We start from the raw sequence: 57,671 nt of genomic DNA on the forward strand, positions 1-57,671 counted from the left end.
GACAGCATTCTGGGGGGTGCTGGTCATGACAATATCTTTGGCGAAGCTGGGGATGACACGCTCGACGGGGGCACAGGCAACGACACCTTAACCGGTGGCGCGGGTAACGACAGCCTGACCGGCGGCACAGGGGCAGATCAGCTCTTTGGCGGCGCAGGTGATGACACGTTGTCCGTGGCCCAGGGCGATCAGGCCTTTGGCGGTGACGGTGATGATTATTTTGTCATCGAAGACCTCGGCGAGGCCGGGGCCGGCACGATCAACATCGTGGGCGGCGAAGGCGGCGAGACCGCCGGTGATACGCTCCGCCTCAATAGCGATGTGTCACGGGCCGACATAACTTTCACAAATACCGATGATGCGGCGGGCGGCCTTTCGGGCAACTTCGCTATGGCTGACGGCACGGTTGTGACCTTTTCCGAGATCGAAAACATCATCTGTTTCACTCCCGGGGCGTGTATTCTTACCCCGCATGGCGCGCGAGCAATTGAAACGCTGTGCATCGGCGACATGGTAATTACCCGCGATAACGGACCACAACCGATCCGCTGGGTCGGCAGCCGTACAGTAGCCGGAGTCGACCGGTTTGCCCCGATTTCAATTGCCGCGCATGTGCTTGACTGGGCGACGCGCCCCCTTCTGGTATCACCGCAGCACCGGCTTTTGTTCACCGGCTACAAGGCCGAACTTTTGTTTGGCTGTGACGAGGTTTTGGTCGCCGCCAAGCACCTGCTGGATGGGCGCGATGTGGTCGCGAGCAACCGGGCAGAGGTGACCTATATCCACATGATGCTTGACCAGCATGAGGTGATTTATGCCGATGGCGCCGCCACCGAAAGCTTTCACGCGGGTGATGTCGGGATCTCAGCGATCTCGGACCAATCGCGCGAGGAAATGTTTAGCATTTTCCCAGAGCTGCGTGCCAATCCCAACGCTTTTGGCAAGACTGCCCGCCCATGTCTCAAACGTCACGAGGCGCGGCTTTTGCTGCCAGTTTCGGCCCTTGGTCGGCTCGCCGCATAATCAGATCGGCGCTTCTGCGACAGCGTGGCCTCAGCATGCCCGAATGGCACCAAACTAAAGGCGGCTGCCCTTCAAGCGGGCGTCAGACAGAAATGTCCTAACGCCCGCCCGCTATGCAGCAATTCCAGAGGCGGCTCCTTGGCAAGAAGCTGGTCTATCGGCCGAGAGACTGATGGACCATTCAAGCTTGAAGGAATTGTCCGAAACCCTTGGCTGCAGGTAACTATCGATTTTCTGACGATCAAAAACAGCGCTTAGAGCCTGAATCCAATCACTCGTCCATCGTGACTTCCGGATGCTTGGCGATAATGTCTTCTCGCGTGATGCTGGGAAACAATTCGGCGTACATGTAGCTATAGCCAAGGTTGCCATACTTTGCGATGTCGATGACGGCGGCTGGGACGACTGTAGTAAGATCGTAAAAGTCTTCTGGCCCATAGCCGCGACTTTTAGCAGCATTGCGGCAGATGTGTATCTCGACGCCGAGGTCAGTAAGTTCTTTTAGTGAGGCATAGGCATCCGGATAGGCTTCGCTGTTCAGCCGGGAAAACGCATGAAGATCATTGCCATGGGCCACTATGATAATGTTTGAATTCTCAAGGTCCCCAAATTCCTGCATGGCCTTAATATGGTTCCTAACAAAGCCGAGCGCCCGCAGACCGTCTTCCGGGGTCGGGTAGTTCCAATCGTAGACGACGTTCTGTGCGCCGTAACGAACAGGATCGAAAGCCGACCTGTCTTCTGGGCCAGCAGAGGCTGGTGCCGAGAGTGTGATGGCTAGGGCTGTGCAGGCCGCAGATAAGCATACGAATAGGTGGGATTTCATGATTGAGAGGCCTTTTTGTTGAGTTGTTGAGTGTTGGAGGCAAACCGTAACTATCGACTATATCAATAACAGCGAGCGCATTCTTAACCGCGCCGGGTTTTCCGGAGGCTTGAAACCTGAGAATGATGATAGTCATGGAACAGGACAAGATGGCAAACTGTTATTGACCAAAGGTACGCGCTAGCGGGATGCGGATGTTGCTTGCCGCCGCACCCACGTTTCGTGAACTCTCGGCGCGGTCGTCATGAAGCCATCTGCGTCGAAGCTTTTGTACGGATCCTGATAGGGCCGGCGGCGGCGTGGGACATAGCGTCGGATAGCCGCTGACTGATTTTTGCATTTTATGGCTGGTCGACGATGACAGAAACTCCATGTTTAGAATAAAGGGGTACCGAGAATGATTAACAAAGTAGACGTGGCGATTGTAGGCGCAGGCACCGCGGGGCTGGCTGCGCTGCGCGATGTGCGCCAAAAGACGGACGATTTCGTCCTTATCAACAAGCCGCCTTATGGGACAACATGTGCCCGCGTCGGATGCATGCCCTCCAAGACCCTGATCGCGGCAGCAAACGCCTTTCATGAGCGGACGTTGCTAGACACCTTCGGCATCCGGGGTGCGGAGCATCTAGAGGCTGACATTCCGGCTGTGTTGGCACGGGTCAGACTGCTCAGAGATGATTTCGTCGCGGGTGTGATGAAATCGACCGACGATCTGGGGGAGCGCAACATTGCAGGACATGCGCGTCTTGACGGGGCAAACCGGGTGGTCGTGGATGGCCACGTAATCGAAGCGCGCCAAATCATTCTGGCACCCGGGTCCAGCCCTGTTGTGCCGAAACCGTGGAGATCGTTCAGCGACCGCATTCTTACAACCGATACCCTTTTTGAAGAGCAAGATCTGCCATCCCGGATCGGGGTGATCGGATTGGGTGCGATCGGTGTGGAAATGGCGCAGGCCTTGGCGCGGCTGGGCATAGAGGTTCACGGGTTTGATGGGGCAGATCAAATGGCCGGTATCTCAGACGAAAAGATTGCAGAAACTTTGCGCATCTCTCTGTCACGGGAATTCGCTGTGCATCTCGGGGTGGAAGTTGATCTTGCGGAGGCCGAGGGCGGTATCGAAATTAGGTGGGGCGAGGACAAAGTCGTTGTCGATAAGGTGCTGGTCGCGGTGGGACGGCGGCAGAATGTGCAGGATCTCGGCCTCGAAACTCTCAACGTGCCGCTCGACGACAAGGGGATGCCAGAGGTCGATATGCAGACAATGCGGATCGGGAACACATCGGTCCTGCTTGCCGGTGACGCCAATGGGATACGCCCGCTTCTGCATGAGGGTTCGGATGAAGGCCATATCGCGGGACTTAATGCCACAAGCGACAGCCCCGTGCGGCTTAAACGCCGGACACCGATGAGTATTACATTTTGCGCGCCAGAGGTGGCGTCCGTCGGAAAGCGGTCCAGCGATCTGGATCTTGATGGCTGTGTGGTCGGCGAAGTTGATTTTGGATCACAAGGGCGTGCGCGCGTGATGCAGAAGAATGAAGGGCTTTTGCGCATCTATGCATCGCGCGACGACGGACGGCTGCTTGGGGCCGAGATGGCGGCACCGGCGGCGGAACATCTTGCCCATTTACTGGTGCTGGCGATAGACCAGAACCTCACGGTGCATGAATTGCTGCGGATACCATTCTACCATCCCACTCTCGAAGAAGGGTTGCGCTCCGCACTGCGCGAGATCGCCCGCGAATTGCCTCCTTTCAGTATATCCGATCTGTCGGGCTGCGGCTCTCTGGAGGTGGAAGCGCTTGAATAGATTTGTCTGTCGTCAGCGTTTTTGGAGCCAGTGGCAGCTCGAATAGAAGGTCGTGAAGGACATCCACCGTATAACCGGCAAACAGTGTTAAGCCGAAGAGAAGATCAGAATCGTCCTGGACGGCCTAAATGATTAGGACCGCATTGCTGAATTTTGCGGTCGCGAAGGCACCGCGCATGGCCAGTATTGCAGTCGGTCCAGAGACTTCCTTGAAGGATTCACACACCAGTGCAATTTTCGCAGTTGGGCTGGCGTAGCCGAAGACAAGGTGCTGGCACCGATGCTGCTTGCTATCTGCTGGGGGCATTCCGGTGCCGCCGATCCTAGGGGTCATCGACAGAACTGCACGCATCTACCCCGGACTGGATAAAATAGACACTTCGGACAAGTTGCGCGATTTGATTCACGCCAATCAAGGCGGTGGGCTGTTTGGCAAGATCGTTGACGGGATGGTCAGCCTCGGCGCGTTTCGTGTCGAAAGCGGGGATGCCACTCACCTGAAATGCTCTGGTCACGCCCCGATGACGTATGAAAATTTTCTGTCCGAATTTGTCGGCGACAACGCCTATGTTTTACAACACGTTCTCGTCAATCATAAAGATATTAGTCCTTACGCCTCTGCCCTTGCGACGGTGAGCATGATCAACTTGGTCACTACGGATGGAGTTTTTTGCCCTCAGGCAATCATCAAAATTCCTCAGGTTAGCAATATTGCAGGTGCTTTTTGGCGTTCCGGAAATCTGCCAAGCGAAGTTAATGTCGAAACGGGCATGATTTGCTCGATTGCCGAGCGCGCAGGACAAGAGGTGAGATTTCACGATGAGCACCCGGCGCGTTAGGGCTTATTGGAGCTGAAATTGCCATTTCCGCCAAGGGATTTGGAAACAAATGTGCACTGGCCGTGTCGTCATGTTCTGCAGCTTTGTTTCATTCGCCCAATGCATTGTGTCTGCTACCCGACGCAAAGGTTTTAATCCCAGCTTTTACTTTCAGCACCAAGTTCAACACAGCGCACACCCCGAACACCTCGACAAAAACTTTGCGTTTATGTTTCCAGTCTGGGACGTAATATTCAAAACTTGTCATATGTCCGAAGACGACCGGGATGTGAATTTCGGGATCGGTGACGGCAATTCCGAAGAATTGACCTCTTGCATCCGCCTCTATTGGCGGCACCCTGTTCCGTCAGACTTCGGTCGTGTGGATGTAGACTGCGGCTTCAATCCTCCGGCTTCCACGTGCGCTCCAGCAGGTTTAGCCAATTCTCATGGCATAGCTTAGTCAACAATTCCTCATGAAATCCATGTTGCGAAAGCGCCGAACGCAACGCACCTAGACCCGCAGCATCGTGAAGTGCCGCAGGCACTTGCGCGCCGTCGAAGTCAGAGCCGAAACCGACGTGATCCTCGCCCAGATGCGTTATCAGATGATCCAGGTGCCGCAGGATCGGATCAAAGCCCCGGTCGTCAGATTTTTTCCCGTCAGAATTGAGAAACCCTGTGGCGAAGTTGACGCCAACCATGCCGCCGCTGTCGCGGATCATTGCCAGTTGCCGATCGGTCAGGTTGCGGGAGGACGCGGTGATGGCATGGGCGTTGGAATGTGTGGCGACCAAGGGGGCGTCGCTGAGCGAAGCAACATCGTTGAAGCCCGCTTCGTTCAGATGCGACAGGTCGACCATAATGCCCATGCGATTGCAGAGCTGAACAAGATCCTTGCCCGCCTGAGTGAGTCCGGGCCCGGTATCCGGCGTGGATGGGAAGGCGAAGGGCACGCCATGGCCAAACACGGTCGGCCTACTCCAGACCGGCCCGATGGAACGCAGGCCCATGTCGTGAAACAGATATAGTGCATCTAGGTCGGTGCCGATCGCTTCGGCCCCTTCTATATGCATGATCGCGGCGATGATGCCGTTCGCCAGACAGTCGCGCAATTCGGTGACGGTGCGGCAAATTTTGAAACGACCGCCCGATGCGCGCTCCATCCACTTTAGATGGCCCGCCATCGCCAAAGCCACAGGCTGTGCCTCGGCCACGTCAATCAGGGGTGGCAGGGGTAGGGCGTAGGGTGGATTTTCCATGTCGTCGTCGATGTCATCGGGCAGGCTGGGCGACGAGATATAAATCGCGAAAAAGCCGCCGCCAAAGCCGCCCCGCTGCATGCGCGGCAAGTCCAGATGGCCTTTCGCGGTATCGGTCAGCCAGGTAGCCTCCCGATTGCCGGGGTCGCGCAAAAGACGCAGAAGAAAATCGTTGTGGCCGTCGAATATGAGGGGTGTTTTTGTCACGTCAGATACCTTTGAAACCTTCGCTCGCGATTAACAGATCCTTGGTGTAGGCAGCCCGTGCCTCCCGGTTCTGCAACGCCTCGCGCGACAGTTCCTCGACCTGCGCGCCATGCTGCATCACAGCCAAGCGTTCACACATATGCGCCACTACGGCAAGATCATGACTGACCAACACGTAGGTCAATCCCCGCTCGGCGCGCAGCGCATCCAAGAGATTCAGCACTTCGGCTTGAATTGATGCGTCAAGCGCGGACGTCGGTTCATCCAGCAGCAGGATGCGCGGCTCAAGAATGAGGGCGCGAGCAATCGCAACACGCTGGCGTTGACCGCCAGAGAGCTGGTGCGGAAAGCGAAAGCGAAACTCCTTGCCGAGCCCGACATCCTCCAACGCCTTTTCGATACGCGCCTCTGCATCGTCGAACCCGTGGATCGCCAAGGGTTCTGAAAGCACCTTATCGACGGTGTGACGCGGATGAAGCGAGGCGTAGGGATCTTGAAAAACCATCTGAACCTTGCGGTAAAATGCCCGGTCCCGTGGTGTCTTCAACGTCTTGCCGTCGATGCGGATTTCGCCAGAGGTGACAGGCGCTAGTCCGCAGATAGCTCGCAGCACGGTGGACTTGCCCGATCCGCTTTCACCCACGATGCCAAAGCTTTCACCAACCGCCACCTCAAGGCTAACGCCGCGCACGGCCTGCACCGTATTGGCACCATGGCCAAAGGTGACAGCCAGATCGCGTATCTCGACTAGTGCGCTCATTCCAGCCACGCTGCGTCACGGGTGAGGGTTTCTAGCGGCCTTTGTCCGCCCTCAATCCGGGGAAGGCAGTTAAGCAATCCTTGGGTGTAAGGGTGTTTTGCTGCGTGCAGATCTTTTGCCGCAATCTCCTCAACCACGCGGCCGGCATACATCACCAGTACGCGGTCGCAGAAGGACGACACGAGGCGCAGGTCGTGGCTGATAAAGATCAGACCCATGCCGCGGATGCGCACTAGATCATCGAGTATCTTCAGCACGTCGAGTTGCACCGTTACATCCAACGCCGACGTTGGCTCGTCCGCGATCAGCAAGTCAGGTTCTGCAATCAGCATCATCGCGATCATTGCCCGCTGGCCCATGCCCCCCGATAATTCATGTGGATAGGCGGCAAAAACGCGTTCGGGGTCGCGGATCTGCACGGCCTCCAGCATTTCCAGAGCCTTTGACCGTGCATCTGCGCGCGTGGCATTGCCGCGTCTGCGATAGGCCTCAACGATCTGGCGACCGATGGTCATGACAGGATTGAGTGAGAATTTTGGGTCCTGCATCACCATGCTCATCCGCCGCCCGCGCAAGGAGCGCCAAGTAGAGGCGGACGCGCCGCGCAGGTCGATACCCTCGAATTCCAGTCGTTCTGCGGTGACGCGGCCCGAGGGCGGCGTCAGGCCCAAAATGGCGCGTCCGGTTTGCGATTTGCCCGATCCGGACTCCCCGACAATCCCCAGCCGCTCGCGACCTAGTGTAAAGGATACATCGCGCACCACACGAACCGGACCGTTCCGCGACGGAAAGGCGACGTTCAGCCCTTCGACCTGAAGCATGTCGGTCATTTTTCACCCTTGGGATCAAGCACATCGCGCAACCCGTCGCCCAGCAGGTTAAAGCCCAGCGAGACTACGAAAATGGCGATCCCCGGCATTGTCGCGACCCACCAGAAATCGATCAGGAACCGGCGGCCAGACGCGATCATCGCGCCCCATTCAGGTTGCGGCGGCTGTGCGCCAAGGCCCAGAAACCCGAGGCCTGCCGCCGTTAGGATAATTCCCGCCATATCCAGCGTTACTCGCACGATGACCGACGACATGCATAGCGGCACCACATGCCCCCATATAATACGCGGGCTGCCTGCACCCTGAAGCCGGATCGCCGCGATATAATCAGTGTCGCGGATAGTCATCGTCTCGGCCCGTGCCAGACGCGCGTAGGGCGGCCAAGAGGTGATCGCGATGGCGATGATCGCGTTTTCTATCCCCGGTCCTAATGCTGCGACAAAGGCCAGCGCAAGGATCAACCGCGGGAAAGCGAGGAAAATGTCAGTGATCCGCATCAGAACCGTATCGACCCAGCCGCCGAAATATCCCGCAGTCGTACCTACGGCAAGTCCGATGGGCGTTGCGATAATGGCCACCATGGCGACCACCATGAGCGTCAGACGTGATCCGTGTACGATGCGGCTAAAGATGTCGCGCGCCTGATCGTCAGTGCCCATCAGATGTGCCCACGAGGGGGGCAATAGGCGTTCGGTGCGCAGATCACCGCCGCGCAGGGGATCGAAAGGAGCGATCAGGTTGGCAAAAATGGCCATTAGGATCAGCACCACCACAATGCCGAGGCCGACCATCGCCAGCTTGTTGCGGCGCAATTGCGACCATGTGCGATAGGCCTGACCCAGTTTTGCCTGACGGCGCGATGATGGCTGATCACTCAACAGCCATTCGCGGGTAGAGATATCACTCATCCGCGCCGCCTGACGCGCGGATCTAGCACGGTATAAAGCAGGTCAGACAGCAGGTTCAGCCCGACGAAAACCACGCCGATGACCAGCGTGCCGCCAAGCACGGCGTTCATGTCAGCGTTTTGCAAACTGTTAGTCAAATACTGGCCCAGACCCGGCCATGCAAAGACGGTTTCAGTCAACACAGATCCCTCGAGCAATCCTGCATAGCTAAGCGCGATCACCGTCACCAGCGGCACGGCGGCATTGCGCAGGGCGTGAATCCAGATGATGCGCCACTCAGCAACGCCCTTAACCCGCGCCGCGATGATATATTCCTGCGCAAGCTCGGCCAGCATGAATGACCGTGTCATCCGACTGATATAAGCCATGGAGAAATAGCCCAGCAGCATCGCAGGCAGCGCAAGATGTGCCAGCACGTTCTGGAACGCGGCCCATTGACCCTGCATAGCAGTATCAACCAACAGCAAACCCGTTTTTTGCGTGACCGAATACTCGTAGGCAATGTCGATGCGCCCCGGTCCGGCCACCCAGCCCAGCTTGGCGTAGAACACCAGCAGACCCAGTAAACCCAGCCAAAAGATCGGCGCGGAATATCCCACCAGACCGACAACACGAATGATCTGATCCGGCAGCTTACCCTGCCGGACAGCGCCCCAGATACCAAGCGGAATACCAAAGATGGTGCCAAGAATGATACCAGCCGTTGCCAGTTCCAGCGTTGCGGGAAATACGCGCGCGATGTCCTCGATTATCGGTTTCTTCGTCAGGACAGACGTCCCCAAATCGCCGCTCAGCGCGCCTTTTAGATAGATCCAGAATTGATGATAAAGCGGCTTGTCGAGGCCGAGCGCGAGATAGGCTGCATCATAAGTCGATTTCGACGCGCGATCCCCTACTACGGCCAAAACCGGATCTACCGGGACCACACGGCCGATCAGAAAGGTGACGACAAGCAGGCCCAAAAATGTGATCGCCACCGTGGCGACCAGCTTGCCTGCCTTCATTCCGTAGTATGGAAGGGCGCTCCAGCGCCCTCCCGCGTTGCCAGGTGACGTGGCGGTCATTCGGCCTTGGTCACTTTCCTGAATGAGTTGTCGTTAAACGACGGCCCGATGATAAAGCCGTCCACATCCGAGCGGATACCCAACACTTCGATCTCTTGGAACATGATCACAAAGGGCGAGACTTTCTGATGCTCTTCCTGAAGCGCGATATACATTTCTGCGCGCTTCTCGGTATCTTTTTCCAAGACTGCGGCATCCGCCTCCAACGTCATTTCTGGAATGTCCCACGCGTTGCGCCACGCTAGTGGCTTGCTCTCCGCATCGTCGCTGTTGTCGGGGTTGCGTGCAAAGGTATCGGCGTTTGTGTGCGGGTCCTGATAATCTGGGCCCCAGCGTCCGATGTAGATGTCATGGTTGCGCGCGCGATACTTGGTTAACGTCTGCTGGCCATCGCCGGGGATCAGCTCCATCTTGATGCCAGCTTGCGCCATTGTCTGCTGGATGGCTTCGGCCATCGCTGTGATCTCGGGCGTGTTGCGCGTGTCCATTGTCACGCTGAATCCGTCGGGCAAGCCTGCCTCGGCCAGCAGCTCCTTGGCCTTTTCGACGTTCAATTCATAGGGATTGTCGTTCAACGCACCAAGGAAGCCTTCGGGCAGGAATGCCTGATGAACCTTGACCTTGCCCTTCATGATGGTGTCGGCGATCGTCTGGTAATCCACCAGATATTTCATCGCCTCGCGGACCTGCGGCTTCATCAGGTTCTCGTTCTTCTGGTTCAGACCCATGTAATAGATCGACCCTTTGATCCCGCTCTCAATCTTTAAGTCGGGATTGTCCGCCATCGCCGTCATCTCTTCGGCGCCGAGGTTGCGGGCGATGTCAATATCACCTTTTTCCAGCAGCAAACGTTGGGTGGAGCCTTCGGGAATGTGGCGGTAGATTGCCCGCGCCATGGCGGGTGCGTCGCCAGAGAACCCTTCGTTGCGTTCCAGAACTACAACCTCATTCGCGCGCCAGTCGCGAATGGCGAAGGCGCCGGAGCCGGCATAGTTTGTCTTGAGCCATTCATACCCCAAGTCGTCGCCCGCTGCGTGGCTCATCACCAATTCCTTGTCGACGACAAAGCCGACCGTCGCCGTAAGGCAATAGAGTAGGAGGGTCGGGGCGTAGGCCTTGTCCATCTCAAATTCGAGCGTCATGTCGCCGGTCTGGCGCACCTTCTCTGCCACGTTTTCGGCGCTCAGCCCGAACTGCGTCAGGATAAACGCCGGTGATTTATCCAGCTTTACAGCGCGTTGAATTGAAAACACGGCATCAGCGGCCGTGACGGGATTGCCAGAAGCAAATTTCAGGTCCGGTCTGATGACGAAGGTGAACGTCTTGCCGTCCTCGGACACTTCCCAGCTTTCTGCGATTACGCCGAACACGTCCGAGACATCGTTCACGTCGTAGCCAACCAGCGGTTGATAGCTGTTGCCAAGCAATTCGGAGGCCGTAAATTCGAACACCTCAGCCGGATCGAGTGAAATGATATCGTCCAGTTGCCACGCCTGGATCAGCGTGTCGCCGGGCGTTTCGGCAAATGTCGGTGTCATTGTGATGCCAAGCGCTGCGCTTACCACAGCCGAGGCGATCAGTTTGGGGACGTGTCTCATGTTGAACTCCCTATTTTTGAAATTAGAGTGATTTGAGCGTCTTTTTGAATTTGGCGCTTCTCAATCGTGAGTCCATTCGGTCCGAGCCGCGCAGTTCTGTCAAGAGATATCGGACGCAGCATGCGGCGGCGTTCGCATTGCGTTCATCGCCAAATCCTCGCCGGAGCCCGTGAAGGACTGCATCAGATTTGGGTTTCGCCAAGCTACTTTGCTCAGACCGTCTGACAATACCTTTTGCTACCCGATTTCGACTGCCGCAGATGCCATGCCCATCATGCGGCCTCGCCGCCAAGCGCCTCCCGGAAATCGCTGCCGATTACGGATTCATTCTTCTTGCAGTCTGTCCATTGCCCAACCAACGCTAAGGCCGTGCAAAACCGTTGATATGAGAATTACAAGAGCGATGAGGGACCAAAGCTGGGACTCGTTGAAAAACTCCATATGGCTGCCCGCGTAGCAAAGGTAGTAGATTGAGCCCATGCCGCGAACTCCATAAATGGAAACCACCGCTCTTCCTCGATGGTCGAGGTCCGTCTTTAGCAGAGCGATCCATCCCGACAGCGGACGGATCACAAGGATGAGCAAAATAGCCAACACGAAATGTGTCCATGTTAGATCGACAAACAGGATCGGCATGACGCTTCCCAGTGCGATCAGAAGTAGCGCAGTAAGAGCGTGCTCGATGGATTCAGAAAAGTCATGCAGCCGTCGGTGGAAGTGATGATCCGCCTCAATACGCCGTAATGTCAGCCCCAGAACTGCGACTGATATAAAGCCATAGCCTTCGAGCAGTTCGGTTGAGCCGTAACATAGCAACACACCCGCCAGCGCGATGACTCCAGACCCCGTTTCGGCGAGCACAGAACCCTTGGGCACAGAAAAGAGGATGTATCCCATTGCCCGGCCACCAACCCATCCCATGGCCACACCAAGAGCGATGCGAAAGACGATATCGCGCAGGAACCAGTCCAAGGCCCAAGCACTGGGATTCAGGCCCTCGGCGGCCACGATCAGCCCGAGATAGACAAAGGGAAATGCGAGTCCGTCGTTCAGCCCTGCTTCTGTGGTTAATGTGAAGCGCACAGGGTGCTCCGACCCTTCGTGCGGTGGCCCGACCTGAACATCTGACGCCAACACGGGATCCGTTGGTGCCAGCACTGCTCCCAATAAGATAGCACCGGCGACCGTCAGCCCTGCTAAACCAATCCCCAGAATAGCGACTGCCAGAATGGTCAGTGGCATTGCGATCCCGAGCATGCGAACTGTGGGTATCCAGCGCTTCCAAGGGCGCAAGCTGTCGATCCGCATCCCGGCGCCGAACAGGGCTACAAGAATAGTCAACTCGCTTACCAATTCCCATGGAAGAGGTGACTGGCGTGGGTCCGGCAGCGCCGGCAGTCCCGGTATCAGCAGCGTCGCACCAGCCCCGAACATGATCATCAAGGGGGCGGACACAGGCTCGCGCTTGGAAATCAGACGGGGTAGCCACCGCGCAATGATTACGATCGCTCCAACTACAGCGAGGGCGACGTGATAGGAGTTAAAATCAAAGAATGGTTCGGGCTGCATTTGTTCTTCCTGTGCCAAAAAGTGGCAACTATCGTCATAGAATGAAAACTATTCTGCCGCCTAGTGGCATAAACGCGGCCTGACGCCGATCAATGTTTCTGTGTCGGCGATGAACGGCTGGCCAGACCTCGACTTTGCAATTCTGCAAGCAACGCTTTGAACCCGTTGGAAAGGTCAGCAGTCTGCCGGGACGACCCTGCCGAGATTTCTGACCTGCCTATGCCCCTCACACCCGCTATGTATTTCGGCCCGAGGCAGCTCGCCTACCCGCAATCAATACATCTGATGGAAAACGTCAATGCGCCAACGCCCCAGCGAGGGCCGCGAGGGGGCAAATACAATACTATCCCGCCGGGTCCGTGCGGCCCGCTGGCAGAGCTAAGTGCAGGGTAGGTGCGAACATTAACCCGCCGCAGCAACGCCCTCGCACACACGGGCGTTGCTGAGATTGCTAGGCGGCTTTTAGCCCAGAACGGATTTCACGGCCTCGACTGTGACGCCGACCACGGTGTCAACCTCGGCTCTTGTAATGCAGAATGGCGGCGCGAACCCCGTGATGTCACCCTGAGGCATAGCGCGCGCGATCACGCCGCGCTCTAGCATCGCGGCAGATACCATCGGGCCGATCTTGCGGCTCGGATCAAACAGCGTCGTGTTCGCTTTGTCCTCGACATACTCAACCGCGCAAATCAGTCCTTCGCCGCGCACATCACCGACATTCGCGTGATCCCCCAGCGCCTCTTTCATCGTCTTGTTCAGGTAGGCTCCGACATCTTTGGCATTTGCAATCAGGTCCAAATCGTCAATCAGCTTGAGGTTCGCTACCCCGGCGGCCGCACAAATCGGATGGGCGGAATAGGTCCAGCCGTGGCCAATCGGGCCGTTCTCATCTGTGCCCTGTTCCAGCACTTTCCAGACACGATCCGAAATGATCGATCCAGACAGCGGCGCATAGGCCGACGTCAGCCCCTTTGCGATTGAGATGAAATCGGGCTTCATGTTGTAGTGGTCAGAGCCGAACATCGACCCCAGACGTCCGAAACCGGTGACCACTTCATCGGCAACCAGCAAGATGTCATGACGGTTCAGCACCTCTTGGATCGCGGCCCAGTATCCAGCCGGAGGTGGAACAAGGCCGCCCGTGCCCAAGACCGGCTCACCGATAAACGCCGCGATGGTGTCTGCGCCCTCGACCGCGATCAACGCTTCTAGCTCTGCCGCGCATTGAGCCGAGAATTGCTCTTCGGTCTGGGCGCGGTCCTCGCGGCGATAGTAGTAGGGCGCGCTTGTGTGGATGACATTGCTCAGCGGCAGGTCAAATTTGTTGTGAAACAGAGATAGGCCTGTAAGCGATCCGGTCATCAGGCCCGACCCATGGTATCCACGCCAACGCGAGATGATCTTTTTCTTCTTGGGCCGTCCAAGGATGTTGTTGTAATACCAGATCAGCTTGATGTTCGTCTCGTTCGCGTCCGACCCTGACAGCCCGAAATAGACCTTGGACATGTGGTCCGGCGCGCGGTCCATGATCATCTTGGCCAGTGTGATCGAGGCCTCTGTGCCGTGCCCAACGTAGGAATGGTAATACGCAAGTTTATGGGCCTGTTCGGAAATGGCGTCTGCCACTTCTGTGCGCCCGTAGCCTGCGTTCACGCAGTAAAGCCCTGCAAAGGCGTCCAGCAATTTGGTGCCATCGCGATCCTCGATATGAACGCCCGATGCAGTCGAAATGATCCGCGTCGGGGTCTCGCCGCGTGCGTGCTGTGCAAGGTGGGTGGACGAGTGAAAGAAGTTTTCACGGTCCCATTGAGCGAGTTGGTCGTCATTGCGGAGCATAAGTCAGGCTTTCTTTTTAGAGGTTAGTTAGTGATTTCGGTGGCAAGCACGGCGAGGCAATCACCCGATTGCACCAATCCGGGGTGATGGCGGGCGGTTAGGATACCGTCCATCAATGCGTAAAATTTGCGCGGCTCGATGCCGGTGTGATGCATGTCCCAAATGCGGGCGATCAGATCGCCTTTGGCAACTGTCTGCCCAAGGGTGACGGCAAAATCGACCATCCCGTTATGATTGGTGAAATGGAAACATCCATCGTCCTCTTGGGACAGCATGCGCGACGGCGCAATGATTGGCTCGCCCTGTAGGATACCCGTATGGATCAGCAGATTGCGGACACCCTTTCTGGCAATCTGTGCGCTGGCTGGCGTCGCAGTGCCGCCGCCGCCAATCTCGGTGGTCACAAAGGTTTTGCCTTGGGTTTCGACGGCATCATCGTACATGCCCAAGGCGTCAATCTCGCGCATCTCAATGCTGAACGGGGCATTGAACGCATCACGCGCCGCGCGGCAGCGGGCCTGCTGCTCAGGATCATCCAGCGCATGAGACGCGGCGAACGGGATAAAGTCGAGCGTCTTGCCACCCGAATGAAAATCCAGAACCACATCGGCCATCGGCAATAGAGTGCGCTGGAAATAGTCGGCAATTTTCTGGGTTGGTGTTCCGTCAGGCTGACCCGGAAAGGTACGGTTCATGTTCAGATCGTCGATAGGCGAAACGCGCACGCCTTTCAAAAATGCAGGGTGGTTCATAAACGGAATAATGAGGACGGTGCCGCTGACATCCTCGGCCTTCAAGTCTGTGGCCAGTTCAACGAGGGCAAGCGGCCCCTCATATTCATCGCCGTGGTTCGCGCCCGTGAACAGGGCGCAAGGACCACTGCCATTTTTCACCTGTGTGATCGGGATTTGAATTGATCCCCATGCACTGTCATTGCGGCTATAGGGCAGGCGTAAATAGCCATGCTGAACGCCGTCCAGATCAAAATCGATCGTTGGTGAAATAGGATTATCACGCATTGCCTATTCCGTCACGACTAGCGCGCGGGGCGTGGTGCAGAGACACTCTGCGCCCGTATCGGTGATGACGATTGGCTCAGTAATCTCCAGCCCACCATCATCCAGCCAAAGCGCCGGCATGAAGTGAAAGGTCATGCCGACCTCCAGCACGGATTTGTCGCCCGCACGAAAGGACATGGTGCGCTCGCCCCAATCGGGCGGATAGGACAGACCAATTGCATAGCCGCAGCGGCTGTCCTTCTCAAAGCCCAGCTTATTCAACGTGCGGTTAAACGCATTCGCGATATCCTCGCAAAGGTTACCCGGTTTGGCCTGTGCGAGGCCCGCCTCAACCGCCTCCAGGACGGCCTTTTCGGCGTCCAGATATTTCTGCGGTGGCTTGCCCAAAAAGAGTGTGCGCGACTGCGGACATTGATAGCGGCGGTAGGCGCCGGCGATCTCGAAAAAGGTGCTTTCGCCCGCTTTCATCGGCGTGTCGTCCCACGTCAAATGGGGCGCAGTGGCATCCACGCCGGACGGCGCCATCGGCACAATCGCAGGGTAGTCGCCCCAGTGACCATCAGCGCCTGAAACCGAGGCGTGATAGATGTCGGCGATCAATTCGTTCTTGCGCATCCCGACCTCTGCTTTGTCGCGGATCACGCTGTGCATACGCTCCACTATGCGGGCGGCACGGCGCATATAGGTGATCTCAGTCTGGGATTTCACGGCGCGAAGCCAGTTGACGAGGCCTGTTGCATCGCTGAAGTGAACCGATTTTAGATTTTCTTGCAGCGACAAAAAGGCCGACGCCGTAAAGTAGTAATTGTCCATCTCAAAACCGATACGCGCAGCCTCTAGGCCGCGCGCTGCGATCAACTTTGATAGGTCTTCCATCGGATGCTTGGCCGGGTTTTGCACGTAAGTGTCGTCATACCCAGCAATGTTGTCGTGGCTCAGATACGTCGTGCGCTGTGCACCAATGGCATCCATCGCGCGCCCCCACCAAACCGGCTCACCCTCCTGCGCCAGTAAAACGCCTTGATGCACGTAAAATGACCAGCCGTCATACCCCGTCAGCCACGCCATATTGGATGGGTCAGTTACGAAAATGGCATCCAACCCGCGAGCCGCCATTGCAGCGCGTGTTTTAGCCAGACGGCCAACGTATTCATCGGGCGAGAAGGGGAGGTCTAGCATGGCGGGCAATCCTGCGAAGTTGACACGCGATCTTAGCTTTTTCTAAATATGAATTTATGCAAATATCTGAAAGTTACGCGTAAAAACTGCATACTATAGGTCTGATTGGGGAATTGTGACGTGCTGGATGAGTTCGACAGAAAAATACTGCAACATGTACAGCGCAACAATCAACTAACCAGCACGCAGCTGTCGGATCTTGTCGGCCTGTCGCCAACATCTATCCAGCGGCGCCTGAACAAATTGCGGTCGAGCAGGGTGATTGAGGCAGATATCGCTGTGGTATCGCCAGCCGCAGCTGATCGACCGCTGACGATGTTGGTCGCCGTCGAGCTGGCGCGCGAACGCTCGGATATTATAGACCGGTTCAAACGCGCCGTGCGGGACCGGGCAGAGGTGATGAGCGCATATTACGTGACAGGCGAGACGGATTTTCTGTTGATCGTCAGCGCCAAGGATATGGCAGATTATGAGGCCTTCACGCGCGATTTCTTTTACAACAACGTGGATATAAAGGGCTTCAAAACGACCGTGGTAATGGACCGCATCAAGGCTTCATTTTCGCTGCCGCTATGATTTTCTGCGCGAAACTGCGGGCAGGGGTCACCTACTTCGCGCCGGTTTTCCTTCATGGGCCGCGCGGCAAGTTATCGGCTTGATCGTCTGCAGCCCCGGCGCTGTCCCGGCCGCTACGGGATCATCAGCCGTATAGCGTAGGCGACGATGCCAAGGGCGCCGATCGACAGCAGCCAGATCAGGACGAACCAGCCAAGCCGGCTCCACAGTGTGGAATTGCGCTTGCCCCGGTCCTGTCGCGCGCCGCCGGGCATCAGTGATAGCCCTTTTCCGGGTCGATTTTGCCGCGAAATACCCAATAGGCGTAGGCAGTGTAGGCCAGGATCGTGGGCAGAAGGACAGATGCGCCGACCAGCAGGAAAATCTGGCTGCGCGCAGGGGCTGCGGCCTCATAAATCGTCACCTCGGTCGGAACGATGTAGGGGAACATCGACACACCCAGCCCGACAAAGCACAGCGTGAACAGCGCCAGTGCCAGCACGAAGGGTCGATATTCGTGCCGATGCACCATTAGCGAGCGGAACATCAGCGCCGCGATTATTGCAACCGCCCCGCCGACGCCGATGGCCAGCAAAATGTGCCAGCCCGCGAACCAGCGTGCGTAATATCCGTCCTGCAAGAACGGCGTCCAGAGGCTGACCGCAGCGATAAAGACCAGCGTGACGATACCCAAAGGCCACGCGCGCACGCGCATCCGTTCCTGTAGCTCGCCCGATGTCTTAGCAACGAGCCACGTCGCGCCCAGTAGCATGTAGCCCACCATCACGCCGATACCCACAGTCAGCGAAAAGGGCGTGGCCCAGTCCCACCAGCCGCCTGAATATGCGCGCGCGGCCTTGTCGACTTCGATACCCTGAAGCAACGCGCCAAGGGCGATACCTTGCGACAAGGATGCGACCGCAGATCCACCGATAAATGCGGCATCCCACGCCCAGCGTCGCCGCTCGGACCGCCAGCGGAATTCGAACGCAACCCCGCGAAAGATGAGCGCAAGCAGCATAGCGATAATCGGCGCATAGAGCGCGGGCAGGATCAGCGCATAGGCCAGCGGAAACGCCGCAAGCAGGCCGCCGCCGCCCAGAACCAGCCACGTCTCGTTGCCGTCCCAAACGGGCGCAACCGAGTTCATAATGACGTCCCTGTCGCCTTTGCGCCGCTCAACCGCAAAGAGCATTCCCAGTCCCAGATCAAAGCCATCGAGGATGACATAGACCAGCACGGCAAAGGCAATCAGGAACGCCCAGATCGTCGTCAGGTCCAGCGAAAAGCCTTCTGCGATGGGCATGGCTCAATCCTCCTTCTTGGTAGTGTCGGCGCCGGGTGCATCCTCGTGCGGGGCGGACGCGATGCCTGCGGTGCGCGTCGGGCCGTCGATCGAATCCTTCAGGCGCGCCTCCTGCATCTTGGGCTCTCGGGCCATCAGGCGCATGATATAGTACGTACCAGCGCCAAAGACTGAAAAGTAGATGACGATGAACGCAACCAATGATGCGCCAACGGCTGGTGCGGCCAACGGCGCTGCGCTGTCGACCGTGCGCAAGAGGCCGTAGACGGTAAAGGGCTGGCGGCCAACCTCGGTCGTGACCCATCCGGCCAGCACGGCGATCAGGCCGGATGGCCCCATCGCCAGCGCCGCTCGGTGCAGCCATGGCGCCTCGTACAGCCGCCCGCGCCACCGCGCCAATAGAGACCACATCCCGATTCCCAGCATGGCAAATCCGAGCGCCACCATGATCCGGAACGACCAGAAGACGATGAACACGGGCGGCTGATCGGCATCGGGCACAGTATCGAGGCCCGCAAGCGGCGCGTTCAGATCATGTTTGAGAATGAGCGACGACAGCTTGGGAATGCCGACCGCATAATCCAGCGTCTGTGTCTTTTCATTAGGAATACCAAACAGATACAGCGGCGCGCCGTCTGGGTGACTCTCGTAATGGCCCTCCATCGCCATAATCTTGGCAGGCTGATGTTCCAGCGTGTTGATACCGTGCAGATCCCCGAGGAATATCTGCACCGGCGCCACGATCGCGGCCATCCACATCGCCATCGAAAACATGGTGCGCGTGGCCGGGCTTGCCTCCTCATTCCGGCGGCGGTGGCGCAGCAAGTGATAGGCCCCAACGCCACCAATGATAAACGCAGTCGTCAGATAGGCCGCTGTCACGGTATGCATCAGGCGGTATGGAAAGGACGGGTTGAACACGATCTGCCAGAAATCCTCGGGCATGAACTGTCCGGTGCTGGCGTCAATGCTGAAGCCTGCGGGCGTGTGCATCCAGCTATTCACAGACAGGATCCAGAACGCCGAAAAGAATGTGCCAAAGGCGACGGCAGCGCAGGCGGCCATATGCAACTTCTCGCCGACCTTGTCGCGCCCGAACAGCATGATGCCTAGAAAGCCCGCTTCGAGAAAGAACGCCGACAGCACCTCGTAGGCCATCGGCCCGCCGATGACCGGCCCGGCCTTGTCCGAGAACACCGACCAGTTGGTGCCAAACTGGTAGGACATCACGATGCCCGACACGACGCCCATCGCAAAGGCGAGCGCGAAAATCTTTACCCAGTAGCGAAAGAGATCAAGATACTTGTGCTCGCGCGTCCAGAGCCACAGACCGTTCAGCACTGCCAGATAGCTGGCCAAACCGATGGTGAAGGCGGGGAACAAAAAGTGGAATGAGACGGTAAAGGCGAACTGAATACGCGCCAGCAGCACAGCGTCGAACGATCCGAGCATGAAATACCTCGATAATTGACTTGGCGTGCATGTAGCCCAAGGGGGCGTGGCGGGCAATGTTGCGGCAGGCGCCGGCGAATGTGACATAGGGCCGCGCCGAAGGTAGCAACCGTCTAAACCGGCGGCGCGACGATCTGCGACAGCAGGTCCAGAAACATCGCAAACAGCTCGGCCTGTGATGATACGCCCAGCTTGGCATAAGCGTGGCGGCGATGGACTTTTACCGTGTCCGCGCTGATGTCCAGCGTCATGGCAATCGCCTCGGTCGAGTGGCCTTTTAGCACCAAGGCAACGACCTGCCTCTGGCGCTCTGACAGTACGTCCTCGCCCAAGGCGGCCAGCGCGGCGCCGATAGGATCGGGCGCGCGGCCCGGCCCGGCGTGGGGGCCAAATCCCAGATCGGGCCCGGTCCAGTGCCGGAGTAAGAGCGCCGAGATCAGCGGTGCCAGACTGCGCAGCGTCGCCATTTCGCCGGATGCAAAGACCGCTCCGCCATGGCGCCGCGTGACGCTATAGACCAGCACTGCGCCGTCCGGCAAAGCGCAGAAGATCCCTATCTCGTCTGTGATCCGCGTGCGCCTGTAATGCTGCTCGTAATACTCGGACTTGAAAAATTCGTCTGGTGCGATCTCATAAAGGGAGGCAGTCCCATTGGTGCGGCCTTGCTGCACCTCGCTATAGAACGGGTCCAGCAGGAATGGACCCAGCAGGTACTGCGCCACGACGATGCGCGCCTCAGCCGGATCGGCTATGTCGGTATAAGGGCCGCGCGGGCGCTCGCCGTCCTTGTAGGCAAACAGCATCGCATTGTCGAAGGCTACAGCGCGCGCGATGGCGGCAGTCAGCGCATCCATGAAGTCCGGCGTGCCGATGGCATCCACGGCGCCAGCAAAGCCGACGGCCAAATCGGCGAGGTCGCAGGTATGTCCGTCCATCGGCGGGCGTCTAATCCTTTGGGGTTATTGGGCGCGGCACGCGCTTCAGCCTAACCTTAGCATCAAGAATTAACCAGATACCTCATCGCACCAGGCCAGACAGGGTGAAACGTGAGCAAAACCGAAGAGCAGACAACAGCAGGACAGGGCGCGCCGACCGACCCCGACAATGTGCATATCGGCATCTTTGACGCCAATGGCGTGTTCCGCCACAAAAAGGTCAGCGGCGCCAAGGCTGCCAAACTGGCCAAAACCGGCGGCCCGTTTTGCGATATCCTATACAGCTGGGACACGAACGAGGTGCCGCAAGAGACGGGCGCGTTCATCGACCGGCCCACGGTGATCGACCCTGCATCGATGCGCGCCTATCCCTTTGCCGAAAATGACGCGCTGGCGATTTCCGATTTCGTCCAGCCGTTCGGTGCGAAAAGCGCCCGCAATCAGGCGCAAGCCATGGTGGAGCGTGCGGCCAAAGCTGGCTTTACCGTTCACGCCGCGTTCGAGTTTGAGTTCACCGTGATGGATGAAACGCCCCGCACCCTGCGACAAAAGGGGTTTCGCGGCCTCGACCACTTTGCCGAGGGCAACCGCACATATTCACTTCAGACCGAGGCGCTGCATCACGACCTTCTGGCCGATTTCGAGGCGATGATGACCCGCCTGGGCATCACGCTGGACGCAATGCACACAGAACTGGGGCCGGGCTTCTTTGAGGCGCCGCTGATGCATGCGGAAGGGTTGAAGGCTGCTGACGACGCCGCCCTTTTCAAAAACTTTGCCAAGGCATTTTTTCTGCGCGAGGGGCTGACCGCCGCCTTCATGGCCAAGCTGTCACCGGACCTGCCCGGCCAATCGGGGCACCTGCATATGTCCCTGCGCAAAGATGGCGCGCCCGCCTTTGCGGACACAACCGCCGAGCATGGGCTGTCAGAAAACGCCCGCTATTTTATTGGCGGCGTCGTCACGTTGATGCCCGAAATGCTGGCGCTGTGCAGCCATACGGTCAATGCCTACAAGCGTATGGTGCCGGGCGCTTGGGCGCCCACATGGGCCAGTTGGGGGGTGCAGAACCGCACCGCAGCCTTGCGCGTCATCAACGATGATCCTGCGGCGACGCGTATCGAATTTCGCGTGCCGGCCGCTGATACGAACCCGTTTGCCGCCTACGCCATGTGCCTTGGCGCTGGAATGTATGGTATTGAAAACTGCATTGTGCCGCCCGCGCCCGAGGCCGGGGATTGCTACGCGGTGGACGCTGCCGGCGCGTTGAAATTTCCGCGCACTCTGGCTGATGCGGCAGACCGGCTGGAGGCGTCGCAGGCGGCGCGCGAGATCTTTGGTGATGATTTCGTCGATACCTTCGTAAAGCTGCGCCGTTACGAGGTTGCTGCCCATAATGCCCAAGTCGGCGCGTGGGAGCTCGAACGCTACCTAGAAGTGGTCTGAAGACAAAAAATAAACAATAATCAACAGGGAGAACGACATTATGACACACCCCAAAAAACACCTGACGGACCGCCGCAGCGTGCTGCGAGGCGGGGCGGCAGCACTCGGCGCCGCTGCATTGGGCGGCATCGCGAGCCGCGCCCATGCCGCGACCGACATGCGCTACATGTGCTGGGAGGGCTATGACAAGCCCAGCATCCTCGACCCGTTCGAGGCCGCAAACGATGCAAACGTCGCCGTTGACCTGATCACTGACAGCGCTGGCGGCTTTGCCAAACTAGCGGCAGGCGGCTACCGCGACTTTGACGTGGTATCTTCAGACAGCCCGTGGATTGCGCGGATGGGTCCTGCGGGCATTTGCGACTATTTGGACGATGCGGAATTCGCTGATGTCTACGACGATTTCTACCCGCAGTTTCGGGCGCCATTCGCGCCGCTTCAATACGAGGGCCAGACCACGGGCCTGCCGACGCGCTGGGGCTGGGTCGGCCCCACGGTTAATACCAATTTCGACAAGGTCGAGACATGGGCCAGCTACGATCCCTGCTTTGATCCGGCCTACCGCGACAAGATATGCGTTCTCGACTGGGGTGACTGGCCGATTATGCCGATGGCCCTGCATGCCGGGATCGACCCGTACCAAGAGCTGGGCGATGCCGAGCTGAAGGAAATCCGCATGGTCCTGCGGGCGCTGTTCAAAAACACACGCGCGCTGGTCGGCGATCTGTCCGTCGCGCAAAAGGGCCTGATGGACGGCTCGTTCCGCGCGCTGATCGGCGGAGGCAGTTATTGCACTTCGGCGCTACGCAAGGATGGGCAGGACCACATCCTGTCGATCGTGCCCGAGCCGAAGAATGGCCTGAAACAAGGCATTATCTGGATGGAGGCGACCGGCATCCTGAAGGACACGGACAATCCTGAGCTATCCAAAAAACTGGTCAAGCATATGGTATCGCCCGACGTCGCGGTCGAGTTGGCTTGGACAGAGGCGACCTGCAACCTTGTTCCCAGTCAGGCCGCCGAGGCCAAGTTCACGGACGAACAGAAATCGGCCCTTCAGATGGATTACATGTGGGAGGCGTGGGAAAAGAGCCACTTCCACTCCGTCGCGCCCAATATCGACGACATGCTAGCCATCTTTCAGGAAGAGCTGGCTGCGTCCAACTGATGCAAGCTGCCCACCCGGCCTATCGTCGCCGGGTGGGCGTGCCTTATAATAGCACCTCATAACAAAGAGCCGGAGACAGCCCGCCAGTGACCGATACAGTGACCCAGTCCAAACCGGGCGCCCCCATCATCGACGCCTCTGGCATCGACAAGTTCTACGAGAGCTTTCAGGCGCTTTTCGATATCTCGCTACAGGTGATGGATGGTGAATTTGTCGCCCTTGTCGGCCCGTCAGGCTGTGGCAAGACCTCGCTCTTGAAGATCCTCGCCGGGTTTGAGCAGCCCACAAAGGGCAAGCTGGAGATCATGGGCAAATCCGTCGTCGGCCTGCCACCGTCGCAGCGGCCCACACGGATGGTGTTTCAAAAACTGGCTCTGTTCCCCCACAAGACGGTCCGCGACAACATCGCCTTTCCGCTGAAACTGGCCAAGGTGGACGTAGCCGAGCAGGATGCAAGCGTCACCGAAATGATGCAACTCATGCACCTGCCAGAAGCGTATCGTACCCGCTATCCCGCCCAGCTATCAGGCGGAGAGCAGCAGCGCGTCGCGCTGGCGCGGTCCATGATATCGCGCCCCAGCGTTCTGCTGCTGGACGAGCCGCTCAGCGCGCTGGACGTGAAGCTAAAGAAGGTCCTGCAGACCGAGATCAAGCATCTGCACCGCACCGTGGGCACCAGCTTTGTCCACGTCACGCACGATCTGGAAGAGGCGATGATGCTGGCCGACCGTATCTGCGTGATGCGCAAGGGGCGTATCCTGCAAAACGGCTCGCCCACGGATATCTACTACCGCCCCGCCGATGCCTTCGTTGCTGGATTCATCGGAGAGACGAACCTGATACCGGTCCAGATCAACGGCGCGGCGTTTACCCATCCATCCCTCAACTGCGCCGCGCCCATGCTGGAGGCCGAGCAGTTCAGCCCGGGCCACGCGGGCAGTAGCGGCTTGTTGATGATCCGCCCCGAGCTGATCACGATGCAAACCGCTGCTCCTCAGGCTGGCGACGACACTTGCGTCATGGAAGGCCGCGTCGAGGAGTTCTTTATCAAGGGCGCGTCGATCCAATACCGCGTTATTGTGGATGGTATGCGCGTGCCTATGATCGTCGACGTCCTTGGCACCGCCATCCCGCCTGCGGATGTGGCTCAGCAGGTCTGGCTTAGCTTCGCACGTAACGATCTCTATCTACTGGGCGAGGATTAAGCCCATGCGCATCATCCGCAAATCATGGACGGACCCGGGCCTTTTGCTGGCAACGTTGCCATTGACGGCGATCATGGCGTTCTTCTTTTTGATCCCGCTGGTGATGACCGCGCTGCTCAGCTTCCAAGGCACGCAGTATTACCGCCTGATCTGGACGTGGAGCAGCGACACGTGGGTCGATGTATTCACCCACTGGCACTATTGGTCGATCATCATTCGAACGCTGACAATGGCGCTGATCTGCGTCGTTTTGTGCGTCCTCATCAGCCTGCCTGTGTCCTACGCGATGGTGCACCGCGTTCGGTCGCTGGAGAACCACATCACGATCCTGATCGTCTTCGCCTTCCTTACCGACGCGGTGCTAAAGACGTTCGGGTGGGTGCTGTTTCTGGACCGCACAGGCGTGATGAACGGCGCGCTAAGCGCGCTGGGCTTTGGCCCTCAGGCGACGGATATCCTCTTTACGCCGGTCGCCACAATGCTGGGCATGGTTTACAATCTGCTGCCCTACACGATTTTCTGCATCTATCTGTCGATGAAACGGATCGACCGCGATCTGATGCTGGCCGCCTACGATGCAGGCGCATCGCGGTTTCGCACATTCTGGGAGATTACGTTGCCTTTGGCGCGGCCCGGCATCTTTGCGGGCGCAATCCTAGTATTTGTGCTGGCGCTGGGCGTGTTTTTGGAGCCAAAGGTCATGGGCGGCGGTACGTCCCCGATGGCGGCCGAGCTGATCCGCCAGACTTTCGAGACGCGGGTGAATTGGCCGCTGGGCGCGGCGCTGACGCTGGTCATTATCGTCATCGGCACGGCGACGCTGGCAGTTGCGGGGCTCGCCGCGCACCGCGCGACCAAGGCCGCAGCGGAGAGCACAGAATGACCCGCTATCGCACCGAGGGCGTCATCGCGGGCGTGATCCTTTATGGGTCGGTCGCGGCGGTCCTGATCTTCTTCTACGTACCGATCTTTACGCTGATCGTGTTCTCGTTCTCAGAAAGCCGGTTCCTGAGTTTTCCCATTGAGGGCTTCTCAATCAAGTGGTATTTCGCGTTGTTCGCCTCGCGCGAATTCTGGCCGGCGCTGGGCAACTCGGCCATACTTGCGGGGGTGTCGACTACGATCGCAACGACGCTTGGGACTGGGGGCGCGATTGCGTGGATGCGCTGGCGCTTTCGCTTTCAGCGCAGTTTCCAGATCGTCAGCTTTGCGCCGCTGCTGTTCCCCCAATTGCTCTTGGGCGTTGCGATGCTGCTATGGTTTTCGGTCCTTGGCGGCTGGTTTGATTTCTCGCCTGCGCTGTGGACGGCGATCATAGGACATATCGTTTATATCACGCCCTTTGCGCTGATTATAATTGCGGTTCAGGTCCACGGGTTCGACGATACGCTGGAGGATGCGGCGCGCGATGCGGGCGCGACCAATTGGCAGGTGTTCCGCGAAATTACACTCCCGCTGATCTGGCCGGGCGTGATGTCGGCAGCAATCTTTGCGTTCCTGCTGTCGTGGGGCAATTTCTATGTCACCTATAGCCTTGCTGGCACCGCGCGCACGCTGCCGACGTTCGTCTTTAGTGGCATCGCCGTCGGTTCCTCCCCAGTCTATCCAGCGCTGGCGACGGTCACGTTCGTTCCTGCTCTGCTTCTCTTGGGGCTGGCAGATTGGTTTCGCCGCCGCGCCGCCAAGCGCCAGATGGGCGCCTGGAAGGACACCTAAACGAGAGGTCCGCACACGTCACGCAGGGCAGGGGGCGAGATAGCCCACTTTGCCGCTAATTGCATCGGCTTAGTGGACCACGATACGCAAAGTGCTAAATCGGCATCTAGGCGCCCATCTGCAAATCCATGGGCGGGAACCTGCTGGCGGGAAACGTGTTGTTCCCCTAGACTCGCGAGCTAGTTGTGCCATTTGGCCAGAGATTATAATGATAAGAGGTTGCAGACGTGGTTTTCAGAACAGGCGCGTTCCATTTGCCGACGGTTGCGACCATCGCTGTGCTCACCCTCTGCGCATCGACAGCTGGCGCCCTTGATACATTGCGCTTTGAAATTCCCGCCGACGACAAGGATCTGCGCAAGACATTGGTCGGAGCGTCACTGATCCAGTCCGCGCAGGCCGATGGGCGCACGGATCCTCAGGATATCATTGCAGCGGCCAATGCCGATTACGCCGAGTTGCTGGGCGTCCTATACAAATATGGCTATTATAGCGGCGTCATTAACATATTCATTGATGGCCAAGAGGCGGCGCAACTATCGCCCTTCGCCAAGCCAGCAGGCGTTCGCGAGGTTGTCGTGCGCGTCCTGCCGGGCGCGCCATTCACATTCTCAAAGGCGGGCATCTCTCCGATTGCCCCCGGCACCGAGCTGCCTGAGGAATTTGCCATCAGCAAACGGGCGCGCGCGCCCGTTGTTGGCGCGGCTGCCGAGGCAGGCGTTGAAGGATGGCGCAACCTGGGCCGTGCCAAGGCCGAGGTCGCGGGCCAAGATATTGTTGCAGATCACAGGTCGGATACCCTTGCCGTCCAGCTGGCGCTGCGCCCCGGACCCGTCGTAACGTTCGGCAATCTGGTGCAGGTCAAAGATAGCCGCGTGCGCCCCGAGCGCTTGCGTGCCATCGCAGGCTTGCCCACCGGGGAGCGTTTTTCGCCAGAGGAGCTGGACAAATCGGCCAAGCGTCTGCGTCGCACTGGCGCATTCAAATCCGTGTCCTTGACCGAGGCCGAGCAGTTACGCGCCGGGGACGTCATGGATATCCAGCTGGACACCGCAGACGAGAAGCGCCGACGCTTTGGCTTTGGCGCTGAGGTCAGCAGCAACGAGGGTTTGGGCCTGTCGACCTTCTGGCTGCACAGAAACCTTCTTGGCGGGGCCGAGAGGTTGCGCTTTGACATCGCGATTAGCGGTATCGGAAGCCAGAGCGGCGGCACGAATGGCGGCATCGACTACGAGGTTGGCGGCCGGTTCGAGCGGCCCGCGACATTCGGCGCCGACACGACGCTGTTTGTCTTTGGCAAGGTCGCGCGCGAGGACGAGCCAAACTACCTGTCCGATGAGGTCACGCTGGGCTTCGGCTTTAGCCGGATCGTGACTGAGCAATTGACCGTCGAGGCGGGGCTGGCCCTGCGTTATTCCGATGAGACGGACGCGCTGGGCAATCAAGAATTCTACCACCTGCTGATCCCGCTCAAGGCAACCTATGACAGCCGGGATGAGCCGCTGGACCCGTCCAATGGGTTCTACGCACAGGCCGAATTGACGCCATTCGTATCGCTTAGTGACACCGATTCCGGTGGCCGCCTGCACCTGGACGGCCGCACCTACTACCAGTTGGACGAGGGCGGCATGTTCACCCTTGCCGGGCGCGTTCAGTTCGGCAGTATCCTTGGTGCCAGCCTCGCTGACACACCGCAGGACTTTCTCTTTTACTCCGGCGGCGGCGATAGCGTGCGTGGCCAGCCCTACCAGTCGCTGGGCGTGCCGATCGGCGCGAACGTGACGGGTGGTCGCAGCTTTGTCGGGGCGCAGGCCGAAATGCGCATCGACCTTGCTGGTAACTTTGATCCTGTCGCATTCTTTGACGTGGGCTACATCGGGTCCGAGAGCATCTATGACGACAGCGGTAGCTGGCACAGCGGTGCAGGCATCGGCATAAGGTACGCCACTGGCATCGGCCCCATCCGGTTTGACGTGGGTCTGCCGGTCACTGGTAACACGGATGACGGTGTGCAGATCTATATCGGAATCGGACAGGCGTTTTGAGACCTATAAAAAAGGCACTGACATTGCGTATTTTCCAAACCATTGCGCTCGCCCTTATGTTTGCATTGCCGCAGGTCGCGGCGGCGCAGGATGATCGCGGCCTCTTGCAAGGCTTTATCGAGGATAACCTGTCGGGCGCGGGCCGCGAGGTTCGCATCGAGGGCTTTACGGGCGCGCTTAGCAGCGAGGCGTCGCTGGAGTTGCTCACGGTCGCGGATGCGGACGGTATCTGGCTGACGCTCAAGGATGTGACACTGGATTGGAGCCGCCTCGCGTTGCTGCGCGGCCGCCTTCAGGTAACAAAGCTGTCGGCGGGTGAGATCCTGCTGCCTCGCCTGCCAAAGGCCGAGGCGACGATAGAGGTGCCAGACGCAGAGGCTACCGGATTTTCGCTGCCCGACTTACCAGTTGCAGTGAATGTCGATGAAATCGCGGCGAACAAAATTGTGCTGGGCGCCCCCCTTCTGGGTGAGGAGGTCAGCCTGTCTTTGACTGGATCGCTGCAATTGGATGATGGCGCCGGCAATGCCAAGCTGGATATCCTTCGTCTGGACCGTGCCGGAGACCAGGTGACGCTGGACGTGGCATATGCCAACACGGACCGCAATTTGGCCATTGATCTAGTTGTTGCCGAAGAGGATGGCGGCATCGCGTCCAAGCTATTGGGTATCCCCGGCGCGCCGTCGATCCGTCTGGCGGTGCAGGGCGACGCGCCGCTCGCGGATTTCACCGCCAATATAGCGCTGGACACGGGCGGCGAGCGCCGCCTTGGCGGCACAGTGACCGTCGCGGCCCCAGCACCCAGCGCTGATGCGCCCGAGGGTAGCGCGCCGCTTAGCTTTGCTGCGGATATTCGCGGTGATATCGCACCGGTTTTCGCGCCAGAATACCGCGACTTCTTTGGTACCGAAATGGCGCTGGTCGTCGTTGGGTCCAGGCCCGCGAATGGCGGACTGGGGATTGAAACGCTATCGCTGACCGCCGCCGCGCTGCAACTGAACGGTTCGCTGCAACTGGGCGCTGATGGCTGGCCCGAACGGTTTGATCTGACCGGGCGCATGGCGTCGGGCGACGGCAGCCCTGTCTTGCTGCCCATCGGCGGCGAGCGGACGACGCTGGATGATGTGGGCCTCAGCCTGACCTACGATCTAGCCAAGGGTGAGGAGTGGCGGCTGTCGCTGACTGCCGCCGGGCTGGAGCGTACGGATCTGTCGCTGGCGACCGCATCGCTTACTGGCGGTGGCACCATCGCCAAAGGAGAGGGCACCGTGCCGGGCCGCGTCGATGGCGCACTCGACATGGCAGCGACCGGCCTTGGCCTTGCCGATGCCGATTTGGCGCGCGCTCTGGGAGAGGCGCTTGGTGGCAATATCGTATTCGACTGGGAAGAGGGCAGACCCTTCAACCTTAGCGAGTTGTCGGTCAAAGGCAGCGATTATGATATCGCGGGCGAGGCGTCGATTGATGGCTTGGCCAGTCCGGTTGATCCCCGCATCACTGCCAAAGTGCGGGTGAACGCAGCCGATCTATCACGCTTTGCCGGTGTCGCGGGCGCGGAACTTGCTGGCGCAGCACAAGTTTCGGTCGACGGCGCGATCACCCCCAGCCAAGGTGCGATGGAGGCCTCTGTAACGGGTACAGCGCAGGATCTGGCTGTCGGCCAGCCGCGCCTTGATCCCCTGCTACGCGGGCGGGTTGAACTGGATGTCGCCGCGCGGCGCGGCAAGGACGGCACGTTTCTAGACCGTCTGCGCGTCACCTCTCCTACGACCGATCTGATGGCTAAAGCTATATACAAAAGCGACGGCAGCATGGCCGATCTGGAATTGGCGCTGGCCGATGTATCGCTGGTCGAGCCTAGCCTGCAAGGTCCGGCCAAATTAACGGCACGCGCCGATCAGGCGGGCAACGTCTGGACTATTCGCGCGGGCGCCTCCGGTCCCGGTGAGGCAACTGTCACAGCGGATGGCACGGTGACCGTCACTGGCGGCAAGCCGGGCCTTTTCGATATGCGTGCTAGCGCCGTTGCAAGTGATTTCGCGCCCTATTCGACACTCGCGAAACGCGATTTGGGCGGTGCGGCAAGTGTGGTGGTCGATGCGCAGGGCGATATCGCGACCCTTAGCGGTCAGGCAGATCTGGTGCTGAACGGCCAGGATTTAGCCGTAGATATTTCGCAGCTCGACCCGATCCTGCGCGGCACGTCCAGCGCTGAAATATCGGCGCAGCGCAGCGCCGATGGCGCGCTGACGCTCAGCAAGGGTCTGCTCAAGACGCCAAAGATTGACGCAGATGTTCAGGGCTACATGGGCGCTGACGGCGCCGCCCAAGGCACCGCTGATATTACCGGCACCGATCTGTCTGTTGGCATTGTGCAGGTTGATCGCATCCTGCAGGGACGTTCGCGCGCGCAAGTAGAGGCGCTTCGCAGTGCGGATGGCACTATCACGCTAAAACGCGGCGAGTTTGAGACGCCCATGGTCAATGCGACGGCCACCGGGTTTTACGCGGCGAATGGTAGCGCCGAGGCCGATATCGATGTGACGGGCGATAACCTCAGTCTGGGCATCCCGCAGGTTGACCAGTTGCTGCGCGGCCGCTCCAGCCTCTTGGCCAAGGTTGCGCGCAGTGCAGACGGGACAATTGTTATCGACCGTGCCGATCTGGATACATCGGAACTGACGGCCAAGGCGTCTGGGACACTGGGCACTGACGGATCGTCGGCGGCGACCATTGATGCGCGGCTGGCGAATGTGGCGCTGTTCGCGCCCGGTATCCCCGGCCCCGCGACGGTAAATGGCACTGTTCGCGGCGACGGTAGTGGCTATATCGTCGACGTAGCCGCGACGGGCCCGGCTGGCATCAGCGCCGATATTTCGGGCCGTGCCGGAAATGACGGCAACCTTGATCTGAGCGTTAACGGCAATGCGCCGCTGGCGCTGGCCAATTCATTCATCAGCCCGCGCAGCCTGTCGGGCCTTGCGCAGTTCGACCTGCGGGTAAATGGCCCGCCTGCGCTGTCGTCGGTGACGGGTACAATCACCACGAGTGGCGCCGGGCTGGCATTGCCCAAGGCTAAGCTGGCCCTTGAGGGGATCAACGCAAATATCCGCCTAACAGGTGCTGCCGCGCAGATAGATATCGGCGCGGGCGTCAACACTGGCGGACGGCTGGCCGCAACCGGCAGCATTGACCTGACTGCGCCCTATCAGGCCGACATCGCCGTTGATTTGCGAGAAATCGGCATCACCGATCCGGGCCTGTACACGACCACGGCAAACGGGCGTATCACCTTTAATGGCCCTGCCACTGGCGGCGCCAACATCGCGGGCAACGTCGATTTGGGCGAGGTGAATGTGCGCATCCCTAGCGGCGCCATTGCGTCAGGCGCGGACCTGCCGGGCCTGCGCCACGTGAATGAGCCTGCGGCGGTGCGCCGTACCCGCGCTTTTGCTGATTTGCTGGATACTGGTGGCAACGGCGATGCCAACGGCGGTGATGGTGGCGGCGTGGCCTATGGCCTTAACGTGACGATCAACGCGCCATCGCGTATATTCGTCAGGGGCCGCGGCTTGGACGCCGAGCTGGGCGGATCGCTTCGACTGCGTGGAAGTACGGCGCAGGTCATACCTGAGGGCCGGTTCAGCCTGATCCGTGGCCGCCTTGACCTGCTGGGCAAGCGGCTGGATCTGACCGAAGGCTACATCCAGATGCAGGGCAGTTTTGTGCCCTACCTGCGGCTGGTAGCGCAGACCACGAGCGGCGACGTTCAGGTCATCATATCCATCGAAGGCCCGGCGGATGAGCCGGAAATTACCTTCGCATCTCAGCCAGATCTGCCTGAGGATCAGGTTGTCTCGCAGCTGATCTTTGGTCGCGACCTTAGCCAGATTTCAGCGTTCCAAGCGCTGCAACTCGCCTCGGCCGTGGCCACGCTGGCCGGTAAGGGTAGCGGCGGTGTCGTTGGCAAACTGCGCAGCGGTGTCGGCCTCGACAATCTGGACGTCACAACTGGCGCGGATGACCAGACCGAGGTGCGTGCGGGCAAATACCTGTCTGAGAACCTGTATTCAGAAGTTGAGGTCGATAGCGACGGCCAATCACAGATCAACCTGAACCTGCAGATTAACAAGAGGCTCAAGGCAAAGGGCAGCTTTGGCGCGGGCGGTGACAGCGGTTTGGGGCTGTTCTTTGAGAAAGACTATTGAAAGGCCGGGCGCCGCCACGTCGCGAGGATTTTGCGCGTCGCCCATAACACCAGTGTTGGCGGTTCTCATTTCCTAGGCTAACCTACCTTGAAAACGCCAAGGGAGGACGCCCGATGCAGATGAGCGACACACGCACGATAGAGGCAGACAAGGCTACAGTCTGGGCCGCTCTTCTTAGCCCCGAGGTGTTGAAGGAATGTGTGCCGGGCGCGACCGAGGTGACAGGCAGCGCCGAGGACGGCTTTGAGGCTGTTGTCACCCAAAAGGTCGGCCCTGTTAAGGCGACGTTTCGCGGCGCAGTTACTGTCAGCAACGTCGTAGATCAAACCAGCCTGACCTTAACGGGGGAGGGCAAAGGCGGCGCGGCGGGCTTTGCCAAAGGCGCCGCCGATGTGCGCCTTAATGAGGCGGATGGCGTCACGACCCTCAGCTATGATGTCGAGGCCAAGGTGGGCGGCAAGCTGGCACAGTTGGGCAGCCGCATTGTCGATGGTTTTGCCAAGAAGATGGCCGATCAATTTTTCACTCGGCTAGAGGAAGTGATTGAGGGCCCCAAAGAGGGCGACGACGCGCCTGAGGTTGAGAAAAAGAGCTGGCTCAAGCGGATTATCAGCTGACCTGCGCCACCATCCGCGCGGCCACATCCCGCCCGCTGGCATAGGCGCCATGCGCTGTCGCTTGCCAATTTGGTGAAAATGCCTCGCCTGCAAATGCAACGTTGCCAGTATCACGCGTGATCATATCGCGCCGGAATTGCGCCGACCCCGGCAGGGCGTGCGAATACGAGCCCAGTACTAATGGATCGTTCGTCCAGTTGGTCGTTGCGGCTCCGATGATGCGGTCTTCGATCCGCGTCCCAAAGGCATCAATCAGCGCGCCGCGCGCGTAGTCGGTCATAGCATCCGGCCCCGCCATCACTAGCGCATGCGCGTATGATCCGGCCATGTGACACAGCATCATGGGTGCATCCCCGTGCACAATTTGGAAGTTCGTGGCCATGTCGAGACCGCTTTGTTGCACTGACAAAAAGCGGGTCTGCGCCATTTCCTCGGGCAAGGCATCCATCGCAAATGCGACTTTTTCATAGATCCCGCACGGCACGCGATCCAGTTGGAACACCAGATCCGCGGCGGGGCCGGGGTCGAAATGGATCATGCCGCGCGCCAGCACATTGGTCGAGGCAGTGACAATCACGCCCGCCGCCTCCAGATCGCCCTGATCGGTGGTCACGGTCGCGCCGCCCTGGCGCTGGTGGATCGCCTTCACGGTCACGCCGGTTCGGATATTCAGCCCCTCTGCCATCGCCGTAATCAGCGCGCCGTAGCCCGACAGCACGGGCCAGTTGTGATCGGTATCGACATAATCGGCGTAGGCCGAGGCCGACACGCCCTTGGCATCGTCGCCTGCCATCAACGTCATTATCAAGTTGACCGAAGGCGCCCATCGCCCAGCATCTGGCAACACATCGGGAATAGGCACGTCGCGGCCCGATGTCTCGACCGCCTCAAACGCGCGGGTGATGGCGCCTTCATAGGCCGCTAGCTCCTCAGCATCCGCGAAAGAACCACTGTCCCAAACCTGAAACGGGTTGGTGACTTCTTGCGATCGATAGGTCGCACCCAATTTGTCCGCCCACTCCACCAGCGGATTCGCATCTGCACAATGCAGCCAATGACATCCGTGATCCCAGGCGCTGGGTAATCCTGCCGCCGCCGTGTAGGCCCGCCCGCCGACCCGGTTCGCAGCCTCTAGCACCATGTACGGCACACCGCGCGCCGCGCATTCCAGGGCGGCTCCGATGCCCGCAGCACCTGCGCCGACTATGATGATGGGTGTGTCGCTCATGCTGTGTTCCTCGCTAACGGCCGCAGAATACAGGCCCGCGGCACCTGCGCAAGCTCGCGTTCTGGCAGGTCTGTGCGCAGGTGCAGACCCTGCTCTTGGTTGCTGCACGATTGCCTCTGCGCCCAATTAGGTTAGGTTCCGCCGGACGCGCAACACCCGGAGACCGAACCATGACAGCCATCGTCGACGTGCAGAATATGGGCAAAGTCTATGACGGCGGCTTTACCGCGCTTAAAGATGTCTCGCTTCAGATCGAGGAGGGCGAGATTATCGCGCTGCTTGGTCCCAATGGCGCAGGCAAAACGACGCTGATCTCGGCGCTTTGCGGTATTGTCACGCCCAGCAGCGGGCGCGCAACGGTGGGCGGTCATGACGTGGTCAGCGGCTATCGCAAGGCACGTGCGATGATCGGGCTGGTGCCGCAGGAAATCGCGCTGGAGCCGTTTGAGAAGGTCATCAACACGGTGCGTTTCTCGCGCGGCCTCTTTGGCAAGACGCGCAACGACGCGCTGATTGAGAAAATCCTGCGCCAACTGAGCCTCTGGGACAAGCGCAACGCGCGTATCCGCGAGCTGTCGGGCGGGATGAAGCGCCGTGTGCTGATCGCCAAGGCGCTCTGCCATGAGCCGCGCGTTCTGTTTCTGGACGAGCCGACGGCCGGCGTCGATGTCGAACTGCGCCGCGATATGTGGCAGATCGTCGAGGAGTTGCGCAAATCGGGCGTCACTATCATCCTGACCACGCATTACATCGAAGAGGCCGAGGCGATCGCCGATCGGATTGCTGTTATCAACAAAGGTCAGATCCTACTGGTGGAGCCTAAGGTTGACTTAATGTCGCGCATGGGCAGCAAGACGCTGCGCATTGACCTGACAGAGTCGCTGGACGCCGTGCCGCCCGCGCTGGCGGATTACGATCTGCTGCTGGGCGAGGACGGCAAAAGCCTCAGCTATACCTACGACGCCACCGGCGAGCGGACGGGCATCACCCGTCTGCTGTCGGCGCTGGCGGCCGAAGGACTGGCCCTGCGCGACATTCAGACGACGCAAAGCAGCCTTGAGGAAATTTTTGTCGGGCTGATCAAGGAGGGCGGCGCATGAACCTGCCAGCAATTTGGGCGATCTATCTCTATGAAATGAAGCGGTTTTTCCGCACCCTGATGGAGAGCCTGCTGTCGCCCGTCATCTCTACCTCGCTCTATTTCGTGGTGTTCGGCGCCGCTATAGGCAGCCGCATCGACGAGGTAGAGGGCGTCAGCTATGGCGCGTTCATCGTGCCCGGCCTCATCATGCTCAGCGTGATGACGCAGGCGATCAGCAACGCATCCTTCGGCATCTATTTTCCGAAATTCATCGGCACGATATTTGAGCTACTTTCGGCCCCCGTCAACTTCCTTGAGATCGTGCTGGGCTATGTCGGTGCGGCGGCGACCAAGGCGCTGTTGATCGGTGTCGTGATCCTCGTAACCGCAGGGTTTTTTGTCGACATCCAGATCATGCATCCTTGGGCGATGATCGCATTCCTGCTGCTGACCTGTATCAGCTTTAGCCTCTTTGGCTTTATCATCGGCATCTGGGCGGAAAACTTCCAGCAGCTTCAGCTGATCCCTCTGCTGGTCATCACGCCGCTCGTCTTTCTTGGGGGGGCGTTCTACTCCATCTCGATGCTGCCGGAAAGTTGGCAGAGCGTGGCGCTATTCAATCCTGTCGTGTATCTGGTTTCGGGGTTTCGCTGGTCATTTTTCGGCGTGGCCGATGTAGGTGTCGGCTGGTCGCTACTGGCCATTGCCGCCTTCACCGGCATCTGCATGGGCGTGGTCTGGTGGATCTTCAAGACGGGTTACCGCATCAAATCCTAAACCTTCCGTTGGATATTTTTGCAATAAGGCGGCGGCAGATCTGCGCGCCGCCTTGTTTCATGCGCCCAGCGCTTATACATCGCGGGGATGATAAATTGGTCCGCAATCAAATCCCGCCTCCCCTTTACCAAATCGCACTCGCGCGTCGCAGTCGTCCGGCTATCGGGCTCTATCGGTACAGGACGCAACGCGCTGAATGACGAGGGCCTCGCGCCCATCCTCGAAAAGGCGTTCAAAAAGGGCAAGCCCAAGGCTGTTGCCCTTTTGATCAATTCGCCCGGCGGATCGCCCGTGCAATCGTCGCTGATCGCCGGCCGTATCCGCCGTCTTGCCGAGGATAAGGGCGTGCCGGTCCATGCCTTTGTCGAGGATGTGGCAGCATCAGGCGGCTATTGGCTGGCCGCGTCCGCCGACGATATTTGGGTCGATTTTGGCTCAATCGTTGGGTCCATTGGCGTGATCTCGGCGGGCTTCGGCCTGCCAGTATTCCTTGCCCGTCAGGGGATTGAGAGGCGCGTGCATACGGCTGGCAAGTCAAAGTCGACCTTGGACCCGTTCCTTCCGCAAAAGGAAGAGGACGTGGACCGCCTCAAGGATATTCTTGAGGATATGCACAGCGGATTCATCGCCTACGTCAAGGATCGGCGCGGCAGCAAGTTGGCCGATGATCCAAACATTTTCACCGGCGATTTCTGGTTAGGCCGCCGCGCGGCCAAGCTGGGACTGGTCGACGGCGAGGCGCATATGATGCCCAAGCTGCAAGAACTGTACGGCAAGAACGTGCGCCTGATGCGCTACGGCTCCAAGAAGAGTCTGCTGTCGCGATTTGGTGTCACACTGGCCGAAGATGCGATGGCCGCCGTTGAGACGCGCGCCCACTATGCGCGTTTCGGGCTGTAGCGCGCCGTGATTGTAAAAATCGTCATGCTCTTTCTGGTCGGCATGGTCGTGCTGGCCATGTTCGGCAGGCTGCGCTTTCCGGGGCAAAAGCGGCTGGCAGCGGCCAAATGCAAAAGCTGCGGTAAATTCAGAATCGGCAAGGGACCATGCTCCTGCCAGAAGGGCATAGATAAATGATGGTCTGGGCACTTGTGGCGCTGGGGCTGGTCATCTTGCTGTTGGCTGGTGACGCGCTGGTCAAAGGCGCAGTAAACCTGAGCCTTCGGGTCGGTATCCCCGCGCTAATCGTCAGCCTGACGATCGTGGCGTTCGGCACGTCTGCACCCGAGCTTCTGGTCTCCGTCGGTGCTGTGCTGGCGGACAAGCCGGGGCTGGCACTGGGCAACGTGGTGGGATCGAATATCGCGAACGCACTGTTGGTATTGGGCCTGCCCGCAATTCTGGCCGTGATGCATACTAGCGGGTGTGACACGCGCAAGGCCTACGTGTTTATGCTGATCGGCACAGTGCTGTTCATTGCACTGGCACTCACCGGTACGTTTACCTTCTGGTCAGGCCTGATCCTGTTGGCGGCGCTTGCCGGTATGCTGTTTGACACGGCACGCGATGCCGCCCGCCACCGCCGGGCCGACCGTGCGGCCCCCGCCGATGAGGTGGAGGGCGCGGACCCAGACATGCCGTGGTGGCGGATCGTCGTCTTTCTGGTGCTGGGCCTTGTCGGCCTACCGTTGGGCGCGGATCTGCTGGTCGATAATGCGTCGATCATCGCGCGCGATTACGGCGTCAGTGACAGTGTCATAGGCCTGACGCTGGTGGCGCTGGGCACGTCCCTGCCAGAGCTTGCGACCACCGTTATGGCCGCGCTGCGACGTCAGGCGGACGTGGCGCTGGGCAACGTTATCGGGTCCAACATGTTCAACCTGCTGGCCATAATCGGGATCACGTCGCTAATCGGGCCGATCCCGGTCGATCCCGAATTCCTCCAGATTGATCTGTGGGTCATGCTGGCGGCGTCACTGGCGCTAATCCCGTTCGTCTTCTTCAAGGTCGATGTTGGCCGCGTCTGGGGCATTGCCTTGTCCGTCGCATACCTGGCCTATGTCACCATCATACTGATCTGACATCAGGGGGCAGTTATGGCACGTGCATTGGTAACCGGGGCGGGCAAGAGGCTGGGCCGCGCGATGGCGTTCGAGTTGGCGCGGCAGGGCTATGACGTCGCGGTTCACTATCACAGCTCCGAGGCTGAGGCCGAGGCCGTCGCGGGCGAAATCCGCGCGCTGGGCCGCAGCGCCGTGACCTTGCGAGCCGACCTGCTGGATGAAGGCGCCGTGACGCCGCTGATCCCCGCCGCAGCAGACGCGCTAGGCGGGCCGATGACGGTGCTAGTGAACTCTGCCTCCATCTTTGACCACGATACGCTGGCTAGTGCCACGCGCAATAGCTGGGACCGCCATTTCGAGAGTAATCTGCGTGCGCCGTTCGTGCTGACGCAGGCGCTGGCGGCGCAGGTACCCGATCCCGCACAGGACGAAAATGGCGAACCGGTTGCCCAAGGCCTAGTGGTTAACATGATCGACCAGCGCGTGCGCAAACTGACGCCCGAATTCATGACCTACACATTGGCCAAGATGGGCCTCTGGGCCTTCACCCAGACAGCCGCGCAGGCGCTGGCCCCGCGCGTGCGCGTCAACGGCATTGGTCCCGGCCCCACCTTGCAGGCAGCACGTCAGAGCGACGCGCATTTTGCCGACCAGCGTGCCGCGACGGTGCTCAAGCGGGGGGCGAACCCATCCGACATAACTGGCGCACTGGCGTATTTCCTGAACGCGCCCGCAGTCACTGGGCAGCTGTTGTGCGTGGATGGCGGGCAGCATTTGTGCTGGCAGACACCCGATGTTCTGGGTGTAGAATAGGGGCCGAAACGGACCCTCCGGCAAAAGTTTTGCACTGCGCCGGTCTTCATCACATAACTGTTACAAATTCCTCAATGTTATCAGTATTTTGCACTTCGGCATAAATTTTTGATAATAAAATCAATAGGCTGCACTCTTGCCTAAAAAGTAGGCAAATCAACGAAGCCTGCGGGGCACAAGGAAAATTTCCAAGTGACGCAAAGTTATCCGCAGAGTTATCCACACAAACCGTGGACAGGAATCCTCTTGTGCCCGCGCATCCAAGATTGCAGCAGACCCGCAGAATCATATCTATAGGCCCATGAGCAACGACACACCGCCATCACCCCAGACTGCACCTGTGCCCACGGGCCATAAGGTGATCCAATCCTACCTGCGCACGCTGGACGCGTCGCCGGGAGTGTACCGGATGTTGGATAGCCAAGCGCGCGTACTTTATGTCGGCAAGGCGCGTAATCTGAAGGCGCGGGTCAGCAGCTATGCGCGGCCGGCCGGCCATACTGGCCGGATCATGCGGATGATCGACGCGACCGCGACGATGATGTTCCTGACGACCTCAACCGAGACCGAGGCGCTGCTACTGGAGCAGAACCTGATCAAGCAGTTAAAGCCGAAATATAACGTGCTGTTGCGCGACGATAAATCGTTCCCCAATATCCTTGTGACGAAATCGCATGACTATCCGATGATCAAGAAGCACCGCGGCGCGAAGCGCGAGAAGGGTGCCTATTACGGCCCCTTTGCCAGCGCGGGCGCGGTAAACCGGACGCTGGCCCAGCTTCAGCGCGTGTTCCAGCTGCGCAATTGCAGCGACTCGATGTTCGAGACGCGCACGCGCCCGTGTCTGCAATACCAGATCAAGCGCTGCACGGCGCCCTGCGTCGGCTACATCACCAAGGCCGAGTATGCCGCGCAGGTCGGCGACGCGGAGCGCTACCTCAGCGGCAAATCAACCGAGATTCAAGAAAAGCTGGCCGGCCAGATGGCCGAGGCATCAGAGCAGATGGAGTTTGAGCGCGCTGCCGCCCTGCGCGACCGGATCAAAGCGATGACGCAGGTGCAGACCGCCCAAGGCATCAACCCACGCAGCGTGGATGAGGCGGACATTATCGCACTGCATCTGGAAAACGGGCAGGCCTGCGTTCAGGTCTTTTTCATCCGGGGCGGGCAGAATTGGGGAAACCGTGATTTTTACCCGCGGGTCGGCGTCGACGTTGAGGCGCCTGAGGTTCTGGAGGCCTTCATTGGCCAATTCTACGACACTAAGGACCCGCCCCGCCAACTGATCCTGTCAAATGAGATCGAGAGCCCGGATCTGATGGCCGAGGCGCTGACCGGCAAGCTGGGCCGAAAGGTGACGCTGATGGTGCCCCAGCGCGGTGAAAAGGCCGAACTGGTCGAAAGCGCGCTGAGGAACGCCCGCGAGAGCCTCGCGCGCAAGATGGCCGAGAGCGCGACACAGGCCAAATTGCTGCGCGGTGTCGCAGATGCTTTTGGACTGGACGCGCCGCCGGACCGGATTGAGGTTTATGACAACAGCCATATTCAAGGTGCGCATGCCGTCGGCGCGATGATCGTCGCGGGTCCTGAGGGCATGATGAAAAACCAGTATCGCAAGTTCAACATTCGCGGCGACGACCTGACCCCCGGTGATGATTTCGGCATGATGAAGGAGGTGCTACAGCGCCGCTTCAAGCGTATGCTGAAGGAGGACCCGGACCGTAGCAAAGGCACATGGCCCGCCCTTTTGTTGATTGATGGCGGCGCCGGACAGGTCAGTGCCGTGCGCGGCATTATGAACGAGATGGGCGTCAGCGAGATTCCAATGGTCGGCGTCGCCAAGGGCATCGACCGCGATCTGGGCAAGGAGGAGTTTCACCGCACCGGCCAGCGCCCCATCGCGCTTCCGCGCAACGATCCCGTACTCTACTTCATCCAGCGTCTGCGCGACGAGGCGCACCGCTTTGCCATTGGCACACACCGCGCGAAACGATCCAAGGCAATAAGCGCCACTCCGCTTGACGATGTGCCGGGCGTGGGCGCCGCGCGCAAACGGGCGCTCTTGGCGCATTTCGGCAGTGCCAAGGCTGTGGGCCGTGCTGCGCTTGCCGATCTCAAGGCGGTAGACGGAGTGTCCGAAGGACTGGCGCAGAAGGTTTACGACTACTTTCACGATAGGGGCTAGTTCTGGCCGTGCTGCTGGGGCTTTAACCCGCTTCGCAAGCGGGTTAGAGATATTTCATGACAATGACCGTGCCCAATATCCTGACGCTACTGCGCCTCGTGGCCGCGCCTGGTTTGGCGGTCATGTTCCTATATTTCACGCGCCCATATGCGGATTGGTTCGCGCTGATCCTGTTCATTTCGGCGGCCATCACCGATTGGTTTGACGGCTACCTCGCCCGATCATGGAAACAAGAGACGCGGCTGGGCGCGATGCTGGATCCGATCGCCGACAAGGCGATGGTGGTGATCGCGCTGATGGTGATCGTCGGTTATTCGCCGATGTCGCCATGGCTGGTGCTGCCCGCGACAGTAATCCTATTCCGCGAAGTGTTTGTTTCGGGTCTGCGCGAATTTCTGGGCGATACGGCCGGGACGCTGAGAGTGACCAAGCTGGCCAAGTGGAAGACGACGGCGCAGATGGTAGCGATTGCCACGCTGTTTTCCCAAGGCGTGTTTGAGCATTATTTCGGCATGTCCACTTTTGGCATGGATGAGGCCATGGTGGATGCAATCCTGTCGGGCGCAGAGGAGGACGTGCTGGGCCTGCGCTGGAAATTGGCCGGGATGCATTACACGTGGTATGCTGGGCTGTTGCTGCTGTGGCTTGCCGCAATCCTGACGCTGATTTCCGGCGTCGACTACCTCATGAAGGCGCTGCCATTCCTCAAGGATGATCGCTGATGGATGTTCTCTATTTCGCATGGGTCCGCGAGCGGATCGGCCTGCCGCGCGAGACTGTACAAACGAGTGCGCCGACCGTGGCGGATCTGGTCGTTGAGTTGCGCGCGCGCGAGGCGCGATACGATATGGCCTTCTCCGATTTGAGCGCGCTGCGCGTCGCCGTCGATCAAGAGCTCGCCGAATGGGATGCGCCGCTTGCAGGAGTGCGCGAAGTGGCGTTCTTTCCGCCCATGACGGGTGGCTAGATGCTTGCCGCGTCAGATATCCGCGTGCAGGAGGCCCCATTCGATCTGGGCGCTGAGGCCAATGCCTTTGCCGCGCGCCAGACAGGTATGGGCGCGGTTGTCACCTTCACCGGCATAGTGCGCGATCTGGACGGCTTGCTCGATCATATGCAGATCGAGCATTATCCGGGCATGACCGAAAAGGCACTGCACGCCATCGCCGAGGACGCACACAAGCGCTGGGATCTGGGCGGCAGCCTGATTATCCACCGCCATGGACGGCTGGCGCCAGATGATCTGATTATGATGGTTGCCACGGCCTCTTGCCATCGCAAAGACGCGTTCGACGCTGCGATGTATCTGATGGATTATCTGAAATCGCGCGCGCCATTTTGGAAGAAAGAAGCAAGCGGCAGCGACGCCTCATGGGTAGATCCCCGAGACGAGGACGAAAAGGCGCTGAAGGACTGGAGCTAGCCGTTCGGCGCCGCGAGTCCTAGCGCATCAAATCAGGCAAATCACCGGTCAGCCCTGCCGCGTCGCGCATCAGCGCACGCCGTATCGGGGCAGCGGCCTGCACCACGCCCATACCAATATCGCGCACGGTGCGCAGCAGGGGGTTGTCGCTGGAAAACAGTCGGCTGCTGAGGTCCGTTGTCATCGCCAGTGCGGCGATATCAAAGCGGCGCCAGCGCTGGTATCGCTCCAACACATCGGGTGCGGTCATATCTTCGCCTCGGCCTCGTGCATCGGTTAACACTTGCACCAGCGCCGCTACATCGCGCAGCCCTGCGTTCAAACCTTGGCCGGCGACGGGATGCACGCCATGCGCCGCATCGCCAACCAGCGCCACCCGCGGCGCGACCAGATTGTTCGCAACGCTCAGGACCAGCGGGTAAGTATACCGCGCGCCAACCAGCGAAATCTGCCCCAGAAAATCACCAAATCTGGGACGCAGAACGCTGAGGAAATCTTCGTCGTTCAGTGCTGCAAATGCGGCGGCGGTCTCTGCCCGCTCGCTCCAGACGATGGATGACACGTTGCCGGGCAGCGGTAGGATCGCGAGCGGCCCCGGCGGCATAAAGAACTGATGCGCGATGCCGTGATGCGGTTTCTCATGCGCCACTGCGCAGACCAAAGCGGTCTGGTTATACGCCCACCCCGTACGCTTTATACCCGCCCGCTGGGCCGTACCCGATGCGCGCCCGTCCGATCCCACGATCAGACGCGTGTGCAAAACGCGGCCTGATGCGAGCGTCAGCGTGGCGCCGGTCGCGCCTGCGTCCTGTGCGATCACCGTATCGCCGGATATCGCAGTGACGCCGGGCGCCTCGTCCATCGCAGCGAGCAACGCGGGGCGCAGAACGCGATCCTCGCACATGTGGCCCATCGGGCCTTCTTCTAGTTCGGCGTGGTCAAAATGCAGCGCAAAGGGCGAAAGCGGTCCTGCGCCCGCCCGCCCATCGCTGACCTTGATTTCCAGCATGGGCTGCGTGCGGTCCTTGATGCGGTCCCAGATGCCAATGGCGCGCAGCAGGCGAACCGACGCCATCGCCAGCGCATAAGAGCGCCCATCGAATGCCATATCCGCGCGCGTATCTTGCGGCAAGGCGTCGACTACCACCACGCTGATGCCACGCTGCGCCAGTGCCAAGGCAAGAGCTGAGCCGTTCAGACCGCCACCGACGATCAAGATATCACTGTCCATTTTCATGGCTCTCAATATGGCGGCGCTTGCGGGATTGTCCATGCGCCACCCTGCCGCTACGGTCACTTGGATTTCAGAAAACTTTCGGTGAGGGCGGGCGATGCAAGATTGGCTACAAATGAGTGCGGCGGATCTCGGCCGTGGTATCGGTGCAGGCCGGATCGATCCTGTGGCCTTGACCGAGGCTTACTTGGACGCCATCGACGCGCATCCAATGACGCCGCGCATATACTCCGCTGTCACGCACGGCCGCGCGCGGGCAGAGGCGCATGCAGCCGCCGCACGCGCGCGGCTGGGGCAAAGGCGCGGATTGTTGGACGGCGTCCCGATCAGCTGGAAGGATCTGTTCGACAGCGCAGGCACGGCGACTGAGGCAGGCAGTCGCCTGCTCGCAGGCCGCGTGCCGGACAGCGATGCTGAAGTACTGGCCAATGCCACCGCCGCCGGGATGGTCTGCCTTGGCAAGACGCATATGAGCGAGCTGGCGTTTTCGGGCCTTGGCCTGAACCCTATGACCGCGACGCCGCCTTGTATCAACGACGCGGACGCAGTTGCCGGCGGCTCGTCCTCGGGTGCGGCGGCAAGCGTGGCGCACGGGCTGGCCGCCGCGGGCATTGGCAGTGATACGGGCGGGTCAGTGCGCGTACCTGCGGCGTGGAATGATCTGGTCGGGCTGAAAACAACCGCCGGCCGGGTTTCTGTGCGCGGCTCAGTACCGCTGGCCGCGCGGTTCGACACCGTCGGGCCGCTGACGCGCACTGTCGAGGATGCCGCGTTGCTGCTGGCCGTACTGGAGGGACGCAAAGCCGTCGATTTGCGCGGTGCATCGTTGCGCGGTGTGCGGCTGGCAACGCTGCAAAGTACGGCAATGAATGATCTGCGGGACATGCCCGAACGCGCATACGTGGCCGCAATCGCCAAGCTGGAGGGCGCAGGCGCCCTGATTGAGCCGTTGATTGCGCCTGAGGTCGACGAGGCGATGGGCCTCGCCGCAACGCTGTTTTCAGCCGAGGCATATGGCACCTGGGGGGCAGTGATTGAGGCAGACCCGGACAAGATGTTTGGCCCCATCCGCGACCGCTTTCGCAGCGGTAAGGGCATCACAGCGCCCGAATTCGTCGCGGCTTGGCAGAGGCTCGATGCGCTGCGCAGCATCTGGGCGACGCGTGTAGCTAGTTATGACGCGGTTCTGATGCCGAGCGCACCGAACCTGCCGCCAAACGCGGCGCGATTGATGGAGGGCGGCGATTACTACGCGGCCGAGAACCTGCTGACGCTGCGCAACACCCGCGTCGCAAATCTGATGAGCCTGCCCGCGATCACGCTACCGACGGGCGTTCCCAGCTGCGGTATAATGCTTTGCGGCGCGTCGATGGGCGAGGAACGGCTGCTACGGATTGCCTCTGCGGCAGAGGCAGCGCTGCGCTAAGCCTTTGAATTAGGTATTTTTACCAACAAAAAACACGGTCTGCCAAAAATGCCACAATCGAGTGGTGGCCGATATGGTTTCGCTGGACGGATGCACGTCCAACGCGTAGTTTTGGGCAATACGGGGCGACAATGATCCCGAACCTGAGGCAGTTCACATGTTATCCGAGCGGTTTTTTAACCTTGCGGCAAGTTGTCTGGCGTGCCTGTGCGATCCATCGCGCGGCGCAGCGCCCTTACGCGTTGCGGATACTTTGGCCTTTCAGGATCACGATGAAATCAGCCGGATCATGGGCGCGTTTGCGCCTTTGGCCGGGCAGGCGGGCGCATCGCGCCGGGCTTGCAGGGCGTAAGGACGAGGAACGACATGGCATATCAGACACGCGGGCGCGATCCTTTGCTGGACAGTAACATGGCGCAAGCCATCGAAAAACGCGGCAAGGAACTGCTTGGCCTTGGCCTGCTGGGGATGGCTGTTCTGGCCACGATGCTCTTTGCCTCCTACAGCCCCGAGGATCCCAGCTGGCTCTCGGCGGTTGATACGCCGGTGCAAAATTGGCTGGGCCAGACGGGCGCCACCATCGCTGCGACCCTTTTTATGGTTGTTGGCTGGGGCGGCTGGGGTCTGGCCATCGTGCTGGCGGCGTGGGGCATTCGTTTTGTTCTGCATCGCGGGCAGGAACGGGCGATGGCGCGCGTCATCTTTGCCCCGATTTGGATCGCTGTGCTGTCGCTTTATGCTGCGTCTCTGACGCCGGGCGCAGAATGGTATGCCAGCCACAGCTTTGGTCTGGGCGGTATTTTCGGCGACACGGTTCTGGGCGCGGTACTGGGCGTTCTGCCTATCGGTGCGGCGGCGGGGCTAAAGGTGCTGTCTCTGATACTGGGCCTCTTGATGCTAGCGCTTGGCGCGTTTGTCACTGGATTTGAGCTAAGCGAGATCAAGCGCGGTCTGCGCTACACGGCGCTGGGTGTGATTATGGCCTATTCTGCGCTGGTTGGCCTTGCTTCGCGCGGGGCCTCGGGCGCTGCGATGGCTGCCAATGCAGCGCGCACCAGTGCCGCCGCGCGCCGCAATGCGCCTGCTGCCTCTGCGATGGCCGCGGATGGGCCGCCTGTTAGCCGTAGCGCCCATGCCAAGGTCTATGACGAGGCATCAGCGCCCCCACTGCACGCCCCTGCGCGGGGCGCCCGCCCGGTTGAGGCAGTTCCAGAAAAGCCGATGGAAAAGCAAGGCGGCCTTTTGGCCCGGATGCCATCGCTGATGCGCAAGCCCGAGCCTATGCCGCTGCCCGAACTGGTTGAACCGCAGTCGATCGCGGGCGACCGCCCAATGCCCGGCGAGGACCGCATCAAGGAAAAGATCGCTGATATCATCAAGTCGCGCGTCCGTTCCGGGCCTGCCGCGCCTGTACAGTTGGCCGCAGCCGCCGCTGCCGCACGCGCAGGGCGGCGCGGGCCGATTCCGCTGGTGCTTGACACCGCGCGCGGTGTGCCGCTGCCGCCCGAACCGCCGCTGACGTCAGCAGGCCTGACACTGCCGCCCGAGCCGCGTCTGAGCGCAGCATCGCGCATGCCCGCTCTGGAGGCTATGCAGCAACCCGAGATCACGCAGAACGCGGCTGTGCAGCAACGCCGGGAGATCACTCCGCGCGCCCCTGCCCCCGAGCCGACAGATATAGCCGAGCATGAGGACGAGGACGAAGCGATCATACTCGACGAGACCGCACCGTCCCCCCAGCAGCCAATTTATCGCACGCACACCCCCGAGGCCAAAAGGGTCGTGCAGCATCCCGTTCGCAAGGTGCCCGCGCCCTCGGCCCGTGCCGTGGCAGAGGCTCAACCGGGACTTCAATTCGAGGAGAGGGCCAGCGTGCAGTACGAGCTGCCACCCCTCAGCCTGCTGTCCAGCCCAGAAAACATCACACGCCATCACCTCAGCGACGAGGCGCTGGAGGAAAACGCGAGGATGCTGGAGGTCGTGCTGGACGACTACGGCGTCAAAGGCGAGATCGTATCAGTCCGCCCCGGCCCCGTTGTGACAATGTACGAGTTGGAGCCGGCCGCCGGCCTCAAGGCGTCTCGCGTGATCGGCCTTGCCGACGATATCGCGCGTTCAATGTCGGCGCTATCCGCGCGCGTCAGCACCGTGCCGGGCCGTAGCGTCATCGGTATCGAACTGCCCAATGACAACCGCGAGATGGTGTCGCTGCGCGAGATCCTGTCGAGCCGCGATTTTGGCGACGGCAACCAAAAGCTGCCTCTGGCGCTGGGCAAGGATATCGCCGGCGATCCTATGGTCGCGAACCTTGCCAAGATGCCCCACCTGCTGATTGCCGGTACGACCGGATCGGGCAAATCGGTGGCGATCAATACCATGATCCTGTCACTGCTCTACAAGCTGACACCCGAAGACTGCCGGATGATCATGATCGACCCCAAGATGCTGGAACTCAGCGTTTATGACGGCATCCCGCACCTTCTGAGCCCCGTTGTCACGGACCCCAAAAAGGCGGTTGTCGCCCTGAAATGGACCGTCGCCGAGATGGAAGAGCGCTATCGCAAGATGTCCAAGATGGGCGTGCGCAACATCGACGGCTATAACTCCCGCGTGGCCGACGCGCTGGGCAAGAACGAGATGTTCAGCCGCACGGTGCAAACCGGATTTGATGATGCCACTGGTGAGCCGGTGTTCGAGACTGAGAAATTTGCGCCTGAAAAGATGCCCTACATCGTCGTCATCGTCGACGAGATGGCGGACCTGATGATGGTTGCCGGCAAAGAGATCGAGGCCTGCATTCAGCGCCTTGCGCAGATGGCGCGCGCTTCGGGCATCCACATCATCATGGCCACGCAGCGCCCCTCGGTTGATGTTATCACTGGCACGATCAAGGCGAACTTTCCGACGCGCATCAGCTTTCAGGTGACGTCGAAAATCGACAGCCGCACCATCTTGGGCGAAATGGGGGCCGAGCAGCTCTTGGGCATGGGCGACATGCTTTACATGGCTGGCGGCGCGAAAATCATCCGCTGCCACGGGCCGTTCGTCAGCGATGAGGAGGTCGAAGAGGTCGTCAACCACCTCAAGGCGCAAGGTCCCCCCGTCTATGTCGGCAGCGTGCTGGAAGGCCCCGACGAGGACCAAGCCAGCAACATCGACGCCGTTCTTGGTCTGACGAACGGATCAGAAGGCGAGGATGCGCTATACGATCAGGCTGTGCAGATCGCGATCACAGACCGCAAGTGCAGCACGTCCTATATCCAGCGCAAGCTGGCCATCGGCTATAACAAGGCCGCGCGGCTGGTCGAGCAGATGGAGGATCAGGGCGTAGTATCGGCCGCCAATCACGTGGGTAAGCGCGAGATTCTGGTGCCAGAGCGTTAGGTCGCGGCCATCCGTTAGTTATGAAAATTTGCAAACGGCGTCCTGTCCTAAGGGCGCCGTTTGCCGTAACAGCAACGCGGCAGCGGCGTGCGGGCAACCGCCACCAATGCGCGCCTGCCCTTGATAAGAGCGCGCGGCCGCCTGATATGGAGTGGCAGCACAGGCGCTATCGCATAACAGCGACCATTCCGTGCAAAATAAGGGCGGACCCACTACCGCGCCGAATCGAGGAGGCAGATTTGCCATGAGACCATTCACCGCCATCGCCGCCGCGGCGCTGAGCATTGCGATCGCAATGCCCGCCGCCGCCGAAAAACTGCCTCTCACAGAGCTGTCGCGCTATCTAAACAGCTTCCAAACCGCCACTGGCGCGTTCACGCAGATTAACGATGACGGCACCATCAGCGAGGGCCAGCTATTGATCAAGCGGCCAGGCCGTGTGCGGTTTGAATACAAGCCGCCAGAGCAGATGCTGGTCGTCTCAAACGGCGATACGGTGGGCATAATTGATGGCAAATCGAATGACGGCCCGCAAGGTTATCCGCTGAACCGTACGCCGCTGTCGATCATCCTTGCGCGCAATGTGGACCTGACACGCGCCCGAATGGTTACCGGCCATTCCAGCGACGGCAAGACGACGACGGTGCGCGCGCAGGACCCTGCCAACCCCGAATATGGCAGCATCGATCTGGTGTTCACCTCGAACCCGACCGAGTTGCGTCAATGGGTCATCAACGACGGCGGCGGCAGCCGAACGACGGTAATTCTGGGCGATCTGAAAAAGGGCGTGAGCCTCAGCAACGACAGGTTTGTCATTCCGGGCATCGGCACGGGCGGTGGCAAGGCTAACCGCTAATCAGAAACGGGCGAGGCGGCGCTTTTGCCGCCCCTGACCTCGTTCAATTACAGCGCCGTAGCTGTGCCTGATAGTTTGCGGCGCGCGATTCGACCGTACCAGCGACACGCACGAGCCATGCCTTGCTATTATAGGTGCCGCGGGAATACCCGGTGCGGCCCTCATGATAGGCAAGGTAGTGGTTGCGAGCATCATACATCGGAATGTTCAACGCATCGCGGGATTTGGACATGTACCAACCCATGAAGTCGGTTGCATCGTGGATATTATCGCGCCGCGCACGCCGCGATCCGGCCTCTGAGACATATTCGTCCCATGTGCCGTCCAGTGCCTGGCTGTACCCAAAGGCGGAACTTTGCCGTCCCATCGGGATTATGCCCAGCGTATAGCGGTAAGGAGTGCGCGCGTCCGAGACGAACTTACTCTCTTGATAGATAGTTGCCATTTGGACATGGGTAGGTACGCCCCAGCGCCGCTCGGCGGCGCGGAAGGCGCGTCTGTATTCGGGACGTTCCCGCAAGATGGCGCAGGCATCCTCCATCTGGTTGGGGGAATCCCCATAACCGCCGCCGCGCCCGCAGGCTGCGACCAACACCAGTAGTAGGACCGCGCGAAGCTGTCTGCTCATTGCTGCCTCTGCTCTCATTTTTTTGGGGCAGTCTGCGCTGCCTTTGGTTATCAGATCAGTGTACCCAGTTTTTGCCAAATGGGAAATCACGATTTTAGCCGCATCTGCGGGCTGTTGCCGACAAGCGTCGCTTGCGCCGAAGTCGGTGCGCGCAAAAACCTAACAGACTGTTTCCTAACGGGCATGCATCAGCGTTGGACAAAGCGTGCTTGAAACCACTAGACTCGACGTTTATGGGCTTCAAGCTATGCTAAAAACACGCGCAAAATATCATTTGGGGCAAGTCGTGCGCCACAAGAAGCACCCGTTTCGAGGTGTTGTCTTTGACGTGGACGCAGAGTTTGCCAATACCGAAGAGTGGTATTCCTCAATCCCAGAGGAAAGTCGCCCGGTCAAAGACCAGCCGTTCTATCATCTCTTGGCCGAAAACGATCAAAGCTACTATGTCGCCTATGTCAGCGAGCAAAATTTGATCGCAGATTATTCGGGCGAGCCGGTCGAGCATCCTGATATCGACGACCTGTTTGGCCCCTTCGAGGACGGGCAGTATCCGCTGCATTTCCAGATGAATTGATCTGTACAGGATAGTGGGCAGCCGCCCACCCTGCCGCCTCTAGTATCCCAATGCGCAGCCATCCTTGCGCGGGTCAGACGCCCCCTCCAGTACGCCATCCTCTCGAATTTCGATCGCTTGCGCGCCGCCGATTGCCTCATCGGGGATGACCACTTTGTGGCCCAGATCCGATAGCTCGGCGCGTACGGCATCGCTATAGCCACGCTCGACCCGCAACTCCTTGCCGTCGGCAAAGGCGCGGGGGGCGTCGATTGCGGTCTGCGGGTCCATCCCATAATCCGCCAAGTTGGATACAATGCGCGCATGACCGCATGGCTGGTATCCGCCGCCCATGACACCAAACGGCATGACTGTGCGGCCATTCTTACGCAGCATACCGGGGATGATGGTGTGAAACGGCCGCTTGCCGCCAGCCAATTCATTCGGATGACCCTCTTTGAGGGTGAATCCCGAACCGCGGTTCTGCATCAAGATGCCGAACTTCTCCGATGCGATGCCCGAACCGAAGCCGTGAAAGATCGAATAGATCAGCGACACCGCTATCCGGTCCTTGTCGACGACCGTGATATAGACGGTATCGCGGTGCATCGCCTCCGTCAGCGGCGCGGCGGCGCCAAGCGCGCGTTTGGGATCGATCATCGCGGCAAGGGTCTTCGCGGTGTCCTCGCTCAGCATGAATTCGGTGCGCGCTGTGTGATCGGGATCAGCGATGATGCGGCTTCGCGTATCGTATGCCAGCTTGGTCGCTTCGGCCTCCAGATGGGCGCGGGCGGCGCCGAAGGGGTCCATCGCGGCGATATCGAATTGCGCCAGCATGTTGAGCATCAAGATCGCCGTCGCACCTTGGCCGTTCGGCGGATGCTCAACCAGTTCGCGGCCCTTATAGGTCCCGCTGATTGGCGTGGCGGGATCGCCGCGATGCCCTGCGAAATCGGCAGCCGCGTGCGTGCCGCCGACGTCCGTGAGTGCGGCCACCATGTCGCTTGCGATCTCGCCCTCATAGAATGCTTGCGGACCATTTTTCGCCACGCGGCGCAGCACTTCGGCCTGGCCGGGCGCGCGGAATAGCGCGCCAATCTGGGCCGGTGCGCCGCCGGGCAGGTAATGTGTGCGCGCGTGATCCTTCAGCACGTCGGCGCAGTACACCCAGTCCCGCGCAACGCGCGGCGCGACGGGCACACCCTCATCCGCATACCGGATCGCGGGGGCCAAAAGTGCATCGAGCCCGAGCTTGCCGTGATCTTCGCTAAGTCGGCAGAACGCATCAATCGCACCCGGAATAGTTACCGCGTCTGCGGTGTAGAGGGGCACAGCAGTCAGTCCACGGTCGCGCAGCGCTTGTGCGGTTGCACCCGCAGGCGCCCGGCCCGAGCCATTGAATGCCTGCACCCCCGCGTCGCCCGGACCGGAGAAGAGGACAAAGCAATCGCCACCGATGCCCGCCATTTGCGGCTCGCAAAGACCCAAGAGGACGGCACCCGCGATGGCCGCATCCATGGCGTTTCCGCCACGTTCAAGAATGTCGATAGCCGTCTTGGACGCCAGCGGATGGGACGTGGCGCACATGCCGTTCGCCGCCAGCACCGGCGACCGGCCGGGAAGGTGAAAGTCGCGCATGGCCAGGCTCCTAACTGGGGGGGAAACCAGATGGTAAGCCGCGCCGAACCGATTGCCAAGACATGAAGGTGATGGGAGGAATTCGCTAGCGCGAGGCGCATTTGCGAGAATTTTGGACCTCGGCGCCGCGCACTGGGTGGGGGCTGTTAAACGCGGCGCCGAGAGAAGCTGATGCAGCTACAAAGTTAGTTTTGACGGTGCAGTCTGTCCTCAATGAGATCACATTTGGGCATGTTTGAGGCAGGTAACTTTGCAAGGCGAAATCAATCGTGCCGAAAGGGCAGAGTGCCTGCCTGTCGCCTGATCAGTTCGACCGCGCGCTTAGGCCGAGTGCTGCGGGTTGCTGTGTGCACGGTAAACTCATGCGCAGTCGCAGAATGTTTCGCCCGTCATGACGATCATAGGTCAGCGCTGCCGTCAGCTGGCGGATCAGAAACCAGCCATAGCCACCCTCGGGCAGGTCGCGGCTGGGCCCGTCCAATCTTGGCGGTTTGCCTGCGGGCGCGGACAACCCCGGCAGGGGCGCGCCGGTATCCGTGACTTCAATCAGAGCGCTGCCATCATCCAGTGTTATGGCGACGTTGATATTGCCCACGCCGCTATTCGCGTAAGCGTGTTCGGCGATGTTGTTGAATGCTTCGGCAAGGACGATTTCGGTAGTGCCACATTCGCAGTGGGATAGTCCTGCGGCGCGCAGATGCATCCGTATCTCTGACAGCCCGGCGCGTATCTCGTTCGCAGACGCAATGAGGTCGAACACCTTTGTAGGCTGGCTCTGCGCGGCAGTCATGTCCGGGCCGCCTGCCGGATGCCTTGCCTATGCCAAGCGGGCACTAAATTCATCCAGTTTGTCCAAGGGCAGTATCGTTCAGATCGGTATGAAGGCGAAATATTGAATTCATGCGCGTCAGCCGAAACACTTTTTCCACATCAGGCGTCAAGCATGCCAGCTCTAGCCGCCGGTCCGGGCCAACCAGCTTGAGCGCGGCAACGATGGCACCAAGGCCGCTGGAGTCGATGAACATTACCTGCCGAAGGTCCAGCAGGACATCGCCCGTGCCATCAGATGTGGCTGCTCGCAACGCGTCCTTAAAGGCGATGGCGGCGGCGGCGTCGATCCGTGCGGCGTTAACAGTGATAAGCTGGTAGGCGCCATATTGGCTGCTGGAAAGGTCCATGTTCACTCCGAATGATTCATATCGTTGCGACTCACGCTAGGGCAAATTCCTTACCATTCGGTGTGCGCGAACAAGGCCATTGCACCGGACAAATTTTGGGGGTGAAAGCTATTCGGGAACAGCGCAACTCCAACGTGAGCCAACCTATGAGAAGGGCAACGAAACATGCGGATCAACTATGACGAACTGGCCAAAACCCTTGCCGCGCTGACGCACGGCGAGGAGGACACAATCGCACTGATGGCGACCATGGTGTGCGAGCTGCACCATGCTGATGACCGGTTTGACTGGACCGGTTTTTACCGTGTCACTCAGCCTGAAACGTTGCGAATCGGCCCCTATCAGGGCGGCCATGGCTGCCTATTCATCCCATTTTCACGCGGGGTGTGCGGCGTGGCGGCCCGTACCGGCGAGGTGCAGCTGGTCGATGATGTCGACGCGTTTTCGGGCCATATTGCGTGTGCGAGCAGCACAAAATCCGAAATTGTGTTGCCTGTACGCGATGCCGGTGGCGTGCTGATCGGCGTGCTGGATATCGACAGCGACCGGGTTGCGGCCTTTGACCGTGCTGATGCGGACGGGCTGACGCGGCTCTTGCGGCAGACATTCGGGGGCTGATGTTGTCGTGAAATTCTTCTTGCGTTTTTAACAGCAGCGCAGCATCGTGAAAATATCGACGTTAATTTCATGGCGGGGCCGCGTTTGCTTCATACCGATATCTCTGCGCGCCGAACCATCGGCGCCGATCTGCGCGCCCTTCGCAAGTCGCGCGGTGTCACGCTGGCAGGCTTGGCAGAGCGGTTGGGCCGTTCTGTCGGCTGGTTAAGCCAGGTGGAGCGGGACCTATCGCAACCGAGTGCCGACGATCTGCGTACATTTGCGGCCGCGCTGGACGTCCCGTTATCGCTGTTGATGGTCGATGTGGGCGTCCCTGAGGGTGAGGCCGGTTATATTGTGCGTCGCACCGCGCGCCGCCCTATAGGCAAGGATATGCCCGGCCTGACCGAAGAGTTGCTGTCGCCCGACCTGACCGACGATTTTGAGATGGTCCATTCCACCTTTGCGCCGCACAGCCGCGCACCAGAATTCATGATGCGGCCTACCCAAGAGGTGGGATACATCGTGTCGGGCCAGTTGGACCTGACCATCGCAGGCCACGAGTTTACCGTGACGAGTGGTGACAGTTTCCGCATCCGGGGCGACGCATTTGAATGGCGCAATCCCTATGACCTTCCTGCGACAGCGATCTGGGTGATCGCGCCGCCGGTCTATTGAGGAGCCAGGGATGAGCTGGGAAGCTTGGATCATATTCGCGCTATTTTGGGCGGTATTCGTCACCACGCCAGGGCCGAACGCGGTTAATTGCATCACCACCGGGATGAACCTCGGCTTTCGCCGCGCGCTACCAGGGGTGGCTGCGATCCTGACGCAGGCGGCGCTGTTTCTGGCGCTGTCGGCGCTGGGTATCACGGCGCTGATCGCGGCATCGCCGCAGGTGTTCGAGGTGGCTAAGCTAATCGGCGCGGGCGTGCTGATCTGGCTGGGTATTCGCACGTGGCGACAAGCAAGCAGACCGGTCAGCGCCGGGGCCGTGTCTGGCGGGTCGGTCTATGGCCGCGCATTTCTGATTGCCACGATTAATCCCAAAAGCGTCGCGGGCTATCTGGCCGCGTTCAGCCAGTTCGTTCAGCCTGATGTGCCATTGGGCCAGCAAATGTGGGTGATCGTGCCAACGGCACTGACGCTGACCGCGCTCAGCTATTCGGGCTATACCGCGCTGGGCGTAGGTCTGGGGCGCTCGGCGCTGGGCGCTGTTGCCAGCCGGCCGCTGCGGCGCGCGCTGGCGCTTTGTTTCATCGTTTATGGCGTGCTTCTGGGGTCCAGTACCCTACCGGGAAGGGCGTAGAATGCTGCGCGGTTCCTGCCTCTGCGGCGCTGTCGCCTTTACCGCCGGGCCACCTGAGGGCCGCGCGATCGCGTGCCACTGCATCGAGTGCCGTCGCCAGTCCGGCCACTATTTTGCCGCCGTTCCGGTGGCCAAGGACAGCGTGACATTCGATTGCGACGATGGGCTGACATGGTACCGCGCCTCGGGCATCGCTACGCGCGGCTTTTGCACGCGCTGTGGATCGACGCTGTTCTGGCGGGGCGACGCGGGAGCGAATGTGCATGTCCTGATGGGTAGTCTGGACGGCGAAACGGGCCTCAAGCTGGGCGCGCATGTCTGGGTGCGCGAACAGGGCGATTACTGCGAAATCGGCGGCGATCTGCCGCAACTGCAGGAGAGCTAATCATGCTTAAAGGCCAGTGTCTGTGCGGTGACGTGACGTTCGAGGTGGCAGGCGAGCCGCAACACCTGTCGGTCTGCCATTGCGGGCAGTGCCGCAAGCAGTCGGGCCACACTTGGGCGTCTGCCGCGGTGCCCGAGGCGGATCTGGCAATCGTTGGCACGCCTGAATGGTATCAGGCCAGCGACACAGCCAAGCGTGGATTTTGCGCCCGCTGTGGCAGCTTCCTTTTCTGGAAGGCGCATGACGAGGACACAATCAGCTTTGCCCTCGGGGCACTGGACGCGCCAACGGGGCTAAGACTGGAGCGGCACATCTTTTGCGAGGACAAAGGCGACTACTACGACATCTCAGACGGCCTGCCCCAGTCAGCCCGATCCTGACCAAATAGCGGAGAGCGAGACAATGAGCGATTTTCCCAGCACGGCCCGCGTGGTCATCATCGGCGGCGGCGCGGTGGGCGCGTCCGGCCTCTATCACCTTGCCAAGGCGGGCTGGACCGATTGCGTCCTGCTAGAAAAGAACGAGTTGACCGCCGGCAGCACATGGCACGCCGCGGGCAATTGCCCGACGTTCTCGACCTCTTGGGCGATCATGAACATGCAACGCTATTCGACCGAGCTGTATCGCGGCCTGTCGGATGCGGTGGATTATCCGATGAATTACCACGTCACCGGTTCCTTGCGGCTGGGCCATTCAGACGAGCGTGAACAAGAATTTCAGCGCGCCTGCGGCATGGGCCGCTATCAGGGCATGGACATGCAGATGCTATCGCCGAACGAGGCAAAGCAGATGTACCCCTTTATGGAGACGCATGACCTGAAAGGCGTGCTGTATGACCCCAGCGACGGCGACATCGACCCTAGTCAGCTAACGCAAGCATTGGCCAAGGGCGCGCGCGATCTGGGCGCACGGATAGAACGGTTTTGCCCCGCGACAGGCGTGACGCGGGACGGAGGTGAATGGATCGTCCACACCCACAAGGGCGATATCCGCTGCGAATTTGTGGTGAATGCGGCTGGTTATTATGCGCAGACGGTCGGCGAATGGTTCAAGCCCTATGGCGGGCGCACCGTGCCGATGATGGTGATGAGCCACCAGTATCTGCTGACCGACGAAATCCCTGAAATCGCTGAGTACACAGCCGCGAGTGGCAAGTTGCCGCTGCTGCGCGACGTCGACAGCTCATACTACCTGCGCCAGGAAAAAACCGGCCTGAACCTTGGCCCTTACGAGCGGAACTGCAAGGCACACTGGATCACGCCAGACGATCCCTTTCCCGAGGATTTCAGCTTTCAACTATACCCAGACGATCTGGAGCGGCTGGAATGGTACATCGAGGATGCGATGGCGCGCGTGCCGCTGCTGGGGCATGTGGGCATCAACAAGGTCATCAACGGCCCCATCCCCTATGCGCCCGACGGTCTGCCGTTGCTTGGCCCCATGCCGGGCGTGCCAAACGCCTTTGAGGCTTGCGTTTTCACCTTCGGCATTTCGCAGGCGGGGGGCGCGGGCAAGGTGCTGGCTGAGTGGATCACAGAAGGTGCTACGGAATGGGATATGTGGGCGGTCGATCCGCGCCGCTTTACCGACTACACCGACCCAGAGCAC

52 protein-coding genes and 1 pseudogene (2 of these 53 running past the window's edge) are annotated in these 57,671 nt (G+C 59.9%); 32 read left to right on the forward strand and 21 right to left on the reverse strand.

Going from position 1 to position 57,671, the window contains the following annotated elements:
- Window positions 1-1,023, forward strand: the final stretch of a protein-coding gene (locus MK6180000_RS18795; protein WP_138936121.1) for a Hint domain-containing protein. The gene continues 1,287 nt to the left of window position 1, outside the view; only the last 1,023 of its 2,310 coding nucleotides appear in the window; its start codon lies beyond the left edge, outside the window; the stop codon is at window positions 1,021-1,023.
- A gap of 271 nt (window positions 1,024-1,294) precedes the next feature.
- Here the strand turns inward: MK6180000_RS18795 and MK6180000_RS18800 are convergent, their stop codons facing one another.
- On the reverse strand, window positions 1,295-1,849 hold the full coding sequence (locus MK6180000_RS18800) for a DsrE family protein (RefSeq protein WP_138936122.1): 555 nt from the start codon (window positions 1,847-1,849) through the stop codon (window positions 1,295-1,297).
- Window positions 1,850-2,246: 397 nt separating this feature from the next.
- Here MK6180000_RS18800 and MK6180000_RS18805 point away from each other — a divergent pair, with 397 nt between their 5' ends.
- From MK6180000_RS18805 to MK6180000_RS21080, 3 genes and pseudogenes are all read left to right on the forward strand, one after another.
- Window positions 2,247-3,662, forward strand: a complete 1,416-nt coding sequence (locus MK6180000_RS18805; RefSeq protein ID WP_138936123.1) for a dihydrolipoyl dehydrogenase — start codon at window positions 2,247-2,249, stop codon at window positions 3,660-3,662.
- A gap of 311 nt (window positions 3,663-3,973) precedes the next feature.
- The gene (locus tag MK6180000_RS18810) at window positions 3,974-4,501 is read left to right on the forward strand and encodes a hypothetical protein (RefSeq protein WP_138936124.1); all 528 of its coding nucleotides are present in this window, start codon (window positions 3,974-3,976) and stop codon (window positions 4,499-4,501) included.
- 29 nt (window positions 4,502-4,530) lie between these two features.
- Window positions 4,531-4,731, forward strand: a pseudogene (locus MK6180000_RS21080) (DegT/DnrJ/EryC1/StrS family aminotransferase); the annotation flags it as partial.
- Window positions 4,732-4,881: 150 nt separating this feature from the next.
- On the opposite strand, the gene MK6180000_RS18820 reads toward MK6180000_RS21080, so the two are convergent.
- The 10 genes from MK6180000_RS18820 to doeA all read right to left on the reverse strand — a co-directional run bounded on the left by MK6180000_RS18820 (window position 4,882) and on the right by doeA (window position 16,712).
- Complete coding sequence (locus tag MK6180000_RS18820) at window positions 4,882-5,949, reverse strand: dipeptidase (RefSeq protein ID WP_138936125.1); 1,068 nt, start codon at window positions 5,947-5,949, stop codon at window positions 4,882-4,884.
- 1 nt (window position 5,950) lies between these two features.
- Window positions 5,951-6,709: an ABC transporter ATP-binding protein gene (locus MK6180000_RS18825; RefSeq protein WP_138936126.1), complete on the reverse strand. Its 759-nt coding sequence runs from the start codon at window positions 6,707-6,709 to the stop codon at window positions 5,951-5,953.
- Window positions 6,706-7,539, reverse strand: coding sequence for an ABC transporter ATP-binding protein (locus tag MK6180000_RS18830; protein WP_138936127.1), 834 nt, complete (start codon window positions 7,537-7,539; stop codon window positions 6,706-6,708). Before MK6180000_RS18830 ends, MK6180000_RS18825 begins: the two co-directional genes overlap by 4 nt.
- Window positions 7,536-8,438, reverse strand: coding sequence for an ABC transporter permease (locus MK6180000_RS18835; RefSeq protein ID WP_138936586.1), 903 nt, complete (start codon window positions 8,436-8,438; stop codon window positions 7,536-7,538). Before MK6180000_RS18835 ends, MK6180000_RS18830 begins: the two co-directional genes overlap by 4 nt.
- Before the next feature lie 5 nt (window positions 8,439-8,443).
- Window positions 8,444-9,511: an ABC transporter permease gene (locus MK6180000_RS18840; RefSeq protein WP_138936128.1), complete on the reverse strand. Its 1,068-nt coding sequence runs from the start codon at window positions 9,509-9,511 to the stop codon at window positions 8,444-8,446.
- Complete coding sequence (locus MK6180000_RS18845; protein WP_138936129.1) at window positions 9,508-11,109, reverse strand: ABC transporter substrate-binding protein; 1,602 nt, start codon at window positions 11,107-11,109, stop codon at window positions 9,508-9,510. The genes MK6180000_RS18840 and MK6180000_RS18845 overlap by 4 nt, the downstream gene beginning before the upstream one ends.
- 324 nt (window positions 11,110-11,433) lie before the next feature.
- Complete coding sequence (locus tag MK6180000_RS18850) at window positions 11,434-12,678, reverse strand: cation:proton antiporter (RefSeq protein WP_138936130.1); 1,245 nt, start codon at window positions 12,676-12,678, stop codon at window positions 11,434-11,436.
- 462 nt (window positions 12,679-13,140) lie between these two features.
- The gene (locus MK6180000_RS18855) at window positions 13,141-14,514 is read right to left on the reverse strand and encodes an aspartate aminotransferase family protein (RefSeq protein ID WP_138936131.1); all 1,374 of its coding nucleotides are present in this window, start codon (window positions 14,512-14,514) and stop codon (window positions 13,141-13,143) included.
- 23 nt (window positions 14,515-14,537) lie between these two features.
- Window positions 14,538-15,533, reverse strand: coding sequence for a N(2)-acetyl-L-2,4-diaminobutanoate deacetylase DoeB (gene doeB, locus MK6180000_RS20440; protein WP_171054692.1), 996 nt, complete (start codon window positions 15,531-15,533; stop codon window positions 14,538-14,540).
- A 3-nt stretch (window positions 15,534-15,536) separates the two neighbouring features.
- Window positions 15,537-16,712, reverse strand: a complete 1,176-nt coding sequence (doeA, locus tag MK6180000_RS20445) for an ectoine hydrolase DoeA (RefSeq protein ID WP_171054693.1) — start codon at window positions 16,710-16,712, stop codon at window positions 15,537-15,539.
- 120 nt (window positions 16,713-16,832) lie between these two features.
- Here doeA and MK6180000_RS18865 point away from each other — a divergent pair, with 120 nt between their 5' ends.
- The gene (locus MK6180000_RS18865) at window positions 16,833-17,288 is read left to right on the forward strand and encodes an Lrp/AsnC family transcriptional regulator (protein WP_138936132.1); all 456 of its coding nucleotides are present in this window, start codon (window positions 16,833-16,835) and stop codon (window positions 17,286-17,288) included.
- A 113-nt stretch (window positions 17,289-17,401) separates the two neighbouring features.
- On the opposite strand, the gene MK6180000_RS18870 is transcribed toward MK6180000_RS18865, so the two are convergent.
- The 4 genes from MK6180000_RS18870 to MK6180000_RS18885 form a co-directional block, all read right to left on the reverse strand.
- Entirely contained in the window at window positions 17,402-17,542 is a 141-nt protein-coding gene (locus MK6180000_RS18870; protein ID WP_138936133.1) for a DUF2474 domain-containing protein, read from the reverse strand.
- On the reverse strand, window positions 17,542-18,573 hold the full coding sequence (cydB, locus tag MK6180000_RS18875) for a cytochrome d ubiquinol oxidase subunit II (RefSeq protein ID WP_138936134.1): 1,032 nt from the start codon (window positions 18,571-18,573) through the stop codon (window positions 17,542-17,544). The genes MK6180000_RS18870 and cydB overlap by 1 nt, the downstream gene beginning before the upstream one ends.
- Before the next feature lie 3 nt (window positions 18,574-18,576).
- Window positions 18,577-20,025: a cytochrome ubiquinol oxidase subunit I gene (locus MK6180000_RS18880; protein WP_138936135.1), complete on the reverse strand. Its 1,449-nt coding sequence runs from the start codon at window positions 20,023-20,025 to the stop codon at window positions 18,577-18,579.
- A 113-nt stretch (window positions 20,026-20,138) separates the two neighbouring features.
- A complete protein-coding gene (locus MK6180000_RS18885) occupies window positions 20,139-20,960 on the reverse strand; it encodes a helix-turn-helix transcriptional regulator (RefSeq protein ID WP_138936136.1) in 822 nt (273 codons plus the stop codon).
- Between the two features lie 111 nt (window positions 20,961-21,071).
- On the opposite strand from MK6180000_RS18885, the gene MK6180000_RS18890 reads away from it, so the two are divergent.
- From MK6180000_RS18890 to MK6180000_RS18925, 8 genes are all read left to right on the forward strand, one after another.
- Complete coding sequence (locus MK6180000_RS18890) at window positions 21,072-22,406, forward strand: glutamine synthetase family protein (protein ID WP_138936137.1); 1,335 nt, start codon at window positions 21,072-21,074, stop codon at window positions 22,404-22,406.
- A gap of 40 nt (window positions 22,407-22,446) precedes the next feature.
- Entirely contained in the window at window positions 22,447-23,574 is a 1,128-nt protein-coding gene (locus tag MK6180000_RS18895; RefSeq protein WP_138936138.1) for an ABC transporter substrate-binding protein, read from the forward strand.
- Between the two features lie 86 nt (window positions 23,575-23,660).
- A complete protein-coding gene (locus MK6180000_RS18900; RefSeq protein ID WP_138936139.1) occupies window positions 23,661-24,779 on the forward strand; it encodes an ABC transporter ATP-binding protein in 1,119 nt (372 codons plus the stop codon).
- 4 nt (window positions 24,780-24,783) lie between these two features.
- The gene (locus MK6180000_RS18905) at window positions 24,784-25,662 is read left to right on the forward strand and encodes an ABC transporter permease (protein ID WP_171054694.1); all 879 of its coding nucleotides are present in this window, start codon (window positions 24,784-24,786) and stop codon (window positions 25,660-25,662) included.
- Window positions 25,659-26,495, forward strand: a complete 837-nt coding sequence (locus MK6180000_RS18910; protein ID WP_138936141.1) for an ABC transporter permease — start codon at window positions 25,659-25,661, stop codon at window positions 26,493-26,495. The genes MK6180000_RS18905 and MK6180000_RS18910 overlap by 4 nt, the downstream gene beginning before the upstream one ends.
- A 227-nt stretch (window positions 26,496-26,722) precedes the next feature.
- A complete protein-coding gene (locus MK6180000_RS18915; protein WP_138936142.1) occupies window positions 26,723-28,540 on the forward strand; it encodes an autotransporter assembly complex protein TamA in 1,818 nt (605 codons plus the stop codon).
- A gap of 23 nt (window positions 28,541-28,563) precedes the next feature.
- Window positions 28,564-32,748: a translocation/assembly module TamB domain-containing protein gene (locus MK6180000_RS18920; protein ID WP_138936143.1), complete on the forward strand. Its 4,185-nt coding sequence runs from the start codon at window positions 28,564-28,566 to the stop codon at window positions 32,746-32,748.
- 113 nt (window positions 32,749-32,861) lie between these two features.
- The gene (locus MK6180000_RS18925; RefSeq protein ID WP_138936144.1) at window positions 32,862-33,365 is read left to right on the forward strand and encodes an SRPBCC family protein; all 504 of its coding nucleotides are present in this window, start codon (window positions 32,862-32,864) and stop codon (window positions 33,363-33,365) included.
- On the opposite strand, the gene MK6180000_RS18930 is transcribed toward MK6180000_RS18925, so the two are convergent.
- Entirely contained in the window at window positions 33,358-34,593 is a 1,236-nt protein-coding gene (locus MK6180000_RS18930; protein ID WP_138936145.1) for a flavin monoamine oxidase family protein, read from the reverse strand. The two genes, MK6180000_RS18925 and MK6180000_RS18930, sit on opposite strands and share 8 nt — an antisense overlap.
- 170 nt (window positions 34,594-34,763) lie before the next feature.
- Here MK6180000_RS18930 and MK6180000_RS18935 point away from each other — a divergent pair, with 170 nt between their 5' ends.
- The 9 genes from MK6180000_RS18935 to MK6180000_RS18975 all read left to right on the forward strand — a co-directional run bounded on the left by MK6180000_RS18935 (window position 34,764) and on the right by MK6180000_RS18975 (window position 42,875).
- Complete coding sequence (locus MK6180000_RS18935; protein WP_138936146.1) at window positions 34,764-35,693, forward strand: ABC transporter ATP-binding protein; 930 nt, start codon at window positions 34,764-34,766, stop codon at window positions 35,691-35,693.
- Complete coding sequence (locus MK6180000_RS18940) at window positions 35,690-36,451, forward strand: ABC transporter permease (RefSeq protein WP_138936147.1); 762 nt, start codon at window positions 35,690-35,692, stop codon at window positions 36,449-36,451. The genes MK6180000_RS18935 and MK6180000_RS18940 overlap by 4 nt, the downstream gene beginning before the upstream one ends.
- A gap of 105 nt (window positions 36,452-36,556) precedes the next feature.
- A complete protein-coding gene (locus MK6180000_RS18945) occupies window positions 36,557-37,351 on the forward strand; it encodes a S49 family peptidase (RefSeq protein WP_425466862.1) in 795 nt (264 codons plus the stop codon).
- A 173-nt stretch (window positions 37,352-37,524) separates the two neighbouring features.
- Window positions 37,525-38,472, forward strand: a complete 948-nt coding sequence (locus MK6180000_RS18950; protein WP_138936149.1) for a calcium/sodium antiporter — start codon at window positions 37,525-37,527, stop codon at window positions 38,470-38,472.
- A 15-nt stretch (window positions 38,473-38,487) separates the two neighbouring features.
- Window positions 38,488-39,267 carry an SDR family oxidoreductase gene (locus MK6180000_RS18955; protein ID WP_138936150.1) on the forward strand — a complete coding sequence of 260 codons (780 nt, stop codon included), beginning with the start codon at window positions 38,488-38,490 and terminating at the stop codon, window positions 39,265-39,267.
- Window positions 39,268-39,568: 301 nt separating this feature from the next.
- On the forward strand, window positions 39,569-41,452 hold the full coding sequence (gene uvrC, locus MK6180000_RS18960; protein ID WP_138936151.1) for an excinuclease ABC subunit UvrC: 1,884 nt from the start codon (window positions 39,569-39,571) through the stop codon (window positions 41,450-41,452).
- A gap of 56 nt (window positions 41,453-41,508) precedes the next feature.
- Window positions 41,509-42,174: a CDP-diacylglycerol--glycerol-3-phosphate 3-phosphatidyltransferase gene (gene pgsA / locus MK6180000_RS18965; protein ID WP_138936152.1), complete on the forward strand. Its 666-nt coding sequence runs from the start codon at window positions 41,509-41,511 to the stop codon at window positions 42,172-42,174.
- Window positions 42,174-42,419 (forward strand): molybdopterin converting factor subunit 1, encoded by a 246-nt coding sequence (gene moaD / locus MK6180000_RS18970; RefSeq protein ID WP_138936153.1) that lies wholly within the window; start codon window positions 42,174-42,176, stop codon window positions 42,417-42,419. Before pgsA ends, moaD begins: the two co-directional genes overlap by 1 nt.
- On the forward strand, window positions 42,420-42,875 hold the full coding sequence (locus tag MK6180000_RS18975) for a molybdenum cofactor biosynthesis protein MoaE (RefSeq protein WP_138936154.1): 456 nt from the start codon (window positions 42,420-42,422) through the stop codon (window positions 42,873-42,875).
- Between the two features lie 19 nt (window positions 42,876-42,894).
- On the opposite strand, the gene MK6180000_RS18980 is transcribed toward MK6180000_RS18975, so the two are convergent.
- On the reverse strand, window positions 42,895-44,112 hold the full coding sequence (locus MK6180000_RS18980) for a UbiH/UbiF/VisC/COQ6 family ubiquinone biosynthesis hydroxylase (RefSeq protein WP_138936587.1): 1,218 nt from the start codon (window positions 44,110-44,112) through the stop codon (window positions 42,895-42,897).
- Window positions 44,113-44,206: 94 nt separating this feature from the next.
- On the opposite strand from MK6180000_RS18980, the gene MK6180000_RS18985 reads away from it, so the two are divergent.
- The 3 genes from MK6180000_RS18985 (at window position 44,207) to MK6180000_RS18995 (ending at window position 49,775) form a co-directional block, all read left to right on the forward strand.
- Window positions 44,207-45,535 carry an amidase gene (locus tag MK6180000_RS18985; protein WP_138936155.1) on the forward strand — a complete coding sequence of 443 codons (1,329 nt, stop codon included), beginning with the start codon at window positions 44,207-44,209 and terminating at the stop codon, window positions 45,533-45,535.
- Window positions 45,536-45,901: 366 nt separating this feature from the next.
- A complete protein-coding gene (locus MK6180000_RS18990; RefSeq protein ID WP_138936156.1) occupies window positions 45,902-48,919 on the forward strand; it encodes a DNA translocase FtsK in 3,018 nt (1,005 codons plus the stop codon).
- Between the two features lie 244 nt (window positions 48,920-49,163).
- Window positions 49,164-49,775 (forward strand): LolA family protein, encoded by a 612-nt coding sequence (locus MK6180000_RS18995; RefSeq protein ID WP_138936157.1) that lies wholly within the window; start codon window positions 49,164-49,166, stop codon window positions 49,773-49,775.
- A gap of 43 nt (window positions 49,776-49,818) precedes the next feature.
- Here MK6180000_RS18995 and MK6180000_RS19000 read toward each other — a convergent pair whose 3' ends face one another.
- Window positions 49,819-50,403 carry a transglycosylase SLT domain-containing protein gene (locus MK6180000_RS19000; protein ID WP_138936158.1) on the reverse strand — a complete coding sequence of 195 codons (585 nt, stop codon included), beginning with the start codon at window positions 50,401-50,403 and terminating at the stop codon, window positions 49,819-49,821.
- A 247-nt stretch (window positions 50,404-50,650) separates the two neighbouring features.
- Here MK6180000_RS19000 and hspQ point away from each other — a divergent pair, with 247 nt between their 5' ends.
- Window positions 50,651-50,977, forward strand: a complete 327-nt coding sequence (gene hspQ, locus MK6180000_RS19005) for a heat shock protein HspQ (RefSeq protein WP_138936159.1) — start codon at window positions 50,651-50,653, stop codon at window positions 50,975-50,977.
- 39 nt (window positions 50,978-51,016) lie between these two features.
- On the opposite strand, the gene MK6180000_RS19010 is transcribed toward hspQ, so the two are convergent.
- The 3 genes from MK6180000_RS19010 to MK6180000_RS19020 all read right to left on the reverse strand — a co-directional run bounded on the left by MK6180000_RS19010 (window position 51,017) and on the right by MK6180000_RS19020 (window position 53,772).
- The gene (locus MK6180000_RS19010; protein WP_138936160.1) at window positions 51,017-52,594 is read right to left on the reverse strand and encodes a gamma-glutamyltransferase family protein; all 1,578 of its coding nucleotides are present in this window, start codon (window positions 52,592-52,594) and stop codon (window positions 51,017-51,019) included.
- A 304-nt stretch (window positions 52,595-52,898) separates the two neighbouring features.
- Window positions 52,899-53,384: an ATP-binding protein gene (locus MK6180000_RS19015; protein ID WP_138936161.1), complete on the reverse strand. Its 486-nt coding sequence runs from the start codon at window positions 53,382-53,384 to the stop codon at window positions 52,899-52,901.
- Window positions 53,385-53,433: 49 nt separating this feature from the next.
- Window positions 53,434-53,772 carry an STAS domain-containing protein gene (locus MK6180000_RS19020; RefSeq protein ID WP_138936162.1) on the reverse strand — a complete coding sequence of 113 codons (339 nt, stop codon included), beginning with the start codon at window positions 53,770-53,772 and terminating at the stop codon, window positions 53,434-53,436.
- Between the two features lie 165 nt (window positions 53,773-53,937).
- Here MK6180000_RS19020 and MK6180000_RS19025 point away from each other — a divergent pair, with 165 nt between their 5' ends.
- The 6 genes from MK6180000_RS19025 to MK6180000_RS19050 form a co-directional block, all read left to right on the forward strand.
- Entirely contained in the window at window positions 53,938-54,390 is a 453-nt protein-coding gene (locus tag MK6180000_RS19025; protein WP_138936163.1) for a GAF domain-containing protein, read from the forward strand.
- A gap of 84 nt (window positions 54,391-54,474) precedes the next feature.
- Window positions 54,475-55,047, forward strand: a complete 573-nt coding sequence (locus MK6180000_RS19030; RefSeq protein WP_246040575.1) for a helix-turn-helix domain-containing protein — start codon at window positions 54,475-54,477, stop codon at window positions 55,045-55,047.
- 10 nt (window positions 55,048-55,057) lie between these two features.
- Window positions 55,058-55,678, forward strand: a complete 621-nt coding sequence (locus MK6180000_RS19035) for a LysE family translocator (protein WP_138936165.1) — start codon at window positions 55,058-55,060, stop codon at window positions 55,676-55,678.
- A 1-nt stretch (window position 55,679) separates the two neighbouring features.
- A complete protein-coding gene (locus tag MK6180000_RS19040; RefSeq protein WP_138936166.1) occupies window positions 55,680-56,063 on the forward strand; it encodes a GFA family protein in 384 nt (127 codons plus the stop codon).
- 2 nt (window positions 56,064-56,065) lie between these two features.
- On the forward strand, window positions 56,066-56,443 hold the full coding sequence (locus tag MK6180000_RS19045) for a GFA family protein (protein WP_171054696.1): 378 nt from the start codon (window positions 56,066-56,068) through the stop codon (window positions 56,441-56,443).
- Between the two features lie 22 nt (window positions 56,444-56,465).
- A protein-coding gene (locus tag MK6180000_RS19050) for a GcvT family protein (RefSeq protein ID WP_138936168.1) crosses the window boundary here: on the forward strand, window positions 56,466-57,671 show its 5' portion. The gene runs 1,236 nt beyond the window's last position; only the first 1,206 of its 2,442 coding nucleotides appear in the window; the start codon lies at window positions 56,466-56,468; the stop codon falls past the right edge of the window.

Source organism: Roseovarius arcticus, assembly GCF_006125015.1.
Classification (GTDB): Bacteria; Pseudomonadota; Alphaproteobacteria; order Rhodobacterales; family Rhodobacteraceae; genus Roseovarius; species Roseovarius arcticus.

Bases quoted from the DNA above. Each gene is read 5' to 3' on its own strand.
- MK6180000_RS18800 (WP_138936122.1), bottom strand. From the start codon at position 1,849: ATGAAATCCCACCTATTCGTATGCTTATCTGCGGCCTGCACAGCCCTA.
- MK6180000_RS18805 (WP_138936123.1), top strand. From the start codon at position 2,247: ATGATTAACAAAGTAGACGTGGCGATTGTAGGCGCAGGCACCGCGGGG.
- MK6180000_RS18825 (WP_138936126.1), bottom strand. From the start codon at position 6,709: ATGAGCGCACTAGTCGAGATACGCGATCTGGCTGTCACCTTTGGCCAT.
- MK6180000_RS18830 (WP_138936127.1), bottom strand. From the start codon at position 7,539: ATGACCGACATGCTTCAGGTCGAAGGGCTGAACGTCGCCTTTCCGTCG.
- MK6180000_RS18840 (WP_138936128.1), bottom strand. From the start codon at position 9,511: ATGACCGCCACGTCACCTGGCAACGCGGGAGGGCGCTGGAGCGCCCTT.
- MK6180000_RS18845 (WP_138936129.1), bottom strand. From the start codon at position 11,109: ATGAGACACGTCCCCAAACTGATCGCCTCGGCTGTGGTAAGCGCAGCG.
- MK6180000_RS18850 (WP_138936130.1), bottom strand. From the start codon at position 12,678: ATGCAGCCCGAACCATTCTTTGATTTTAACTCCTATCACGTCGCCCTC.
- MK6180000_RS18855 (WP_138936131.1), bottom strand. From the start codon at position 14,514: ATGCTCCGCAATGACGACCAACTCGCTCAATGGGACCGTGAAAACTTC.
- doeB (WP_171054692.1), bottom strand. From the start codon at position 15,533: ATGCGTGATAATCCTATTTCACCAACGATCGATTTTGATCTGGACGGC.
- doeA (WP_171054693.1), bottom strand. From the start codon at position 16,712: ATGCTAGACCTCCCCTTCTCGCCCGATGAATACGTTGGCCGTCTGGCT.
- MK6180000_RS18870 (WP_138936133.1), bottom strand. From the start codon at position 17,542: ATGCCCGGCGGCGCGCGACAGGACCGGGGCAAGCGCAATTCCACACTG.
- cydB (WP_138936134.1), bottom strand. From the start codon at position 18,573: ATGCCCATCGCAGAAGGCTTTTCGCTGGACCTGACGACGATCTGGGCG.
- MK6180000_RS18880 (WP_138936135.1), bottom strand. From the start codon at position 20,025: ATGCTCGGATCGTTCGACGCTGTGCTGCTGGCGCGTATTCAGTTCGCC.
- MK6180000_RS18885 (WP_138936136.1), bottom strand. From the start codon at position 20,960: ATGGACGGACATACCTGCGACCTCGCCGATTTGGCCGTCGGCTTTGCT.
- MK6180000_RS18895 (WP_138936138.1), top strand. From the start codon at position 22,447: ATGACACACCCCAAAAAACACCTGACGGACCGCCGCAGCGTGCTGCGA.
- MK6180000_RS18905 (WP_171054694.1), top strand. From the start codon at position 24,784: ATGCGCATCATCCGCAAATCATGGACGGACCCGGGCCTTTTGCTGGCA.
- MK6180000_RS18910 (WP_138936141.1), top strand. From the start codon at position 25,659: ATGACCCGCTATCGCACCGAGGGCGTCATCGCGGGCGTGATCCTTTAT.
- MK6180000_RS18925 (WP_138936144.1), top strand. From the start codon at position 32,862: ATGCAGATGAGCGACACACGCACGATAGAGGCAGACAAGGCTACAGTC.
- MK6180000_RS18930 (WP_138936145.1), bottom strand. From the start codon at position 34,593: ATGAGCGACACACCCATCATCATAGTCGGCGCAGGTGCTGCGGGCATC.
- MK6180000_RS18935 (WP_138936146.1), top strand. From the start codon at position 34,764: ATGACAGCCATCGTCGACGTGCAGAATATGGGCAAAGTCTATGACGGC.
- MK6180000_RS18940 (WP_138936147.1), top strand. From the start codon at position 35,690: ATGAACCTGCCAGCAATTTGGGCGATCTATCTCTATGAAATGAAGCGG.
- MK6180000_RS18950 (WP_138936149.1), top strand. From the start codon at position 37,525: ATGATGGTCTGGGCACTTGTGGCGCTGGGGCTGGTCATCTTGCTGTTG.
- MK6180000_RS18955 (WP_138936150.1), top strand. From the start codon at position 38,488: ATGGCACGTGCATTGGTAACCGGGGCGGGCAAGAGGCTGGGCCGCGCG.
- uvrC (WP_138936151.1), top strand. From the start codon at position 39,569: ATGAGCAACGACACACCGCCATCACCCCAGACTGCACCTGTGCCCACG.
- pgsA (WP_138936152.1), top strand. From the start codon at position 41,509: ATGACAATGACCGTGCCCAATATCCTGACGCTACTGCGCCTCGTGGCC.
- moaD (WP_138936153.1), top strand. From the start codon at position 42,174: ATGGATGTTCTCTATTTCGCATGGGTCCGCGAGCGGATCGGCCTGCCG.
- MK6180000_RS18975 (WP_138936154.1), top strand. From the start codon at position 42,420: ATGCTTGCCGCGTCAGATATCCGCGTGCAGGAGGCCCCATTCGATCTG.
- MK6180000_RS18980 (WP_138936587.1), bottom strand. From the start codon at position 44,112: ATGAAAATGGACAGTGATATCTTGATCGTCGGTGGCGGTCTGAACGGC.
- MK6180000_RS18985 (WP_138936155.1), top strand. From the start codon at position 44,207: ATGCAAGATTGGCTACAAATGAGTGCGGCGGATCTCGGCCGTGGTATC.
- MK6180000_RS18990 (WP_138936156.1), top strand. From the start codon at position 45,902: ATGGCATATCAGACACGCGGGCGCGATCCTTTGCTGGACAGTAACATG.
- MK6180000_RS18995 (WP_138936157.1), top strand. From the start codon at position 49,164: ATGAGACCATTCACCGCCATCGCCGCCGCGGCGCTGAGCATTGCGATC.
- MK6180000_RS19000 (WP_138936158.1), bottom strand. From the start codon at position 50,403: ATGAGCAGACAGCTTCGCGCGGTCCTACTACTGGTGTTGGTCGCAGCC.
- hspQ (WP_138936159.1), top strand. From the start codon at position 50,651: ATGCTAAAAACACGCGCAAAATATCATTTGGGGCAAGTCGTGCGCCAC.
- MK6180000_RS19010 (WP_138936160.1), bottom strand. From the start codon at position 52,594: ATGCGCGACTTTCACCTTCCCGGCCGGTCGCCGGTGCTGGCGGCGAAC.
- MK6180000_RS19015 (WP_138936161.1), bottom strand. From the start codon at position 53,384: ATGACTGCCGCGCAGAGCCAGCCTACAAAGGTGTTCGACCTCATTGCG.
- MK6180000_RS19020 (WP_138936162.1), bottom strand. From the start codon at position 53,772: ATGGACCTTTCCAGCAGCCAATATGGCGCCTACCAGCTTATCACTGTT.
- MK6180000_RS19025 (WP_138936163.1), top strand. From the start codon at position 53,938: ATGCGGATCAACTATGACGAACTGGCCAAAACCCTTGCCGCGCTGACG.
- MK6180000_RS19035 (WP_138936165.1), top strand. From the start codon at position 55,058: ATGAGCTGGGAAGCTTGGATCATATTCGCGCTATTTTGGGCGGTATTC.
- MK6180000_RS19040 (WP_138936166.1), top strand. From the start codon at position 55,680: ATGCTGCGCGGTTCCTGCCTCTGCGGCGCTGTCGCCTTTACCGCCGGG.
- MK6180000_RS19045 (WP_171054696.1), top strand. From the start codon at position 56,066: ATGCTTAAAGGCCAGTGTCTGTGCGGTGACGTGACGTTCGAGGTGGCA.